Genomic DNA, 56,341 nt, shown 5'->3' with positions numbered 1-56,341 from the left:
GTTCGGGGCCGAGGAGAGCGCGGAGGTCCAGGCCCACCTTGCCGAGTGCGCGGAGTGCACGCATGCGGTCCGCCTGCACCAGAGCTACAAGGCGGCGATGCTGCGCGCCAACGTCGCCGCGCCGCACCTGGTCTACGAGGACGTCCGCGACCACCTGATGGACCAGCCGGTGCACGGCCGCTGGGCCCGCGCGTTCCAGCGGCCGAGCGCGATCGCGATCGCCGCCGCCTGCGCCGGCGCCGCCATCTGGTTCCTCGCCGGCGGCCTCTCGCATCCGCTGCTTTCGCGCCACTCGCTCATCGAGGACGGCGTCGCAATTCACGCCCGCGCGCTGCCGCTCGACTACTCCGCGAGCGATCCGCGCTCCGCGCAGAAGTGGCTGGAAGGGAAGCTGGACTTCGGCGTTCGCTTGCCGCGCTTCGCCCAGGGTCCCCGCCTGCAGGGCGTGCGCCTTTCCAGCGTGCATCAGCGTCAGGCGGCGGTGGTCACGTACTCGTTGCCGCAGGCCGACGGGCGCCGCGTTTCGCTGCTGATCGTCGACGACCCCGAGCCGCAGCTCCCCGGCGCGGCGCGGCGCATCGCCGACCGCGAGGTGTGGCTTTCGCGGGCCAAGGGCTTCAACATCGCCTCCTGGCGCAATGACGAGATCGTCTATTCGCTGATCTCCGACCTCGACGAGAAGGACGTGCTGGCGCTGGTGCAGTCGGCGGAAATGCGCTGAGCGCGCGTACCTCGTCCTACCCTTCGGGAATCCGGGCGTTTCGTTGACACCTCTCTCGGGGGACCCTTAAACTTTTGCTGTCCAATTCCAGGTCCCCGTGTCCAAGAGAATCCTGCTCATCGATTCCGACGAAGGTTTCGCGCAGGGTCTCACGAAGGCCATCAAGGCGCGGGGATTTGCCGCGGCGCTGGCCACCGACAGCGAGCAGGGGATGTCGCTCGCGAAGAAGCACAATCCCGATCTGATCGTCGTCTGTGTCGAGGCGCAGCCCACCAACGGCTACATGCTCTGCACGCGGCTGAAGAAGGACGATCAGCTCAAGGACATCCCCGTCATCCTCACCTCCGCCAACGCGACTCCGGACAGCTTCGAGAAGCACAAGAAGCTGAAGACGCGGGCCGAGGAGTACCTGATCAAGCCCTTCGCGCCCCAGGCGATGCTGGAGAAGGCCTCGCAGCTGCTCGGCGTCAAGCTGCCGGCGGAGGACGGCCAGGATGAGCGCGGTGACGACGACTCTCTCGCTCTCGGCGACTTGTTGGAGAGCGACGAGGAACCGATCTCGCTCTCGGCCGCGGACGTCGCGGAAGCGCGCAGCGCGCTGACGGAAGAGCCGCTGGTCGTCGACGAGGTGGAAGAGGTCGTCGAAGTCTCCGAAGGGGATCGCGGCGGTGACGACGAGCTCGAGATGTTCGACAAGGCCTTCGATTCGCTCGGCTCCGCCGGTGGGCAGGTGGTCACCGGGCCCACCAGGCGCTTCGCGGAGGGGCTCGCGACGTCACCGGAGAAGGCGCCGAAGGAGCCCACCGAGTTGACCGCGCCGGACGACGACGCCGTGCTCCGCTCGCTGACGCAGGGAGATGGCGAACCCGTTCCTGCGCGGGCGCGCGGGAAGGACGTCAAGCCGGACAAGGACCTCGCGAGGCTGAAGCAGGAGCTGAAGGCGAAGGACGAGCAGCTGCTGGAGCTCAACGACCACGCGCGGGAGCTCAAGGACGAGGCCATCAAGCGGGAAGCCGCGGCGAAAGCGTTGCAGCAGCGCGCTGACGCGCTCGCCGTCGCGGCGAAGAAGCTGGAGCGCGAAAAGGGCGGATCGGACGACTTCAAGACGCGCGTCAAGCAGCTGGAGAAGCAGCTGGAGCAGGCGCGCGGCGAGAAGGACCTGCTCGCCGAAGAGCGCGACGAGCTGAAGAAGCAGCTCGAGGAAGCGCAGGCCAGCGCCGGGCAGAACGAGGACCGCGCGGTGAAAGCCTACGCGAAGATCAAGAACGACGAGAAGCTCCGGGAGAAGGCGCGCAAGGCGCTGGAGATCGCGCTGCAGCTTCTCGAGACGGCGGCCGAGCACGAAGACGACGAGTCGGAGAAATCCGCCTGACGTGCCGCCAGTCTCAAACGTAGCCGCACAGCCGCGCTTCGGCGCGGCAGCGGCTAAGCGTCGCTTCCGCCTTTTTTCTCGACCATCTTCTTTGCCTGCGTGGCGAGCCCCTGGGGCACGTTCTTGTTCTTCGCCACCGCCTTCACTTCCGCCATCCGCAGCGTGGAGAGGAAGCGCATGGAGACGCCCACCGGCGTCTTCGGGTTGTTGATGAGGTTCAATTTGATCTGGTAGTTCTTCATCAGCTGCCGATTATTGTAAATATATTGCAGCACTTCCTGAGGGGCGGTGCGCGAGAGAGCCACCTTCGCGATCTCGCCCTCGGTGATGCGCGAGGACTGGATCACCGCCAGTTGGACGAGCTTGTTCGGATCGCGCAGCAGGATGGTGCGCACCTCGCGATTTCCCTTCTTGTTCGCCCACTCGATCTTCTTGGCCACGCTCAGCTTCATCATCTGCTGGGTGATGGAGAGCTTCTTCTCCTCCTGGGCGCGCTCCTCCGCGCTTCCCGGAGCGACGGCCATTTCCTCGCCGTCGGGTCCGGTGGCCCCGATCTGCTCCAGCGCCGCTTCGGCCTGGGCTTCCGCGACGTGCTGCTGCGCGGCGACCTTGCGGGCCAGCTCCTCGTCCTGCTCGGTGCCACCGTGGATCCGGCGCCGCGCTGCGCGGAACGCGGGCAGGTCTTCGATGGACAAGCCCGACCGGACGCAGAAGTCGCAGACGTTATCGACCGTGCTCGGCCGCGTAGCCGGGTTGCTGGCCAACGCCCGCACGATGTCGGCGTGGCGCAGGATGCGCAGCTGGTTCTGGGCGACGATCTCGAGGATCCGCTCGCTGGCCCGGGCGGTGATCCGCTGCACGGTCTCATCGGGAGTGCTGGCATTCAGCACCAGCATCTCCACGTACTCGTCCTTGGCGCCGAAGACGTCCGCGTAATGGTCCAGCACGGGCGGATCGATCGTCTCGTCGCGCAGCGCGACCGAGAGGATCCGGTCGGGCAGACCGGCGGCACTCTTCGCCGCCGTCTCGCGCACGGCGGTATCCGGATCGAACGTGAGCATGTAGAGCGCCGTCGCCATCTCCTTCGGTCCCATGGGGACCAACGCCTTGGCTCCCATCATCCGCAGCGGCGCCGGCGCCTTCGGATCGACGTGCTTTTGGAAGTTCGCCGGGAGCGCGGAGAGTGGAACGGGGCAAGACGGTGCGTCGGGGGCTTGGGCTTCGCTCATCAGCGCTGCTCCGTCAGCCCTCGACCTGGGCGAGAGGATCCAGTTGGGCGCGCCTGGAGAACTTCCAGGTGAGCTTGCCGATCCACTTGTTGAGGAAGAAGCTTCGCGGCAGCCAGGGGATGGGCGGCGGCCTGCGCAGGCCCAGGGCGGCGAACTCGGCCGTCACCCGTGGGTCGTCGGGCGACAGCTCCATCGCCTTGCGCAGCGCGCGCACTGCCTGCTCCTTGTTCCGCGTCACCACCAGCGCGCGCGCCAGGTTGACCAGCGTCTCCGTGGTCTGCAGACCTCGGCGCAGCGCTTCCTCGCAGAACCGGATTCCGCGCTGGCGATCGCCCTCGACCAGCACCAGCGTGAGCCCGTAGTTGGAGAGCACGCGCGGGTCGTTGAGGTTTCGCCGCCAGGCCCGCTCGAAGATCTCGTGGGCCGCGCGCGGATCCAGATCGAGCAGCGAGCGGCCCTCGTCGAGGATCTTGTCCACGTCGCCACGGTGGACCAGCGCCGTCGACGGAGGGGGAGGCGCCACCACCGGCCGACTGGCGTTCGTGACCGGCTGTGCGCGCGGCGTCACCCGAACGGTGGCCCGAAGCGCGTCCAGCTCGGAAGGAGTGGCGCCGGCGCGCGGCAGCTCCGGCCTGTCGTCGTCGTTCTCCGGCATCACCGGTCGCCCGCGTTGCGCTGATAGATGATCCTCAGGCCATCGAGCGTCAGCTGGTCGTCCACCACCTCGATCTGCCGGGACACCGATCCGATCAGCGGAGCCAGCCCGCCGGTGGCGACGACCTTCACCGGGAAGCCCAGCTCGTCCTTCATCCGGGCGCAGATGCCGTCGACCAATCCCACGTATCCGTAGACCAGGCCGCTCTGCATCGACGCGACGGTATTGCGCCCGACGACGTGCTCCGGCCTCTCGAAGCCCACGCGCGGCAGCTTGGAAGCCCGGTGGAACAGGGCCTCCATCGAGATGGCGATTCCAGGGGCGATGGCGCCGCCGAGATACTCGCCCTTGGGCGTGACCGCGTCGAAGGTGGTGGCGGTGCCGAAGTCGACGATCACCAGGCCCTGCGGCCATTTGTCGTAGGCCGCAACCGCGTTGACGATGCGGTCGGCGCCCACCTCGCGGGGATTGTCGTAGAGGACCGGCATTCCCGTCTTCACGCCGGGCCCGACGAAGAGCGGCTTGCGCCCGAAGAAGCGCTTCGACATCTGCTCGAGGGAAAACACCATGGGCGGCACGACGCTGGAGACGATCACGTCGTGCACGTCGGAGATGCGCAGCCCCGCGAAATCGAAGAGAGACTTGATCTGCAGCCCGTACTCGTCGCCGGTGCGATCCTTTTCCGTCTGCACGCGGAAGGAATCGCGCAGCCTGTTCGCGTCGAAGACTCCCAGCACGGTGTTGGTGTTTCCGACGTCGATCGCGAGCAGCATCCGGTGCAGTATCGGGAGCGTTTCAAGCTGGCGTCAATCTTCCTTGCACCGACGGCGACCTACAGAGTCTCGCAGTGCTCCACGTCGCCCGCCACGACGCGCACAAGGGCCCCGCGGGCCGCGCGTACGAGCAGCGCTCCGTCGTCCGCCAGGTCCACCGCGTCCCCTTCGATCGGCCGCTCGTCGCCGGTGATGCGCACCTTGCGGCCGAGCGTGCTGGAGAGCTCGCGCCAGCGATCGGCCACCGGGCCGAAGCCCTCGGTTTCGTGCAGGCTGAGCCACTCCTCGAGGTGCTCGAGGAGGCGCGCGCACACGAGCGGGCGCGGCTGCCGCTCCCCGCTCTCGAGCAGCAGGCTGGTGGCGACCGGCCGCAGCTCCTCGGGAAAGTCGTGCATCTGCAGCGTGACGTTGAAGCCCACCCCGAGCACGGCGTGGCGGATGCGGTCGGTCTCCGCGCGCAGCTCGGTGAGCAGGCCCGCGATCTTGCGGCCCTTGCATTCGATGTCGTTCGGCCACTTGATGCGCGCGCTCTGGGCCCCCAGCTCTCGCGCCGCCTCGGCAACGGCGACGGCCGCGGCGAGCGTGATCTCCGGGGCGCGCGTGGGTCCGATCGCTGGGCGGAGGATCACCGAGAACGTCGCCGCCTTCCCGCGCGGCGCTACCCAGGCCCTGCCGCGCCGGCCACGGCCGTGCTTCTGGAAGTCACCGATCACGACCTCGCCGTGCAGGGCGCCAGCATCGGCGAGGCGGAGCGCCTCGTCGTTCGTCGAGTCCACTTCCTCGAAGTGGTGGATCCGCCGGCCGAGCTCGCCGCTCGCGAGCAGAGGTCCGATCTGTGCCTCGCCGGGGTGATCCGGCACTTCGACCAGCCGGTACCCGACGCCGCCGCGGGTATGGATGACGTATCCGCGGGCGCGCAGCGAATCGATGCGCTTGAGCAGCTCGGCGCGGGGAACGTCGAGCTTGTCGCAGAGGACTCCGCCCGAGACGAAGTCGTCGGCGCACTCGAGGAGCAGCCCGAGGACGATGGCATCCTGCCGCACATCGGTCCAATGCCCCTCGCTAGCCGGTGCGAGGGAAGCGGGCATCAAGCGCCCTCCACCATCAGGCTGAGGTCGACCGCAGGAGCGGAGTGCGTCAGGGCGCCCACGGATACGTAGTCTACCCCGGCGGCGGCCACGCGCGGGAGCCGATCGAGCGTCATCCCCCCGCTTGCCTCCAGCGGCACACGTCCGCGGACATGCTGGACGGCTCGGCGCAGGTCGTCGTCGCCGAGGTTGTCGAGCAGAAGCATGTCGGCGCCGGCTTGCAGCGCCTCGTCGATCTGCGCCAGCGTGCTGACCTCCGCTTCGACCTTGAGCAGCGGGTGCGCATGGGCGCGGGCCCGCCGGACCGCCTCCCCGATTCCGCCGGCGGCGGCGGCGTGGTTGTCCTTCACCAGGATGCCGTCGAACAGGGCGCCGCGGTGGTTCAGGCCCCCGCCCGCGCGGACGGCAGCCTTCTCCAACATGCGCATTCCCGGAGTCGTCTTGCGCGTATCGAGCAGCCGCGTCTTCGTTCCCGCCAGCGCCTGCGCGTAGCGCCGGGTGAGCGTCGCGATGCCGCAGAGCCTCATCAGCAGATTCAGCGCGGTGCGCTCGCCGGTGAGGACGGCACGAAGCGAACCGCGGACGCGCAGGACGCCATCGCCGGCAGCGGCCGCGTCGCCTTCCCCTCTCAGCGCCTCCAGCTCGCACGTCGGATCGAGCGCGCGGAAGACTCGCGCGGCGGCGGAGACGCCGGACACTACCAGCGTCTCCTTGGCGAAGATCAGCGCGCTTCCGCGGGCGGCTGCGGGGACGCAGGCCTCGGCGGTGCGGTCGCCGGGGCCCACGTCCTCCTCGAGCGCAAGCGCGATCAGCCGCCCGACGGCGTCGTCGGGACGTCCCGGATCGAGCTCCGGCCTGCCCTGCGGGCCGGAACGCGGCATCCCTACTTCGTGCCCTTGCGCGGCGACGGGCGGCGCTTTCCGCCGCTCTTGCCGCGCGCGCCCTTCTGCGCGCCGCGCCCCTGGCCCTTGCCGCGCACGTCGGCGCGCGACTGCGTCCGCATCGGGCGCTTGCTCTGCTTCTTCATCTTGCCGCCGGCGCCGCGCGTTCCCTTCTTCGCTCCGCGCGCCGCTGCGGCGCGGCCCGCCTTTCGCCCGAGGCCCACCTTCCCGGCCTTGTCGGCCTTGTTGCGGCCGCCGCGAACGCTCTTCGCACCCGCCTTCGCCTTGTGCGTCTTCGGACGGCTGCGCGCCACGGCGCGCTCCGACGACTTCGCCTGGGCGATCTCCGCCCGCTCCTCGTTCTCCTCTTCCTCCGGGACGGGGCCCCGGTGCTCGTCGGAGCCCGGCACCTTTTCCATGATCCCGCGCGCGATGGACTTCACCCTCGAGATCGCGCGGGCGGCGAGCCCTTCCGCTTCGTCCTCGTCGCTCGCCTGCATCCCCTCGCCCCCGGAGCGCGCGGTGCCCATCACTTCCTCGCCCGCTCCCGCTTCTTCTCCGGCTCCAGACTGCTGCGGCGGCGGTCTGGATTGTGACGGCCTGGGCTCGGGCGGCCTCGACGGCGGTGGCCTGGACTCGGGCGGCTTCGACGGCGGTGGCCTGGACGGCGGTCTGGACTGCGGCGGCCTCGACGGCTGACCCGGCGTTCCCGAGCCCGGACCGCCGTGCGTTCCGAGCTGATCGAGGTTGCGGCTGCCCTGCTCCGCCGATGTGCCGTCGCCCTGCGGCTGCTGTGGCTTCTTGTCTTCCATCGTTCCCTCCACACCGGTGACGCGCGCCAGGTGACGCGCGAGCTTCTCCCGCTTTCCGGCGAGCTCTTCGGCCCGGGCGCGGTCCTTCTCCACCACTTCCTTCGGAGCGCGCTCGACGAACCCCGCATTGTCGAGTCGCTTGCGCAATCCCTGCAACTCCGACTCGGCGCGTGCGATCTCCTTCTCGACACGAGCCCTCTCCGCCGCGAAGTCGATCAGGCCCGCGAGGGGGAGATGGACCTCGACCTCCGGCTCCACGTGGACCGCGGCCTGCCGTGGGCGCGGCGCGTCAAAAGTGTTCAGCGTCACCTCGCCGGCGTTGGCGAGGTGCTGGAACGCGCGCTGGTGCCTCGCGAAGACCGCGGGATCCTTGGCGAAAAGGACCAGCGGCACGCGCTGGTTCGGGGGAAGGTTCACCTCGCCGCGCACGGAGCGCGCGCCGTCGATGGCGCGCGAGATCACGTCCATCTCCCGCTCGGCGTCCTCGTCGCGGGCGCCGGGAGCCGGAAAAGGCGCGAGCATGATGGTGGTGCCGCTGCGGTTGGGAAGGCGCTGCCAGATCTCCTCGGTCACGAAAGGCATGACCGGATGCAGCAGCCGCAGCGCGCCCTCCATCGCCGTCAGGAGCGCGTTCTGCGCTCCGGCGCGCTCTCGAGGCGTCTTCTCTCCGTAGAGCGCCGGCTTGCTCAGCTCGATCGCCCAGTCGCACAGCTCGTTCCAGATGAAGCGGTAGATGCCGTTCGCCGCGTCGCTGAGCTGGAATTCGTCGAGCGCGCCGCGCGTCTCGGCCGTACAGCGGTGGAGGCGGCTGAGGATCCAGCGATCGTAGACGCTCGCGGGCTTCGCGCGCGGGTCGTAGCCGTCGGCGTTCATCAGCACGAATCGGGCTGCATTCCAGATCTTGTTCGCGAAGGCGCGGTACCCCTCGATGCGTTTCTCGTCGAGCTTGATGTCGCGGCCCTGCCCCGCCATCGATGCGAGTGTGAAGCGCAGCGCATCCGCGCCGTGCCTGGTGGTGATGTCGAGCGGGTCGATCACGTTCCCGCGCGTCTTCGACATCTTCTCGCCGTCCTTGTCGCGCACCATCGCGTGCAGGAACACCACGCGGAACGGCACCTGGCCCATGAAGTGGACGCCCAGCATTGCCATGCGCGCGACCCAGAAGAAGAGGATGTCGAACCCGGTCTCCATCACGGAGTTCGGATAGAACGTCTTCAGCGCGGGCGTCTGGTCCGGCCAGCCGAACGTCGAGAACGGCCACAGCCCGGACGAGAACCAGGTGTCGAGGACGTCCGGATCCTGCCTCAGGCGACTGGAACGACACTCGCCGCATTGCGCCGGCTGCTCGCGCGCCACGGTGACGTGACCGGAATCGCAGTACCAGGCCGGGATCTGGTGGCCCCACCAGAGCTGGCGCGAGATGCACCAGTCATGGATGTTGTTCAGCCAGCGCAGGAACTCCGCGCGCCAGACCGCCGGCACGAACCGCAAGTCGTCGACCCTGGCGACCACCGCCGCCGCCAGCGGTTTGGTCCTGACGAACCACTGCTTGGACATGAGCGGCTCGACGATGCTGTTGCATCGCTGGCAACGGCCGAGCGCCATGGTGTGCGGCTCGGTCCCACGCTCGAGACCGAGCTCCGCGAGCCGTGCCTTCAAGGGTCCTCGCGCCTTGATCCGGTCCTGTCCCCGGAACGGTCCGGCGTTTTCGTTCAGCGTCCCGTCGGGATTGAGGATGTTGATGAACTGCAGCCGGTGCCGCCTGCCGGATTCGAAGTCCTCGAAACTGTGCGCCGGCGTGACCTTGACGGCGCCGGTGCCGAACTTCGGATCGACGAGCTCCGCATCGGCAATGATGGGGAACTCGCGGCCGGTGATGGGGTGGCGCACGTTCCGGCCGATCATTGCCTTGTAGCGCTCGTCCTCGGGATGCACCGCGATGGCGGTGTCGCCGAGCATCGTCTCCGGACGGGTGGTGGCGACGACGATCTCGCCGGACCCGTCGGCGAGCGGATAAGCGAACTTGTACAGCTCGCTCTTCACGGCCTCCTCGTGATCGACTTCCAGATCGCTGAGCGCGGTGCCGTCCCTGACGCACCAGTTGATCAGCCGCTCCGCGCGGTAGAGCAGGCGCTCCTCGTAGAGGCGGACGAAGGCCTCCCGCACCGCCCGCGAGGAGTGCTCGTCCATGGTGAACCGCTCGCGGTCCCAGTCGAGCGAAGCCCCCAGCGCGCGGTGCTGCAGCGCGATGCGGTTCCCCGACTCCTCCTTCCACTCCCACACGCGCCGCAGGAATTCCTCGCGACCGAGATCGTGGCGCGACTTCCCCTCCTTCTTCTGCAGCTCGCGCTCGACCACCATCTGCGTGGCGATGCCCGCGTGATCGATTCCGGGCATCCAGCAGACGTTGAACCCGTTCATGCGCTTGTAGCGCGCGAGCGCGTCCTCGATGGTGGCGGTCAGCGCGTGCCCGAGGTGCAGCGAGCCGGTGACGTTGGGCGGCGGAAGCACCATCGAGAACTGCGGCTTGTCGCTGACGTCCTCGGAGCGAAAAAAGCCTTGCTCCTCCCACCAGCGGGCCCAATGCAGCTCGACTCTCGCGGGCTCGTATGCCTTGTCGAGATCGCTTTCCACCCGCCGCTCGCTCATGGCGCGCGGGTAGATACCACATCAGACCGAGCCAGGCAGCGGAGCCGCAAGCCGCGCAAGGAGAGACTCTACGCGCCCCGCTCCTTGATCAGCCGCTCGAGCTCTTCGCGGATGATGGTCTCCGCCAGCTCCGGCACGACTTCCCAGGCGATCTTTTCGATGACTTCCCGACTCGCCCGGGACAGCGCTTCGCGGAGCAGCGCCTCGCCTCCGTCACCCGGAGGAGGAACCACGCTGAGAGCAGGCTTGTGCGCCGCCGAGGGTACGGGCCGCAGCGGCGTCGGTGTCGGCGTTGCAGTCTCTTCGACCACTTCCTCGTCGAGCGGTATGTCCTCGTCGTCGAAGGCTTGCGCCGCCGGAGGGGGCGGACGCGAGGCGGCCGGAGGCTGCGACGGCCGCGGCGGCGGAGGCGGCGGCTTCGACGCCGGGGGCGCGGTGGGCCTGGCAACGGGCGCGCCCGGCACGGGCGGTTTCGCGGGGGGCGGCGGCGGTCTCGGTGCCGGCGGCGGAGCGGATGGGGCGGGCCTCGGGACGGCCGGCGGACGAGGCGGGTTCGACGTCGGCGTCGAGAAAGGAGCTTTCGGGGTGGCGCCCGCAGGCATGGGCGGCCGCGCCATCACCATCGTGCTCCCGGCGCCCGGCGATACGGCAGGCGCGGAGATGGCAGGCCTCGGCACCGGCTGCGGCGGATTCGAATTGCGCGCTGGAGGCGCCGGCGGCTTCGACGGCGCCGAAAAAGCGGGCGCCATGACCGGTTTTGCCTTTGGATTCGCCAGGATGGTCTTGACGTGCTCGATGAGCTTCGCGCTGTCGAACGGCTTCGGCATATGCCCGTTCGCGCCCACCGCCATCGCCTTGGCTGGGTCGATGGGCGCCGGCCCGCCGAGCAGCAGCACCGGGACGTCCTTCAACGAAGCCTCGCCGCGCACGCGCTGACAGAGCTCGTACCCGCTGAGCTTCGGCATCGTGACGTCGGCGAGAATGAGGTCAGGTTTCGACTGCTTCGCCGCCTGGAGCGCCGCTTCTCCGTCGCTTGCCGTGATCAGCTTCACGTCCTCGCCCGCAAACGTCATGTTGACCGCCTGCTGGATGGTCCTGGAATCGTCGGCGAGGAGCAGGGTCTTGGGCATGCGCGCGGCCTCCACCGCGGATGCCAAAGGAGTACAAGGTTACAGGGGTCGAGGCAAGCTTTCGAAACCCCGCGAAATCGCCTCGTTCTCTCGCATTTTCGCGCCCGAAACGCGAGAGGCGCGCCCCCGCGGACGCGCCCCTCGAAAGCAGCCGGCAACGACCAAAATCAGTAATCCAGGTCGTCGCCGCCGCCGTAATCCATACCCCCCATTCCGCCCATCCCACCCATGCCACCCATGCCTCCCATCCCCCCGCCACCGGCCGGCGCCGCCTTGGTCTTCTTCTTCGGTTTTTCGGCGACCATCGCTTCGGTGGTGAGCAGGAGGCTGGCGACGGATGCCGCGTTCTGCAGCGCCGTCCGGGCCACCTTGGTGGGATCGATCACGCCCGCGGCGACCAGGTCTTCGTACTTGTCGGTGCGCGCGTTGTACCCGAATCCAGCCTGGCCTTCCTCGACCTTCTGAAGGACGATGCTTCCTTCCAGTCCGGCGTTGCCGACGATGCGTCGCAGGGGCTCCTCCACGGCGCGGCGGACGATCTGGACACCGACCGCTTCGTCGCCGGAGACCTTCATCTTCCCGAGCGCCTTGCGGGCGCGAAGGAAGGCGACGCCGCCGCCCGGCACGATTCCTTCTTCGACGGCAGCCCGGGTGGCGTGAAGCGCGTCCTCGACGCGCGCCTTCTTGTCCTTCATCTCCGTCTCGGTCGCGGCTCCGACCTGCACCACGGCCACGCCGCCGGCCAGCTTCGCCAGCCGTTCCTGCAGCTTCTCCTTGTCGTAGTCCGAGGTGGTCTCCTCGATCTGCGCCCGGATCTGCTTGATGCGCCCTTCGATGTCGCGCTTCTGGCCGGCGCCGTCGACCAGCGTGGTGTTGTCCTTGTCGATGGTGATCCGCTTGCAGCGGCCGAGGTCGTTGATTCCGACCTGTTCCAGCTTCTTGCCGAGCTCCTCGGCGACGACCTGCCCGCCAGTGAGGACGGCGATGTCCTTCAGCATCTCCTTGCGGCGATCGCCGAAACCCGGCGCCTTCACCGCGGCGACCTTGAGCGTGCCGCGCAGCTTGTTCACCACCAGCGTCGCGAGCGCCTCGCCTTCGACTTCCTCCGCCACGATGAGAATGGGTCGGCCGGTCCGCACCACCTGCTCGAGGAGCGGGATGAGATCGGCCATCGCGCTGATCTTCTTCTCGGTGATGAGGATGAAGGGATCCTCCAGCTCCACGACCATCCGCGCCGGATCGGTCACGAAGTACGGCGAGATGTACCCGCGGTCGAACTGCATGCCTTCGACCACCTTCAGCGTGGTCTCGAGGCCTTTGGCCTCCTCGACGGTGATCACGCCTTCCTTGCCGACCTTCTCCATGGCGTCGGCGATGATGTTGCCGATGGTCTCGTCGCCGTTGGAGGAGATGGCGCCGACCTGGGCGATCTCGGTCTTGCCCTGGGTCTTCGTGCTGAGCTTCTTCAGCTCGTCGACGACGGCGGTGACCGCCTGCTCGATGCCGCGCTTGAGCGCCATCGGATTGTGGCCCGCCGCAACCAGGCGCATTCCCTCGCCGTAGATCGCCGCCGCGAGCACGGTGGCGGTGGTCGTGCCGTCTCCGGCGACGTCGCTGGTCTTGGTGGCCACCTCGCGCACCATCTGCGCGCCCATGTTCTGGAAGCGGTCGCCGAGGTCGATTTCCTTCGCGACCGTGACGCCGTCCTTGGTGATGGTGGGAGCGCCGAACGACTTCTCCAGCACGACGTTGCGCCCCTTGGGGCCGAGTGTCACAGCCACCGCATCGGAGAGGATCTTCACTCCCCGCAGGATCTGCTCGCGCGCCGCCTGGTGAAAGCTGATCTCCTTCGCCGCCATGAAAGTGCCTCCGGTGGGTAAACGGGGGCGCGAATGTAGACAGGCGCGAGAACCTGTCAAGAGCGGCTTGTCAGCAGGCGGAGGTTCGACTACTCAACCGCGCCGATGATCCTCCTCTCGCTCGTGCTCGCCGCCCAGACCGGCACGCTCGCCGGCAAGGTGACCCTGAGCGGGCTTGCCCCCAAGCTCGCCAACCTGCCCGTGACCCGCGACATGAAGACGTGCGGCAACAACAAGCCGGACGAGTCGCTCGCCATCTCCGAGGGAGGGACCGTCAAGAACGCCGTCATCTGGTTCACCGACGTGCCGCTTCCCAGGGACTTCAAGCCCGGAAAGGAGAAGCTCGATCAACAACAGTGCGTCTTCGTCCCTCACGTTCTCGCCGCGCCGATCGGGACGACCGTCGACGTGGTGAACAGCGACAAGGCGCTGCACAACGTGCGGGCGCAGGCCGGCGAAGTGAAGCTGATGAACTACGCAATGCCCATCCCGGGCCACGTCGTCCCGACGAAGCTCAAGAAAGAAGGCATCTTCAAGGTGAGCTGCGACGTGCATCCCTGGATGCGGGGGTGGCTCCTGGTGCTGCCGACGGCCGCGTTCGCCATCACCGGCGAGGACGGCACTTACAAGATCGGCGGCGTGCCGTCAGGACGGCACATGGTCCGCATCTGGCACGAGCGCCTCGGCGAACGCGACGCGCAGATCGAAATCCAGGCCGACCAGACCGCCACCCACGACGTCCAGTACAATCCGCGCTGATGGCCGCCCAACTCGATCCGGCGTTCCTGGTGCAGTGGGTCCGCGCCGAAGTCGAGGACGAGCCCGGCCTCTTCGAGGCGCTCTGCTCCCGCGCGCAGGCCGACGGTCTCACCGAAGAGGAGGCGGAGGTCGACGTTGCCGGCCAGCTCGCGGAGCGGCGCGGGCTGCTCGATGCGCTGGAGCGCGCCGCAGGCGATCTCTGGCTGAGCGAGGTTCGCGAAGCCCGTGGAGCCACCGAAAAGCTGGAGCGCTCCGGCAGTGCCGCGTGCGTCGCGTGGCTTCGGGCAACGCCGGGTGCGGCCGCACGGCTGGAGCGCCTGGCGCGCGCGCTCGCCGGCGAACCCGGCAGGGCGGTCGCCGAGCTGGCAGGGCTCGGCGGGTCCCCCGGTTGCTCCACGCGCTGAGATGCGGTGCTCGGAGTAGAGTGGCGCCATGGCGGACTCGGCGCCCGGCACGCAGGTCGTTTCCGCGCCCCGCGCCATGACGCCACGGCGGAGCGGGCGCTACGGCCCCTTCGCCCGCTGGCTGCTGCGGAAGCTGTTCGGTCCGGTTCCCTTTCCCGCGGACGCCGTCGCGCCGCTGCAGAAGCTCGCCCAGGAGGCGACGCTCGTCTACGTCCTGCGCTCGAGCTCGCTGCTCCATCTGCTCTTCTTCAACTGGAGATTTTCCAGCCTGGGGCTTCCCCTCGCGCGGGCCGCGACCGGGCTCGGCTACCGGATCTTCGCCCCGTTCGCCCGCTGGTACCTCGGCGGAACCCAGGTGCGGGCCAACGAGGGAGGCGAGATCGCGAACGTCTCCGAGGCGGTGCGCCGCGGCGAAGCCGCCATGGTCTTCCTGCGCGCGCCGCGGACGCTTCCCTCGGCGGTGACCACGCTGCCGGATCCGTTCCCGACGCTGATCGAGCTGCAGCGCAACCAGTCGCGTCCCATCGCGCTGGTGCCGCTCACCTTCCTCTGGCGAAAACGGCCGAAGAAGCTGGGTGGGTCGTGGCGCGATGCGCTCTTCGGCGAACCGGAGGCGCCGGGCGCCATCCGCACGTTCCTCGGTTACCTCCTCAATCGGCGGAACGGCTACGTGACGGTCGGCGAGACGGTGTCGCTCGCCGACGTGAATGCGATGAACGCCGGGGCAGAACCGGCCCGGGTGGCGCGGCGGGTGCGCGGTTGGCTCCACCAGCACCTGGCGCGCGAGACGCGGGTGGTGACCGGACCACCGCTCAAGACCGCGGATCGGGTGATCGACGAGACGCTGCGCGACCTTTTGCTGCGGCGCGCGCTCGCCGAGATCGCGCGCGAGCGCGGCCGCTCGGACGAGAGCGTGGAGCGCGAGGCGCGCAAGGACCTGCGCGAGATCGCCGCGCGGTACAAGCCGCTCGTCGTCGACATTCTCAAGCGCCTGCTCGACTTCGTCTTCCACCGCATCTACGACGGCGTCGACGTCGACGAAGAGGGCATGAAGCGGCTGGTCGAGGCGAGCAAGAAGGGGCCGCTGATCCTCTGTCCGTGCCACAAATCGCACATCGACTACATGATCCTGTCGATGATCTGCGACGACTACGGCCTGCAGCCGCCTCACGTCGCCGCGGGCGACAACCTGAACTTCTGGCCGGTGGGGAGGCTCCTGCGCGCGGGCGGCGCATTCTTCATCCGCCGCAGCTTCCGGGGAGACCGCATCTACTCCGCCACCATGGGCGCCTACGTGAAGCGGCTGCTGCAGGACGGCTTCACGCAGGAGTTCTTCATCGAGGGAGGACGGTCCCGCACGGGCAAGCTGCTGCCGCCGAAGTTCGGAATGCTCACGCTGGAGGTGGATGCCTGGCTCACCGGCGTGAAGTCGGATGCCTGGTTCGCCCCGATCAGCCTGTCGTACGAGCGGATCGTCGAAGCGCGCAGCTACCAGCACGAGCTGCTGGGCGGCGAGAAGCAGAAGGAGGACGCGAAGGCCCTTCTCTCGGCGACGAAGGTGCTGCGCCGCCGATACGGACGGATCACCATCCGTCCGGGAGAGCCGATTTCGCTCGCCCAGCTCTTCCGCGAGCGCGGCGTCGATCCGAAGACCGTCACTGCCGACGAGAAGAAGAAGCTGGTGCAGCAACTCGGCCTGCGCATCGCCGCGGGGATCAACGCCGCCGCTCCACTCGCCCCGACCGGCCTGGCCGCCGCGGTCCTGCTCAGTCACGACCGCCGCGCGCTCAGCGAGACCGAGATCCTCGACCGCGCCGAGTTCCTCCACACGGCGGCCCTGGATGCGGGCGCGCATGGCTCGAGCGATTCGATTCGCGATGTGGTGCGAAACGCTGTCGAATCTCTCTGCGCGGACGGGACGCTCGTCCCGCACGAAGCCGGTGGAGAGCGCTTCTACGCGGTCCCGGAAGAGCGGCGGATCGCGCTCGACTACCACAAGAACGGGATCCTCCATTTTCTCGTGGCTCCCGCGATCCTCTCGGCAGCGCTCCGCTCCTTCCGCGGGCAGGCGGCGCCCCACGCCGACCTGCTGCGACGCGCCCGGGAAGCGTCGCGGCTCGTCAAGTACGAATTCATCTTTCCGCCCGGCAAGAGCCTGGAGTCGACGGTGGACGAGACGTTCGCGCTGCTCCTGCGCTGGGGGCTCGTGGAGCGCGCCGGCGACGCCGTCCAGCCGGCCGCACGCGGGCTGCGGATGCTGTCGCTGCTGGCGGAGCTGCTGCGGCCATTCGGCGAGGCGGCCTGGGTAGCGGCGGACGGCCTGAAGCTTCTCCTCGGCGGCCCCTTGCCGGGACGGGAGTGGATGCGGCAGACGCTCGACCGCGGGCGGGCGGCGTATCTCGCGGGGCGGATCCTCCGACTGGAGGCGCTCACCAAGCCGACGCTGGAGAATGCGCTCCAGATGCTTCGCGATCGCGGAGCGGTGGTGGGGGCGAAGATCCAGCTCACGCCGGACTGGGCGTCGAAGGAGAAGATCGCCGCGCTGGCGGACGAGGTCGATCTGTTCCTGCGGTAGCCGTCGCCTTCCGTGTGAGGAACTTCAACCGCCGGCGACCGCATTCTTGAAAGGCGGCAGGGGGCGTTCTAGGTTGCGCCCATGGAAACGACTTCGCGCGTTCGCGAGATCCTGAGCTGGTACCCGTCCGACAGCCCGGGCACGCTCGCCAACCTCTATCGGCTCCTCATGCACGGCCGCCTCGCCGGCACCGGCAAGCTGGTGATCCTGCCCGTCGACCAGGGCTTCGAGCACGGCCCGGCGCGCTCTTTTGCGCCCAATCCGCCCGGATACGACCCCGAATACCACGTGCAGCTCGCCATCGACGCGGGTTGCAACGCCTATGCGGCGCCGCTCGGATTCATCGAGGCGGTGGCGGGAAAGTACGCAGGCCAGATTCCTCTCATTCTCAAGCTCAACAACAGCGACACTCTGAGCAAGGGCCATTCGCCCGAGAGCGCCGTCACGGGCTCCGTGAAAGACGCGATCCGGCTTGGCTGCGTCGCCATCGGCTACACCATCTATCCCGGGTCGGCGTCCCGCAATCATCAATACGAGAATCTGCGCGCGCTGGGAGAGGAGGCGAAGGGGCACGGCCTTGCGGTCGTGACCTGGTCGTATCCCCGCGGGGAAGGCATCACCGACAAGAAGGGCGAGACGGCGGTGGACGTCGCGGGTTACGCCGCCCAGATCGCGTGCCAGCTCGGGTCGCACGTGGTGAAGGTGAAGCCGCCGGGCGACTTCATCTATCAGCCCGAGGCCCAGAAGGTGTTCGAGAAGTACAACATTCCCTGGAAGACGCTGGCGGACCGGACGCGCCACGTAGTGCAGAGCTGCTTCAACGGCAAGCGCATCGTCATCTTCTCGGGCGGCGAGGCGAAGGGCACCGAGGACATCCTCACCGAGATCCGCGGTCTCCGCGAAGGCGGCGCATTCGGGTCGATCGTGGGCCGCAATGCGTTCCAGCGACCGCGAGAGGAAGCCATCCAGCTGCTGCGGCAGATCATGGACATCTATCAGGGGAAGTAAGCGCGCCCCTGCAATTACGGCCTGGCTTCGGCTGCCGTTTCCGGTTCCGGGGCGGGGCGCACCGCGGCCCATTGCTCGGAGGTGGGCTTCAGCACGACGGTCCGGCTCTCGCCGACGCCGCCGATCAACTCCTCGCTGCACGGCGCGGAAGAGCACTCCAGCCGCGCCTGCGAGACGGGACCGTCGCCGGCAAGCTCCGGACGAACGAGGCCCACCCTGCACGGCTTGCCGTGCGGCACGAAGAGCGTGGCGAGGCCGTCGACGAGGCCCGCCCGTGACTCCCAGGTGTCGCTTCCACAGACAGCGCGTACGGCGACTTTCGCCCGCGGTTGGCCTTGCGGGCGCAGGATCTCGACGAGGATGCGGGCTGGCCGCTCGACCACCGTCGTCCACATCGCCGGCTTTCGCGGAACGACGACGACCACGCCGGTCTGCACCGGCGCGTGGAAGCGGTCTGGCGGCGTCACCTCGCAGGTCCACGGTCCGCGCGCGAGGCCGGGCCATTTCGCCTCGCCGAACACGTCCGTGCTGCCGGCATGCGAGGTCTGGCCATCCGGCGACGTGCAACGGACGCGGGCGCCCATGATCGGGTCCTTCTTCTCGTCCTGGAGGTGGACGACGAGCGGCCCCGGCATGCGGAAGAGGAGCGCGAGGATGGCGATGACGCCGGCGATCACGCAGACCACCACCACGGCCTCGATCTTCGCGGCCAGCCGGTAGCTCCAGAACCAGGGAGTGAAATCGGCGTGCTGTCTGCCGACGCCATTCTTCACGGGGCGTACTCCGCGCGGTTGTTGTCCGTCTCCCACACTTCGACCCTGCAGATCCGGACGCGCGCGTCGTCGAACCGGCGGCCGAGCTGCTCGCAGAGATAACGCGCCAGCTCCTCTGCGGTGGGGTTGCGCTCGCCCTCGCGGAACGGCTCGACGTCGTTCAGGTTCAGGTGATCGAATCGACCGGAGATCTCCACGGCGGCCTTCTTCAGCTCCGCGAAGTCCAGGACGTAGCTCGTCCGGTCCAGCTCCTTCGCCTCGGCGTGGACGAGGATGCGGTAGTTGTGCCCGTGCAGCGCCTCGCATTGCGTTTCCGAGAGGCGCACCTGGTGCGCGGCGCAGAACCAGAGCTGCTTGGAGACACGGTACATGCAGGCGTGCGTTTCTACGCCGCGTCCTCCACCTTCTGCAAGAACCCCCAGCGGACCAGGATCTGCTTTCCCTGCATTTCCAGAAGTCCGCGCCGGGTGAAGTCATTGAGGGCCCGGGAAACCGTCTCGCGCGAGGTCCCGATCAGGCCCGCGATCTCCTGCTGCGTCGGCCGCTCCTTGATCAGCAAGCCGCCGTCCGCCGGCTCGCCTTCCTTCTGCGCGAGGTCCCGGATGACCCGAGCCACGCGACCGTAGACGTCGAGCAGCGCCAGGTTGCCGATCACCTCGTCGGCGTGGCGCAGGCGGCGCGACATCTCGGCCAGGATGGCCATGGCCGTGATCGGGTGCGCCGTGAGGTGCGTCTGGAAGGCTTCCCGGTCCAGGCCGAGCAGCTCCGAATTCTCGAGCGCCACCACGTTGGCGGAGCGGGGTTGCCGGTCGAGGAGCGCCATCTCGCCGAAGAAATCGCCGGCGTGCAGAATGCTGAGGATGATCTCGCGGCCCGTCTCGCCGTAGAGCACGACCTTCACCTTGCCGCTGGCGATGACGAACAGCGCGTCTCCGGCCTCCTCCTGGCTGACGATGACGGATCCCGCCTCGGCCTGCTTGTGCCAGACCCGGCCCGCCAGATCGGCGAGCGTCTGCTGCGGCAGCTCGCGGAAGATGGATACCTGCCGCAGCAGGTCGGTGTTGTCCAAGGACGCTCCGGGTGGATTTCCGAGTCTCGCCCATCGGGTCCACCGAGACAAGCGCTGCTTGACCCCACCGGGCCTCGGGCCTAAGACCCGAGACATGCAAGCGACGGTCAACGGCGAGATGATGGAGCTGCCCGACGGCCTCACCGTGTCGGCGCTGCTGCAGCACCTCGGCGTCCGCGGCGATCGGGTCGCGGTGGAGCGCAACGGAGAGGTGGTGAAGAAGGCGCGCCACGGCGAGCAGAGGCTCGCCTCCGGCGACGTGCTGGAGATCGTCACCTTCGTGGGTGGAGGCTGAACATGGACGAGCTGGTTCTGGGCGGCCACCGCTTCACTTCGAGGCTGGTGGTCGGCACCGGCAAGTACAAGGACTTTGCCACGATGAAGGCGGCGCTCGAGGCGAGCGGCGCGCAGATGGTCACCGTCGCCGTGCGCAGGCTCGATCTGCAGGCGAAGGGCGAGGCCTCGCTGCTGCACTGGCTTCCCAAGGACATGGTGCTGCTCCCCAACACCGCGGGCTGCTTCACCGCCGAGGACGCGGTGCGCACCTGCCGACTCGCGCGCGAGCTGCAGCTCGGCGGCGAGAATCCGCTGGTGAAACTCGAGGTCCTCTCCGACCCGAAGACGCTGCTGCCCGACGCCGAGGAAACGATCCGGGCGGCGAAGCAGCTCGTCGCCGAAGGATTCCGTGTGCTGCCGTACATCAACGACGATCCCATTGCCGCCAAGAAGCTCGAGGACGCCGGCTGCGTCGCGGTGATGCCGCTCGGCGCGCCCATCGGCAGCGGCCTGGGCCTGCGCAACCCCTACTCGCTGCAGATGATCCTCGACCAGGCGAAGGTCCCGGTGATCGTCGACGCCGGCGTCGGCACCGCCTCGGACTGCGCCTTGTGCATGGAGCTGGGTGTTTCCGGCCTGCTGATCAACACGGCCATCGCCGGAGCCAAGGATCCCGTCACGATGGCCCGCGCGATGAAGCTCGCGACGGAGGCCGGCCGGCTGGCCTACCTCGCGGGACGCATCCCGAAGAAGCTCTACGGGAGCGCCTCGAGTCCGCTCGCCGGAGTGATCGGCACCGCGTGATCCGGCTGTACCTGATCACTCCGCCTTCCGCCGATCCGGCCCAGCCGGTCGCCGCCGCATTGTCCGTGCTCCCGCGTGGCGGCGCGGCCGTGCAGCTCCGGCAACCTGCAATCGCTCCCCGCGAGCTCCTGGAGAGGGCGCGCGCTCTTCGCCGGATCTGCGACCGGTTCGCGGCGCCGCTCCTCGTCAACGACCGCGCCGACGTCGCGCTCGCCGCCGGCGCGGACGGCGTGCATCTGCCCGCGCGCGGCCTGCCCCCCGGCGACGCGCGCTCCCTCGGGCTCCGCCTCGTCGGTGTGAGCGTCCACTCTCCCGACGACGTGGCGCGCGCGTCGCGCGACGGCGCCGACTTCGCTGTCTTCGCGCCAGTCTACGAGACGCCGGGAAAGCCGGCGCGCGGCGAAGCCGCGCTGGCGGAGGCCTGCCGAGCCGCCCCGATCCCGGTGCTCGCGCTCGGCGGTGTCGACGAGAACAACGCCTTCCGCTGCCTCGCGGCCGGCGCGCGCGGCGTCGCATGCATCCGCAGCGTGCTCGGCGCGGCCGACCCTGCTGCCGCCGCCATCGGCTTGTGGAAGTCGATGGCCTCCTACTGAGGCGCACCGACCTGGGCGAGGAAGTCGACGCTGCGCAGCGTCCGACCGACATGGTGCTGCAGGAACAGGCGCAGCGGCCGCTGCGCCTGCGCGCAGGCGTCGTCGAAGCCGCGCGCATCCGCCGGACGGCCCGATCCGTCCGCCGACTGCGGCGCGTCCGCCGCCGCGAGGCCGCCGGTCCGCAGCTGCAGCAGCGCCGCCCGGGCGCCATGGGTCAGGGTCAGGGGCGTGCCCGTCCGCGCTGCACCGGTGCACCTCGAGCAGACGACGCCGCCGGCGTCGGGATCGAATCCCGCGCGCCCGGGAGGAACTTCGGAGCCGCACCGCGCGCACGCCCCGAGCTCCGGCGCGAACCCCGCCGATTCGAGCGCGAGCAGCTCGAGCGCCCGCAGCCGCGCGCTGCTCGCCACGCCCGCTTCCAGGCGCGTGAGGAAATCCTCCATCAGCGCGAAGAGCGCGTCGGCGGGCTGGCCCGCGCGCGTCAGCTCGTGGATCAGCTCCGCCGCATAACCCGCGTGCGCGATGCGGTGGAGATCGTCCCTCAGGCGGGGATGCGCTTCCACCACCCGCGCCTCGCGAAGCGCCCACAGCTCCTGCCCCTCGCGCTCCGCGACCAGCGCTTCGACGCGCTGGAACGGCTCGAGCGCGCCGCCGAATCGCTTGCGCGAGCTGCGCGCGCCCCGCGCGAACGCGGAGATCCGTCCCCTCCCCCGCACCAGCAGGTGGACCACCGCGTCGGCTTCGCCATACGCGATGGCGCGAAGCACGAGAGCGTCGACGCGATGGGCGCGCAGGTCCACCGATCAGGCGGCCTTCGAGCTCTTCGGCCCGCCCTGCGCCAGGGCTCGCAGCTCGGCGATCATCGGGTGCGCCGGCACCAGATCCGCGAGCAGGTCGGAGATCTCGTTCAGGTGCGCACGGTCGTGATCGACGATCCGCCCCGGCATCTCGGCGAGCGAGACGGCGCCGACCCCTTCCTGCCGCCCGCAACGGGCCCATGCCTCGGACGCAACAGCACCCAGGAATCGCAACGTCTCCTCCCGCGCGGCCGCAAACGCCGTGAGGCCCGCCGCGAGGTCGAGCGTGAGGTACTGCCGCTCCTTCGCAACGCGCTCTCCGTCGAAATCGGGCAAGAACGGATCCGCCTCGCCGAGCAGGCGCCGGATCCGCTCGGCGAACTCGCGTTCCAGATCTGCCATGTGCCAGACGTGCTCGACGAGCGCGAACGGTCCACTGCGGACGCGCACCAGCTCCGCCGGCACCTGCGCCGCGATGCGCGCCAGGATCGCCGGCGTGCCCGACAACATCCCGAAAAGGTCCATGGACGGAATCTACCACCGCGAAGCGAGCGGTGTCAGGGCGTGCCGAGCTCCTTGAGGAACCGCGCACACTCCGAAGCCACCGGCTTGTCCCGCTCGTCCTTCGCGATTGCGCAGCGTTCGAACTCGAGCCGCGCCTCCTTCGCCCGCTGCTGCCGTGCGAGCACCTTCCCCAGGAGCAGATGCGCGTCGCCCACGTCGGGGCACTCCTCGACATAGCGCCCGAACGACTTGCTCGCCTCGTCCAGCCTGCCCTGCTCGGAGAAGATCGTCCCCAGCTGCCGCCATCCCAGGCAGTACTTGGGCGCGACCGCCAACGCGCCTCGGATCTCGCCGATGCCCTTCTCGGGCTGACCCGCCTTGTACAGGGCCCAGCCAAGATTGCTTTGCGCCAGCACCCTCGACTTGTAGAGCGGATCGCGCGCCGCCTTGTCCAGCGGAGGCACCGCCTCGGCGAAGCGACCCTTCTGGATGTACAGCGCGCCCAGGTTGGTCATCGCCTCGCTGTAGTCGGGCCTCATCTCCAGCGCGCGCTTGAACTCCCTCTCGCCGTCCTGCGGCCGCCCGAGCGACCAGGTGTAGATCACGCCGAGACCGAGGCGCGCCTCTGGCGTCTCCTCGAAGTCCACCGACATCAGATATTCCTTCAGCGCACCCTGCGCGTCGCCCTGGTGCAGCAGGTTGTCGCCGAGCTGCTGGTGGATTTCGGCCGCCTGGATGCGCTGCTCGGCGGACATGCCGGAGCAGGAGACGAGGAGCAGCGCGCAGAACGCCGCGAACAGTCGCGCCACCGCCTGCAGGGGATCGTCCGACTTCGGCCGCTCCCGCGGCCCTTCCTCCACGTCGGCCGGAGGCCAGAACGCCGGCGTTCGCTCGAGCAGCTCGGCGCGGTGCTCGTCGTCCAGGTTCGCCCAGCCCGTCCCGTCGAGAATGAATCCCATGCTCTCCGCGAAGTTGAGCGCTTCTTCCAGCGCCTGCTGCACGTCTTGCTGCGCCACCGGCTCGCCGGTGTAGATGACGTTCTCGCCGCTCTCGGCCAGGGTCAGCGCCACGATCACGTGGAAGGTCGCCCCTTCCCGGACGGCCACGACCGCCGCCTGTGCCGCCTGCGCCGGCCGCCCGATGGGCTGGACCACGGGCTGGTTCGTCGCCACATAGAGGGCGGCGATGAGCTGCGGCTCGGCCGGGACGTGCGTCTGGCTCGCGTCCTCCTGGAGCATCAGCGGCCCTGAAGCGTGAACTCTTCGTTCACGTTCTCGGTCTCCGCCGCCGTCCGTTTCGACTCGATCAGCGGGTTGTCGATGGTGACCGTATTTCCCCCGGCGTCGCCTTCGCCAACCACCAGCTTGGTGAAGCTGATGGGCGACGCGCTCTTGCGCGCTGCGTCCGCGCGCTTGGTGGCGGCGAAGAGCACCTTGTTCGCGCCGGGATGGAGGTAGCGGGTGATCTCCAGCACCACCTGCGGTTCGCCCGCGCGGATCTTCCGGATGAACCTCGCGTTCACGAACACGTCCACGTCGAACTGCGCGCCGTCCTTCTCCTCGCTGACCAGCCAGTACCGCTTGGTCAGCGCGGCGGCCACCGCCGAGGGCAACAGCGGAGCGAGGGCAGGATTCGCCGTCGACGCGGACACCGCGCCCGCCGGCCGCTCGACCTGATATCCCGGACAATCGAGGTACACGTCGCCGCGGTCGTCGATGCGGACGGTCTTGCACTTGTCGAACTTCTGCGAGCGGAGCGCGTCGATGTTCACCCCGTTCAGGAAGACCGAGGCGAGAAGCAGCATCAGCATGCCCGAAGCGTCCCCCGTAACCCCGCATCGGGTCAAGGATGTTTCAGCGCGGCGTAGGCGCTGTGGGCGTGGATCGACTCGAAGCTCTCCGCCTCCACTTCCCAACGGGTGAAGTTCGGGTCGCGGCGCAGCCTCGTTCCCACTTCGCGGACCAGATCCTCGACGAAGCGCGGACGCTCCCAGGCGCGCTCGGTCACGTACTTCTCGTCGGGCCGCTTGAGCAGCGCGTACAGATCGCAGCTCGCCGACTCCTCCACCAGCGCGATCAGGTCCTCGATCCAGAAGAACTTCTCGAACCAGACCCGGACGGCCACCAGGCTGCGCTGGTTGTGAGCACCGTGCGCGCTGATCGCCTTGCTGCACGGGCAGAGAGTGGTGACGGGAACCTCGAGCGCCACCCAGAGGTCGTAGTCGTCGCGCGTGACGCTCGCACCGAAGGTGCAGGAGTAGTCGAGAAGGCCTACCGCGCCCGTCACCGGGGCTTTCTTCTCGATGAAGTACGGAAACCGGACCTGCACGTGCGCGGCGTCCGCGTCGTGGTCGCGGCGCAGCTCCGCGCAGAGGCCGCGAAACTTGCGGATGTCGATCTCGCGCCGGTGCCGGTTGAGCAGCTCGACGAAGCGGCTCATGTGCGCGCCCTTGCGCTTGTGCGGGACCGATACGCTCATGTCGATCTCGGCGACGGTGTGCTGGACGCCGCAGGCCCGATCGAGCACGCAGATCGGATAGCGCAGGCCCTTCACCCCCGCCCGATCGAGCGCAAGCCTGCGCGAGTCCCTTTCGCTGTGGACGTCGCGGAGCGCGGGCACGGTGCGGCGGAGCGGCGCCTCCGTCCTGGGAGCCCGGCGCGACTTCACAGCTCGAGCTCCCCGCGGAGGATCGTCACCGCGTTGCCGCCGATCCAGCCCCGCACACTGGCTGCGTCCGCACGCACCTCGACGTCGATGCGCCCGGGGCGCCCCATCTCGTCGCCTTGCGTGAACACGAAACGCCGCGGCAGCTCCGCTGGCTGCAGCAGCTGGATCAGCGCGCCGAGCTGCCCGGCCGCGCTGCCCGTCACCGGATCCTCGAGGATTCCGTAGCCCGGGAAGAAGCACCGCATGGCGGCATCGACGCCAGCCACGGGACGCAGCGCATAGACGACGAGGCCCGCGACCCCGAGCTGTTTTCCGAGCACCTCCAGAGCCGCGGCATCGGGACGGCAGCGAGCGAGCGTCTCCCGATCCCGGACCTTGACGTAGAGGTTCCCCTCCAGGATGGCGCTCTTCTGCGGCGGCAGCTCCGGATCGAGCGCTTCGGGCACGCCGGCTCGAATCGGCTGGCGGGCGTCTCGATCAGGATGCGGAGCTTCCCTTCGCGGCGCGAAAGCTCGACGTTGAGCTTGCCGCTCTTGCAGGTGAATGCGGTCCGCGTCACGCCGCCGTCGGGCACGCGGATCCGCCTCGCTTCTTCCACCAGCACGTGGAAGGCGGCCAGCGTCGCGTGGCCGCAGAACGCCACCTCCGATTCCGGCGTGAACCAGCGCAGATGCAGGGCCGCCGTCGGCTCTCGCGCCGGAAGCGGAAACGCAGTCTCGCTGTGCTTCAGCTCGCCGGCGATGCGCTGCATCGACCTGGAGTCGAGGTCCGCACCGTCGAGCAGGACGCCGGCCGGGTTTCCCGCCAGCGCCTGTGCTGCGAACGAATCGACGACGTAGCATGGCCTGCGCATCTAGACGCCCCTCTTCTCGCCCCAGATCACCTTGTGCAGCTGCAGCTGCAGCCGGCCGGGCTTCCCGCTCCCGAGCACCCAGGCGGCGAGGTCGGCCGGCGCAACCCGGCCGTACGAGGGCGAGAACAGCACCGGGACCTTGCCCCACACCTCCAGCTCGTCGAGCTTGCGGACCGCCCACTCGAAGTCGTCCCGCGAGCAGACCACGACCTTCACCTCGTCGCCGGGCGACAGCTCGCGAAAGACGCCGAACTCCGTGTGCGGCTCCGCGGAGCCGGGCGTCTTCAGGTCGACGATCTTGCGCACTCCCCGCGGCACCGCGCCCAGCGGCCGCTGGCCGTGCGTCTCCAACGACACCTGGTATCCGCGGTCGAGCAAATCCTGCGCGAGCTCGGGCAGCTCCTTCTGCAGCGTCGGTTCGCCGCCCGTCAGGCAGACGAAGCGCGCCGGGTACCGCGTGACCTCCGCCAAAATCTCGGCGCGCGACATCGGACGCCCGCCGTAGAAGGCGTACTCGGTATCGCAGTACTGGCATCTCAGGTCGCAGCCGGTAAAGCGCACGAAGACCGTGGGCTCTCCCGCGAGCGTCGATTCCCCCTGGATGCTGTAGAAGATCTCCGTGACCCGCACGCGCGGGTGTTTACCTGCGGGCGGCGCGGCGCGCAATCACTCGTCGGGCCAGCGAGCGCCCAGCCAGCGCTCCCTCGCGGCGAGCTGCTCGGAAGTCGCCTTCGGATCCGGCTTGAACGTGACCGTGTCGCGCGGCGGTGCGGCGACCTGCAAGCCCACTTCGAGAAGCTCGTCCATCCGGAAGAGCGACAAGCGCAGCGTCTGCCCCGGCTGCGTCCGGCCGAGCCGCTGCTTCAAGTCGGTGCGGAACCCGTCGGCAGCGGCAATTTCGTCGCCCGCGGCCAAGCCCGCGGCTTGCGCGGGCGAGCCTTCCGCAACCGAGGTGATCTCCAACGCGCTGCCCTTCTCCCGAAACGTCGCACCCAGCCAACTGCGCGGGCGCGCGTCGGCGACGGACCCTTTTTCCGGCCCCCCCTCTGCGCCGCCCTTGTCGTCGGCGCCCGAGGCCGGCGCCATCATCGCCTGGATCCCTACTCCGGAAAGCGCCTCCTCGAGCTGCAGTTCCTGCGTCGAGTACACCGCACGCTCGAACCACTCGTGGAGCGTCCTATCCCCGATCAGCTCGATGGCCGCCTTCTCCACTCCGTCTTCGGGAAGGCCGGGAGGGCGGCCGTGCTTCTCGAACAGGGCGCGCACGAGGTCGTCGAGCGATCGGGTACCCCCGCTGCGCCGGCGCAGCTCGAGATCGAGCAGGAATCCGACGATGCTCCCTTTCAGGTAGTACGAGACGGTGGTGTTCGCGGTGCTCTCGTCCGGCCGATAGTGCTTGATCCAGGCGTCGAACGACGCCTGCGCGAGTGAGGTGCGCAGGCGGCCCGGCGTGCGCAGGAGCTGGGTGTTGCGCTCGGCCCAGATCTCGAGGAAGCGCTGCGGCGTGATCAGCTTCGCGCGGAGAAGGGCGAAGACTTCGTACGTCGAGGTCAATCCCTCCATCGCCCAGAGCAGGCGGGTGTGGTTCTCGCGCGTCCAGTCGTACGGCGTGAACGCCGAAGGCCGCACGCGCTTCACATTCCAGAGGTGGAAGAACTCGTGGGCCACCAGCAGCAGGAAGTCCTCGTACGCATTCTTCTGCACGAAGGAGAAGCGAGGGACGATCAGCGCGCAGCTGCGGCGATGCTCGAGACCGCCGCGCGCCTTGTCGTTGAGATGGAGGATGAAGAGGTAGCGGTCGGAATAAGGGAGCCCTCCGAAGATCGCCGCTTCGGCGTCGACGATCTTCACCAGATCGGGCACCACGCGGCGGGCATCGAAGTCGCCGCGTCCCCACACCACGAGCTCGTGCTGGACGCCCTGGGCGACGAAGGGATGGGCGGAATGCGACCCCTCCGCCCCGCACTCGAACGGGCTGTCGGCGAGCTCGTCGTAGTCCTGCGCCTTGAACGCGCCGTCCTCGAAGGGGAGCGCGTTCCAGGCGCGCCACCCCGCCGGCAGCTGCAGCCGCACCGCGCACGGCTCGCTTTCGCGTCCGACGACGAACGCAGCCGCGGCGCTCGGATTCAGGAACGCGTGCGTGGCGTCCACGTGGTTCGTCCGCACCGTCAGCTCGAAGCAGTGCAGGCGGTACGAGATGCGTACCGTCGGCGCGGCACCCGTCCCGACGCGCCAGGTGTGCTTGTCGATCTTCTCCACCGAAAGCTCGCGCCCGTCCCCCGATGCCCGCAGGCCGTCGACGTGCCGCTGGTGTTCGCGGACGAGATAGCTCCCTGGCGTCCAGACCGGCAGGCGCACGTCGAGCGCGTCGGCTCCGCGCGATTCGACCTGCAGCTCCACCTCCACGCGGCGGACCTCGGGCTGCTGGATTCGGAAGGTGTACGCGTTCATGGAAACGCGGAGTGTATTACCGCGCGAGAAGGCGCGCGATCTGCTCTCTGTCGGGAGCGTCCGGGGCGAGCTGGAGATACCGCGAGTACTCCGATTTCGCTTCGCTGTTGCGGCCGAGGAGGACGTAGACCATGCCCATGCCGCGGTGCGCGGAAGGGAGCGTCGGGTCGAGCTGCAGCGCAGCGGCGAAGGCGGTCTCGGCGCCTTTCGTATCGAACGCGCGCAGCGACTTGTCGCCGCGTGCAGACTCGGCTTCGGCTGCCGCCCTGCTTCCGGAGGCTGCGGCGACCTTCTTCTTCCGGGGTTCCGTGCGGGGTGCTGGTTCCGGTTCGCGTTCGACGTCGGGTTCGGGTGTGCGGTCAGCGGTCCGCGATTGGGTCTTCGGCGCGGGCGCAGGTGCAGTTGTGGGCCTCGGTGGAGGCGCAGTCGCCGCGACCGGCGAGGGTTCGGGGAGCCGGAGCGCCACCGCCGCCGCTGCCGGGGGCCGCGATGCCGGAGCTGCCGTCGGGCGTGGGGCCTGCGGCGCCGGCGCAACGGACGCCGCCGAAATCGCCGGAGCGTCGCTCGGCGCTTTGGCGCGCTGGGATGGGCGGAAGGCGAGGACCACCGCCGCCGCTGCGAGGACGCTGACCGCGGCCGAGACCGCGAATGCGGGCGCTCGTGGACGAGGAGCGGAGAGGACAGCCAAGGCTTCGGGGCACGTGGGATCGAGCTTCAACGCGGCATCGAACTGCGTACGCGCTTCTGCCCGCTTCCCCTGCCGCCAGAGCAAGGCGCCGAGCCGCGCTCTCGGCTGCGCCCACGTCGCATCGAGTTCGGCCGCCCGGCGGAAGGCGGTCTCCGCGCGCGAGAGTCGCGAACCGTCGGGATCGGGCAACGCGGAAAGCGTCTGAGCAAGGGCGAACTGAAGCACGGCGTCGCCGTGGACGCGCGAATCCAGCAGCACCCGCTCCGCCTCGGCGAAACGCCGCTGCTCCAGAAGCTGCATGACGTCGCGGGCAAGCGACGCAGCAGGGGAAAGCGGCGGCGGCAGCGAGGAGCGGACCTGCTCCTCGAGAAGGGCGAGGCGCATCCCGAGCTGGGCCAGGTCCTGGTTCCGCGACTCGATCACCGTGGTCAGGTCCCGCCGCGCCCTCTTTTCCGCGTCCAGCTCGGCGCGCAGGGAATCGGGCGCCGGCGCCGGATCAGGCCGCTGCTCCACCGGCGGTGGCGCCGCGAGCGCGGGTTGCGCCTGCGGCTCGAGCGGGTCCCAGACCTGCGTGAAGACCGGCTGCGGCTCCGTCGCCGCCACGGGCGCCTGCTGGACATCGTCGGGCGAGGCGGTCCTTCCGAGCTCGATCTTCGCCAGCTTCTGCGCCGGCGGTAGCGGCGTGCTGGCCGCGATGGCAGCGAGGATGAGCCGCTCCTCCTCGCGCGAGGGGCGGCGCTGGATCCGCTCGATGGCCCGCGCCATGTCGCCGAGCGACTTGTAGCGCTGCTGCCGCTCGGACATCGCCTTGCGGATCACCGGAGCCAGCGGCCCGGTCAGCTCGGCGCTTTTCCCCTGGCCGACCCGCGGCGGCGTCAGTGTGCTCAGCTCGTAGCCGAGAGCGCCCACGGCGTACACCAGCACCCGCGGATCCTCGGGCAGCACGGCGCCGTTGCGCAGCTCCGGCGCTGCATATCCGTCACCCGTAGGAGGATCGCCGGTGAGCAGATCGAGCGCGCCGTCGTCGTCGACGAGAAGCTGGTACGGCCTCACTGCCTGCATCTTGCTTTCCGAGAGCCGGACGGCCGCGAGCAGCAACGCGCCGGAGAGGGCCGCCGAGGGCTCCGCGCCCTTCTTCTGCGCCTGCGCGAGAAACGACGCGACCGATGCGGTCAACGGGGCTCCTGGAGTCTCGTCAAGATTAGCCCCAGATGCCCGGGTCTTGCGAATTCCGCGACGGCGAAGATCAGCCGTTCGCGGGGGACCAGCGCCGGCCCCGTGAGATAGCGCTGCAGCAGCGCCGCGGCCCTCGCTCCGGACGGGACTTCACGGGGTGGGACGACCATGGTCAGCCGGAAGTCGGGCGCGAGAGCGACCAGCGCTGCGAGCCGCTCGAGCCGCGCCGCGTCCTGCTCCCCGAGCCGTTTCGAGGACAGCCAGTCCGCGATGGTCCGCTCCGCGCCACCCTGGGGCACGCGTTCGAGTTGCAAGGTGGCAAAATCCGGTGCGAAGAGCGTCACGTCGCGAGAGAGGTCGCAGGGCGCCGCCGGCAGCTCGACGCGGCCAGCAAGCGGTGGCGCGTCGACCTTCACCTCGATCACGCCCGGTGGAAGATGATCGAGCACGAACCATCCCTGGCCGTCGGTGGAACCGGCGATGGTCCCGGCCGTGACCTGCGCATCGGCGAGCGGCGCGCCGGCGAGCATCAGCCTCCCCCGCAGCACTCGCCGCGCCATCACCGTGAAATCGTTGCGGATCGTATCGCCGTGCAACGCCGGGGCGATCGTCTTCGAAAGGGGCTCCGAGGAGATCCATCCCTGTGGCAGCTTGACCGTCAGCGTGCCGCCGCCATCGAAGGCGCGGAATCGGAACTTTCCGTCGGGCCCCGTCCTGACCACCTGGCTGCGATCGCCCTGGGCGAGCGTCACCTGCGCGAATGCCGCACCTGCCGCACCGCGCTCGCCGACGCGGCCCTCGACGATCGCCGGCTGCGTGGCCGACAGCAGCAGCCAGAGGAGAAGACCCACCGGTTCAGTTTGCCCGAGCGAGCATCACATCGCGAGGATCCTGACGTCCTGCAAGCCTCGCGAATCGCTCGTACTCCCGCATCACCTTGCGCGGATAGGCTCGAACCGCGGGAGGGATTCCCACGCGCTTGTAGTGCCGCATACGTCCGGGTCCGGCGTTGTAGGCCATGAGCGCCTCCTCGCGCCGGTGGAAGCTCCGCTCGAGCCAACCGAAGTATCGGATGGCCAGGCGCACGTCGATCACGGGGTCTTCGCTCACCGCGGCGCCGTCGCCGATGTCGGGGTTGCGGCCCGCAATCCAAGCGAAAGTCGAGGGCTTGAGCTGCATGAGGCCGTAGGCTCCTCGCTCGCTGGAAACGTGCGGGCGGAAGCCGCTTTCCACCGAAACGAGCCCGAGGATGAACAGCGGGTCATAGCCGGCGCGCTCCGACTCGGTGAGCACCGCCTGCGCAAGCTTCGTTCGCAGCTCGGGGTCGAGGCGCTTGGCAACGCGTTCCAGCAGCGCCTCCATCCCGGCCTGCCCCATCCTGCCCGAGGAAAAATTGCCCAGCGTTCTCTGGAAGATGGGGACAGCCCGGGGAACGAGATACAGAACCGCCCCCACGCCAGCCAAGGCGACGGCAGCGCACACACCCGCGATTGCAGCCACCTTGGCGCCTCTTGCGGTCATGCCCCTCCGGCCGGGAACGCCCGGCAAAACCGGCAAGACGTCGAAGGCTAGCAACCGGCCGCTTTGGCGGACAAGGCGCGCGCGGCGTGAAATGTGCGGAAAAGTACTGTGTAGCGGTACTCAATCCCGACGGCCTCCCGGGGCGCGACCCTCGCGCAGCACCCAAGCCAAATCGGGAGGCCGAAGGCCCCCGTCAGTTCGGAGAGGGCGTGTCGTCCGGCTTGGCTGCGCCGTTCGCCTCGGCCTTCACGGCGCTGCGCGCGGCGATGTCCTGCAGCTTCTTGCCGAGCTTCTCCAGCTCAGTACCCAGGGCGGCGATCTGCTCGCGCGATCCCTTCGCGGCGTTCTGCAGCAGCGTCCGCAGCTCCGCCTGGGCGCGATCGCCCAGCGTCTCGAGGACCTTGCGCGCCTCCTGCTCGAACTCACGGGCGCGGCTGGCGGCCCTCGTCTGTGCCTGCTGGAAGGCCTCATGGATCCTGGTCTGGAACTCGGTCATGTCATTCCCTCTTTCGTTATTCCGTGACGCGGAGCTTGTAACGCGTCGCGTCGGATTGTCAAGGTCCCTGTGCGCGTGTACAGTCTCAGGAGAGTGATTTACGCGCTGCTCCTGATTGCCGGAGTGTCGCTGTCCACGCCGTGGAAGCGCGTGGCGCCGGGCGTCGAAACCGCGCCGGCAGCCGAGCTGGGAGGCGATCCCGCCTGGTCCGCCCGCGTGGTGCTCGCCGATCTCGCCAAGACGCGCCTTCTCGTCCGTTACGACGCGACGCGCCCGACGCTTACGGAATGGCGGAAGCGGTTCCCGAACGCCATCGCGATCGTGAACGGGTCGTTCTATTCGAAGGACGGCGCTGAAGTGCGGCCGACATGCGAGCTCGTCTCCGACGGCTTGCGCGTCCGCGGTGCGGGATGCCAACGGCAGGATGCCCTGTACTTCGGGTCCGTCCCGCGGCCCCCCGATTCCGCCTCGACGCCGATGGTGAGCCGCGAGCCCGCCTCCGCCCTGTCCCCGCGGTTTCTCGCTCCCTCCGAGTTCCGCGCGGAGCAATGGACGGAAGCGATGAAGAGCTTTCCCGCCCTGGTGCGCAATGGAGCCGCCGCGTGCGCAGGACCGAATTACTGCGCCGAGTCGTCGCGTACCGCCGCGATCGCGCAGCTCAAGGACGGGCGCATTCTCCTCTTCGCCTCCCAGTGGCCGGCGATTCGGCGCAGCGTTGGAAAATGGTTGGCGGAACAGGTGGGCGTCGTCGACGCTATGAACCTCGACGGCGGCCCCGAGGCCACGCTCTCCGTGAAAGACGAGCCCACCGAGGACGCCATCGGTGGCCTGGGCGTCGGCCTGCCGATCGTGTTGATTGTCATGGGCAGGTAACGAAAAGTCGCATTCGTTGCAAAATTGCCTGAGACAAGGTACTTGGGCATGGAATCGAGCGGGTAGGCGTGTGTCCGCCCGAGGCGCAGCCGAGTCGGGTTGTGAACGCGAGGTGAAGCCTGTCTCTGCTGGTGACGATTGGGATCGTTGTCGTGCTGCTCGGCGCGTATTCGCTCCGCGTGCTGGTCAAGGGCCGGTACGTGCCCGAGCGGGTGAAGAAGGAGCCGGGAAGCGTATTCCTGAGCCGCTTCTTCATCGAGTTCGGCTACTGGTGCTTCGAGCCCCTCGAGAAGCTCTGCCTGCGCCTGCGGATCACGCCGAATCAGCTCACGCTCGGGTCGCTCGGCTGCAGCGTGGCCGGCGCCGCGGCGTTCGCCACCGGCCGTTTCACGCTCGGCGGTTGGCTGGTGATCGCTTGCGCGATCCTCGACGCGCTCGACGGGATGGTGGCGCGCACGCGCGGCACGGCGTCCGACGCCGGCGAGCTCCTCGACGCCGCCGTCGATCGCTACGCGGAGATCGCCACCTTCGCCGGCATTGCGGCGTACTACCGGAGCTATCCCCTGGGATTCTGGCTCGCGCTCACCTCGCTCGCCGGCGCACTGCTCGTCTCCTACGCCCGTGCCAAAGGCGAGATCTCCGGGATCGACGCGCGGATGGGATCGATGAACCGCGGCGAGCGCGCGCTGTACATCGGCTCGGCCGGCGTGCTCTCGCCATATCTGGCGCAGTTCGCCGAGCCTCGCGGCTCGCACCCCGCGTTCTACCTGATGCTCGCCACGCTGCTGCTGGTCGCGGTGATGGCGAACGTCACCGCGATCCGGCGCTTCATCTACATCCACGGTCAGCTGCGCAAACGCGAGGGTGCCGCCCCGGCCGCGTCCACCCGCGAGGAGGAGCTGTCGGGATGGTTTCAACGCGCGTGGATTGCCTCGGCGATCGCGACGGCGGTCGACTACGGCACGTTCACGATCCTGGTGGAGGTAGTCGGGATCTACACCGGGAGCTCGCGCGCCCTCGGGGCGCTGCTCGGAGCGATCACCAACTTCACCGTGAACAAGATCTACACCTTCAAGACGCAGGACAATTCGGTCCTGGTGGAAGTGCCGCGGTACGCGGCCATCTCCCTCACCTCGCTGCTCCTCAACACGGTCGGCGTCATCCTCCTCACCGAGGGACTGCGCTGGAACCCGCTCGTGGCAGCCGCCGTGGTCGGGCTCGGCGTGTCGCTCTGCTGGAACCTGCCGCTGCACCGGATCTTCGTCTTCCGCGAGCAGACCGGTCGCCCGCATCCGGTGCTGGCGCTGATCGGCGCGGTCGCCTCGGGATTCGCCGCCATGGCGGTGCTCTTCGTCTCGTACGGAAATCCGTTCGCCGAGGAGCAGGTGCACGGCTTTTCCAGCGCGCTTCCCGACACGGCAAATCTGACGCAGAAGAGCTTTCTCCCCAAGCTCCGTTCCGAAGCGTTCTACTCGGAGAGCTACTCCTTCCTCTTCAGCGCCGACGACGGGTCGTTCGCCCGCGTGCAGTTCCTCGTCAGCAATGCCGGCCTCGAAGGGCACGGCAAGGGCGCGGTGCGCGCGGTAGTGGTGGCGCCCGACGGCAGGACCATCGAGGACGGGCAAGCGTTCGAGAGCGGCGAGTGGGCCGTGCAGCCGGAAGGCGCCATCGAGATGGGCACCTCCCGCCTGACGATGGGCCCGGACGCGAGCCATCACGTCCACTTCGCGGGCCGCAAGCTGGTGGTGGACGCCACCGTCCTTCCCGAGACGCAGCCGGTCCGGCCCGGCGGGGGCCGCGTCGTCTTCGACGCCAGCGGCCATGCAGTCTTCGACCACACCATCTTCGCCCTGCGCAGCAGGTTCGAGGGAACGCTGTGGAGCGCAGGCACCGGCAGCCGCCGGATGCGTGGCTACTCGTACGCCGACACGTCCTACTCCACGGTCCCGGCCTACAAGAGCGCCTCGCTCTGGTACCGGATGCAGGCGTTCGACGGCGAGCAGGGAACGAGCGCGGCGCTGGCGATCCTCTTTCCCCCGGGGGGCTCGCGGCTGCCGCCGCAGGGGTGGATGTACACCTCGCGCGACGGAAAGACGGAAGTCCGATCCACCGACGTCAAAATCGCATTCGAGGATCTGCGCCACGAGCCGGGAGGGCATTTCGAGTACGACGTTCCGCAACGCGTTGCGGCCGTGGCCCGGGGCGTGGACGGCGAGACGGTGACCGTGCACGTCCAGGCGCGGAAGCTGCTCTACCGCCAGGATCTCCTCGACGAGATGGGGCCCTTGTCGCGGCTGCTGGTGAGCACCTGGGCTGCTCCAATGGCCTACACCTACGAGAACCATTACGAGCTGCGAATCGAGAGGCCGGGCGAGGAGCCGACAGTGCGCAGCGGCCAGGCGCTCTCCGAATTTTCCTACGCGAACAAGCCCGCGAATCTGCCCGCCTTCTGAGACGGCATCCGACCTTTTCCCGCCTGCAGATGCCTGGCACATGTGCTAGACGTGCCCGCCCATCGGCGCAGCGGGTCTGGAATCGAACGCTCCGCTGCGGCTTCTGAAGGCGAGGGAAATGGCGCTCAAAGCCCCGCACATCCAGACGGAAATCCCTGGCCCGCGATCCCGCAGCCTGGTGGAGCACGAGCAGCGGCATCTTGCCCCCGGCCTGCAGGGCTTCGCGCTCAGCTCCGGCATCGCCGTCGAACGCGCGCAGGGCTCGGTGATCGAGGACGTCGACGGCAACCGATACGTCGACTTGATCGGCGGGATCGGCGTGAACAGCCTCGGCCATCGCCACCCCGCGTGGACGAAGGCTCTCCACGAGCAGCTCGACAAGGTGACCGTCGGATCGTTCACCAGCGCGCCGCGCGCGGACCTGATCAACGAGGTCGCGAAGGTCACGCCCAAGGGCGTCGACAAGGTCCAGCTCTACTCCAGCGGCGCCGAGGCGGTGGAGAGCGCGTTCCGCCTGGCGATGAACCACACCGGCCACCAGGAAGTCGTCGGCTTCTGGGGTGGCTTTCACGGCAAGACGGCGCGGGCGCTTTCCGCGAACGGCGCCGGCAACGCGAAGAGCTACGGGCCGATTCCACCTGGTCACGTGCTGCCCTTTGCGAACTGCTATCGATGCCCGCTCAAGCTCGAGCCGCGGAGCTGCGGCATCGCCTGCGCGGATCTGGCGCGCGACCAGCTGCGCCACCAGACGGCGGGCAGCGTGGCGGCGGTGATCATGGAACCCCTCCAGGGGACCGCGGGGAACGTGATTCCGCCGCCGGAGTTCATGGTGAGAGCACAGGAGATCGCCAGGGAGCACGGCGCGGTGTTCATCTCCGACGAAATGATCACGGGTTTCGGTCGTACCGGCCGTTGGTTCGCGTGCGAGCGGAGCGGCGTGACGCCGGACATCATCACCATCGGGAAGGCGTTCGGCGGCGGCTTCCCGATCAGCGGCGTGGTCGCGAAAGGGGAGATCGCGCAGGCAAAGCCCTGGGCGAATCCGAGCGGGTCTTCCTCCTCCTACGGCGGCAACCCGCTGGCCGCGGCGGCGGCGCTGGCCAGCATCCAGATCCTCCATCGCGACAACGTCCTGCAGAACGTACGCGAGGTCGGCGCGGCGATGCTGGACGAGCTGCGCACCTGGCCGGACCGCCTGAGATGGGTGGGCGACGTCCGCGGAGAGGGACTATTCCTCGGCGTGGAGCTGGTCTCCGACCGGGAGACGAAAGAGCCTCTGGCGAGGAAGATCTGCGGCGAGATCTTCCAGGACGGGCTGCGCCGCGGACTTCTGGCGATGAGCTACACCCACGCGATCCGGCTGCAGCCGGCGCTGACCATCGACCGCGACACCGCGCTGAGCGGGCTGTCGCTACTGCGCGAGGCGATCGAGGCCGTAGCGCGCAGGCACGGCGCGGCGTAGGACTGACGCGATGGAGCAGCTCTCCCGGACCGCGCGGTTCTGGCAGTGGTGGGCGGCGCTCTCGCTCCGCCGGCCCAGGCTGATCGTGCTCCTCGGGATCCTCGCGTTCGTCGCCTCCATCCCTGGCGCAGCGCGGCTCTACGGCGATCTGCGCACCGATCTTCGTGAGCTCCTGCCGCAGGGCGCTCCGGCGGCGGTGGCCCTCGCCGAGCTGGAGAGGCGCATCGGCGGCCTCTCGCACCTCGCGATCGTCGTGCGCACCGACGATCTGAAGGCCGGCGAACGGTTCGTCGACGCGCTGGCTGCAAGCCTGAAGCAACTGCCGCCGTCGCTGGTGGCGCAGGTGCACTGGCGCGTCGACGCGGAGAAGGAGTTCCTCGACCGCCACGGAGCGCTCTATGCCGATCTCAAGGATCTGATCGCCGCGCGCGACGCGCTCCGCTCGCAGATTGCCCGGGCGAATCCACTGCTCGTCGACCTCGCCGACGACGGGGAGACCGCGCCTTCGGTCAGTCTCGACGAGGCGGTGGCCCGGATCAAGGCAGCCTACGCGCGCCTCGACCGCTACCCCGACGGGTACCTCGCGGGCGAAGGTGGCCACACGCTGGTGATGCTGCTCTCGCCTCCAGGCGCGGCGGTGAGCCTCGAGGACGATCAGCGGATCTTCGGCGCCGTCGACTTCAAGGTGAAAGAGCTCAATCCCAAGAGCTTCCATCCAAGCATCGAGATCGGTTACGGCGGCGAGATCAAGGGGCTGATCGAGGCGCAGGAAGCGCTGGTCCGCGATCTCGCGCTCTCCAGCGCGCTCACGCTCGCCGCCGTCGGTCTGGCGCTGATTCTCTACTACCGCACCATCCGGGCGGTACCGCTTCTGGTCTTTCCGCTCTTCACCGGCGTCGCCCTCACCTTCGCTCTCTCGCGCGAGGTGATCCACTACCTCAATCCGAACACGGCGTTCCTCGGCAGCATCATCATCGGCAATGGGATCAACGCGGGAATCATCCTCCTCGCGCGGTACATCGAGGAGCGCAGGCACGGCTCGGACATCGCCAGGGCGCTTCCCCTCTCGCTGCGCGCCACCTGGATCGCCACGTTCGCGGCGAGCGCCGCCGCGGCGGCGAGCTACGGTTCGCTGGGAGCAGTGAGCTTCCGTGGGTTCAACCAGTTCGCCTTCATGGGCTTCTTCGGGATGGCCCTCTGCTGGCTCACCACCTATGCGCTCATGCCGGCCTTGATCGCACTCCAGGAGAAATTCTGGCCCTACGGCGAGCTCGCGCCGCCGAAGCGTGGCCGGGTGGTCGGGTGGCTCGCCGGCCCCTTCGCCCAGCTGGTGGTGAGAAGGCCGCTGATCCCGGTGGTGATCACGGTCGCTCTCGGCGGCGCCTCGCTGTATGCCGGCTACCTGTTCGCGCAGGAGCCGATCCAGTACGACTTCACCAAGCTGGGGAGCCGGTCGAGCGAGAATCACGGACAGGGCTACTGGGACCGCCACGTCGACGCGGTCCTGCAGTCGTACCAGACTCCCACGGTGGTGCTCACCGGTTCGCCGGAAGAAGCGCAGGCGGTGGCCGCGGCGATCGAGAAGGAGAAGGAGCAGGAAGGACCGAACAGCACCATCGAGTCGGTGGTCACGCTGCAGCAGTTCATTCCAAAGGACCAAACGCAGAAGCTGGAGATCCTGCGGCAGATCTTCAGCCTCCTCGACAAGCGGCCGGCAGCGGAGCTGCCCCCGGAGATCCGGCGCTTGCGCGAGCGGACCAAGCTCGAGCCCGTCTCGCTCTCGGACGTGCCAGAGCGGCTGACGCGCGCGTTCGTGGAGAAGGACGGGCACCGCGGCCGGATCGTCCTGGTGTTCCCGACCCTCGCCACCGACAGCTCGAACGGCCGCGCGCAGATCCAGCACGCCCGGACCGTGCGCGAGGCGGCGCTGAAGGTAGATCGGAGCGCGCTGGTGGCCGGCCAGATCGTGCTGACGACGGACATCGTCCAGGCGATCACCGACGACGGCCGGTTCACCGCGCTGCTCAGCTTCTTCGCCGTCGCCCTGCTCACGGTGGTGGTGATGCGCAGCATTCGCGACGGCGCGTGGGTGATCGCCTCGCTCTCGCTCGGGGTTCTCTGGGGAGCGGGAGCGATGACCGCTCTCTCGCTGAAGCTGAACTTCGTCAACTTCGCCGTCCTGCCCATCACCTTCGGAATCGGCGTGGACTATGCCGTCAACCTCTACCAGCGGTACCGGCAGACCTGCAGCGTGGAGGAGGCGCTCTCCTCCTCGGGCGGCGCGGTGGCGCTCTGCTCGGTCACCACCATGATCGGCTATGCGACGCTGGTGACCGCGGACAACCAGGCCATCCAGAGCTTCGGGCTGACGGCGGTGATCGGCGAGGTGACCTGCCTGACGGCGGCGCTGTTCGCGCTGCCGGCGGTGCTTTCGCTCCGCGACCGGAGAAGGACCGCGGCCGTTCCTGCCGACGCCGCCCAGCAGGGGGCCGCATAGGATGCCCACCTTCCTGCGGCCCCGCCCCGATCAGCTGCGGGACGCGCATCCCTTCTTCACCATCTGGATCCCCGCGCTCACCATCGCGTATCTGGCGGCGCTGCATCTGCTCGGCGGTCCGGGCCCGGAGCATTTCCTGGCCGCCGTCATCGCCCTCGTGCTCTCGCTCTGGAACGACCAGAGCCGCAAGCTGGCGCTGATCGGACTTCCCTACCTGCTCTACGCGCTGGTGTACGATTCGATGCGCTGGTACGCGGACTACATCCGCTCGCCCGTCATCCACGTGCACGAGCCGTACGACTTCGATCTGCGCTGGTTCGGGATCCATGGGCTGACCCCCAATGAGTGGCTGCAGCGGCACACGAGCCCGGTCCTCGACTTCCTCTGCGGCCTGGCCTACACGCCGATGTTCTTCATCGGGGAGTCGATCCTGCTCAGCATCTGGTTCATCGCCAACGGCCAGGTGCGGCGCGCGGAGCGGTTCACCTGGATCTTCGTGATCTCCAACTTCATCGGCTTCGCCTGCTACTACGTCTACCCGGCCGCGCCGCCGTGGTACGTCTCCGATCACGGATTCGTCGTGAACCTCGCCGTCCATGCTTCGCCGGCGGGAGCCATCCGGTTCGATCACCTGATCGGCATTCCCGTCATGCAGGGGTTCTACGGCAAGAGCGCGGACGTGTTCGGCGCCATCCCCAGCCTCCACGTCGTCTATCCGTTCCTGGCGATGATCTATGGCTGGCACCTGCGCCGGTTCCGGCGAATCGCTGCGCCGTACTTCCTGCTGGTCTGCTTCGCTGCCGTCTACCTCAACCACCACTACCTGCTCGACATTTTCCTCGGGCTCGCGATCGCGCTCGCGGTGATGGCCGTCGTGCGCGCCGCGTTCGGGGCCGTGGAGCCGCGACGCGCGGCGACCGGAGAAGACCAACCCGATCTCGCCGCCCTTCGGACCTGAGCGGCAAGCGTGTTAGGAAGAATCGTTCGCCGCCGCAAGGGGAGTGGCGCGCATGATCCGCATCACACACCTGTCGGGAAGTCTGCAGGGCAAGACTTCGACGTCGGCGAAACCGACCCTGCGCGTGGGCCGCGCGTCGGACTGCGACGTCCGCTTCGACAAGCAGCGCGACCCGAAAGTCTCCAACCACCACGCCGAATTCCTCCTCGAGGACGGCTGCTGGTTCGTGGTGGACACCGCCAGCACCAACGGCACGCTGGTCGAGGGCCGGCGCGTCGCCAAGCATCGGCTGCGGCAGGGCGAGGAAGTGCAGCTCGGTGCCGGCGGACCGCTGGTGAAGGTCGAGTTCGACGCCAAGGAAGGCATGGGCGGCGCGATGAAGACGGAGGCGGCGTCGATCAGCGCGATCCAGCGCGCCGAGGCCGCGCGGCGCGGCTCCTCGCCGCCGCGCATCGACGCAACCTCGGAGATGAACCGGATCTCCAGCGACCTCAAGAGCAGCGCCGACACCGCGACGGCGCGGCTGGCGGAGCTCGCGGCGAAAAAAGTGGCCGAGGAGCGCGCGAAGGCGGGTGGAATGCCTTCGGGAAAGACCATGATGATCATGGCCGCCACCTTGAAGGAGGTGCAGCGCTTCACGCGGACCAAGACCGCCAGGCGCTGGGTCAAGGTCGTCGCCGTCGTGGCCGCCGTGGCCGCGATGGTCGTGGCGGCGATGGCAGTCGTGATCGCCCGGCAGAAGCGGCAGATCGAGGAGCTGGTGACGCAGAAGGAGCGCCTCGACCGGGACATCGAGGCGGTCCAGCAACAGATGAACGAGGAGTCCGATCCGGAGCGGCTCGCGGCGCTCGAAGAACGGCTGAACACGCTCACCGGCAACGCCAGGAATACGCTGGCCGCGCTCGGCAAGTCCGACAAGGGCAAAGCGGCGGCGCTGGCGGAGTCCGGCGACGAGATCGACCGGCAGATCCGCGACATCCTCCGCAAGTTCGATGCCGACACCTACGCGGTGCCGCCCATCTTCAAGGAGCGGCTGAAGTTCCACATCGACGAGCTGACGAAGGCGCCGAATCTGAAGTTCGTCTACCGGCGCAAGCAGCGGTACTGGGGGATGATCAGCCGCGAGTTCAACGCGCTCGGCCTTCCCGAGGAGATGGCGTACGTGGCATGGGCGGAGACGCAGTTCGATCCCAAAGCGAAGAGCAGTGCGGGGGCGGCCGGCATGTGGCAGATGATGCCGACCACTGCCCACAACTACGGCCTGCGCGTCGACGCGAAAGTGGACGAGCGGTACGACGCCGACCGCGAGACGAGGGCGGCGGCGCGGCATCTCGCCAATCTGCTCGCCGAATACGGCAGCGATTCCTTCATGCTGGCGATGGCTTCCTACAACCGCGGCGAGACCGGAGTCCGCCGCGTCCTGCACCAGATCGCGCAGGAGCCGGGTGGCTTTCGCAAGGAGAAGCGCGACTTCTGGCACCTGTACCGGATGAAGAAGCTGCCGGAGGAGACCCGCGAGTACGTGCCCAAGGTGCTGGCGGCGGCCATCGTCTCGCGGCAGGCAAAGAAGCTCGGGCTCGAGGAAGCTGATTAGCCGCGCCGCACCGCGAGGTGCGGCTTTGCGGGTACGATTGAGACTACACTACGTGTCCTTGCCGATCGCCTGGGGCAGCGTGAGCCCGTCGCGGCGCAGCAGCGCCGCGAGACCGCGCGAGATCCGCTTCGGTAGACCCGGTCCTTCGTAGACGAGCGCCGTGTAGACCTGGATCAGAGAAGCGCCCGCGCGGATGCGCGCGTAGGCATCCTCGGCGGTGAAGATGCCGCCGACTCCTACGATGGGGACGGACACGCTGCGATACAGTAGCCGGCAGACGTGCAATGCGCGCTCGCGCAGCGGCGCGCCGGAGAGGCCGCCCGCTTCCGCTGCTCGGGGATGGGCCCGCACCGCAGCGCGATCGATCGTCGTGTTGGTCGCGATGATGCCGTCCGCGCCCGCGGCCTGTGCCGCCTGAGCCATCTCCACCAGGCGGCCGTCGGGCTCGTCGGGAGAGAGCTTCACCAGCACCGGGATCCGGCGGGCCATCGCGTTGCGCGCTTTGACCACTTCGGCGACGAGCGTTCCCAGCTCCGCCTGGAGCGCGCGGAGCCCAGGCGTATTCGGGCTGGAGACATTGATCGAGGCGAGCGCGGCATGCGGCGCCAGGACGCGGAACGCCGAGACGTAATCCTCGGCTGCACGCTCGTTCGGAGTGTCCTTGTTGCGGCCGACATTGATGCAGACGGGCCCTGGAAGGGGCGGCAACCGGCGGAGCTTCTCCGCCACCGCCGTCGCGCCGGCATTGTTGAAGCCCATCCGGTTGATGATCGCGCGCTGATCGACGAGCCGGAACAGGCGGGGCCGTTCGTTTCCCGCCTGGGGTCGGGGGGTAATCGTTCCGATCTCCACCCAGCCGAACCCCAGGCGGAACCAGCCCGGCGCAAGGACGTCGCCCTTGTCCATACCGGCTGCCAGACCGAGCGGGGTCGGAAAATCGATCCCCGACAACGTCTGCCGGAGCACTGGATCGGCGCCGGGGATCGCGCGCGGGGCCGAGCGGACGCGCAACAGGACGCCCGCCAGGCCGTGCGCCGTTTCCGGCTGGAGCATGAAGAGCAGCGGGCGCACGAGGAAGTACACGGACGGCGCAGCCTATAACACGCGCCCTTGCGCCGTCGGCGTCCGCCGTCGACAATCGCCCCTTCGTGCAACCGGCGACGCCACTTCCCGGAACGCAGGACCTCCTCTTCGAGGCGGCGCGGCGCCTGCGTCGCTGCGAGGCGACGCTCTGCGCGCGCTTCGAGGCCAAGGGCTACGCGGAGGTCATCCCGCCTGCGATCGAGGCGGCGGACGTGTTCGGACCGGAAGCGTTCAGGGCGCTCGATCGCAGCGGGCGGCTGATCGCGCTGCGCGCGGACTTCACCGCCCAGGTCGCCCGCATCGCGGCGACGCGACTCTCGGGCATGTCTCCGTTGCGACTGTATTACCGCGGCAGCATCGTGCGCCGGGTGGCACCCGACAGCGGGCCCGTACACGAGAGACTGCAGGCGGGTTGCGAATTGGTGGGCGCCGCCGGCGCCGAAGCGGATGCCGAGATCCTCGCGCTTGCCGCCGCCTCGCTGCACGCCCTCGGCATTCGCGGTCGCATCTCCCTGGGCAGCACCGGATATTTCTCCGCCCTTGCCGCCGCGGCGGGGGCCGGAGGCAGGCTCGCCGCCGCGCTCAACGACGCCATCGATCGCAAGGACCTGCCGACGTTGCGGAGCCTGTGCGAGCGCGAGGTCACTCCGGGAAAAGCGCGCGATGCGCTCCTGCTGCTGGCGCAGCCGCCGCGCCCGCAGACGGAAGCGGGCGAGCTGCTCTCGAGGGCCGAGGCGCTGGCGCCCACCGAGGATGCCCTGAAGGCCCTGCAGCGCATCTCCGCCGCGCTCGGCGCGGCTCGCAGCCTCGGAGCCGAGCTGGAGGTCGATCTCGGAGAGGTCCGCGGGCTGGGCTACTACACCGGCATCGTCTTCAATCTGTACGCGACCGGCGCGCCCCGTCCGGTCGGCGGCGGTGGCCGGTACGACACCCTGCTCGGCCGCTTCGGCGATCCCCGGCCCGCGGTCGGGTTCTCGCTCGATCTCGACGCGCTGGTGCCGCTCGCATGCTGACCATCGCCCTGCCGAAGGGCCGGCTGCAAAGGCCCGCGCTCGAGCGGTTCGCGCACGCGGGAGTCGTGCCGGAAGACGAGCCGGGCACGTCCCGAAAGCTGATCATCGCGGCGGGATCCTCGGCACGTTTCGTGGTCCTCAAGGACGGCGACGTGCCCTTGTACGTGGAGCGCGGCGCGGCGGATCTCGGCGTCTGCGGGCTCGATCAGGTGCTCGAGTCGGCCGCCGATCTGCTGACGCCGATCGACTTCGGGTTCGGCCGTTGCCGGCTCTGCCTGGCGGCGCCGCGGGGATCGAGCGTGACGGCGGAGCTGGGCCGGTCGCTCCGCGTGGCCACGAAGTATCCCCGGCTCACCCTGCAGTGGTTCGGCCGTCGCGGAGTGCCCGTGGACCTCGTCCACCTCGCCGGATCCGTCGAGCTCGCGGCGGTCAGCGGACTCACCGACGCGATCGTCGATCTGGTGGAGACCGGTCGCACGCTGGAAGAGAACGGTCTGGTGGTAGTCGACGAGATCCTGCAGGTCACCGCCCGGCTGGTGGTGAACCGCGCCGCGTATCGATTGAAGGTGGAGGAGATGCTGCCGCTCCTGGAGAAGCTCGGATGATCCGCATTCTGCGTCTGGAGGATCCCGCGGATCGTCTGCAGGCGATCTCGCTGCGCACGACCGCACAGATCGGGTCGCAGATCTCGGCTTCGGTCGCCGCCATCATCGCCGACGTCCGCGCCCGTGGGGACGCGGCCGTCCGCGAGCTGACCGAGCGCTTCGATGGACCGCGCCTCGAGTCATTCTTCATCGACGATGCGCGCTGGAGCGCGCTGGCGGACGAGTGCCCTGCCCAGGTCCGGCAGGCACTCGTCACCGCGCACGAGCGGGTGCGCGACTTCCATGCCCGCCAGATTCCTTCCTCGTACGCCGTGCATCTCCAGGCCGGCGGAGTCGTGCGCTGCCTGACCATTCCCTTGCAACGGGCGGCTTGCTACGTGCCCGGCGGCCGCGCGGCGTACCCCTCCACGGTCATCATGACGGCCGCCGTCGCCAGGCTCGCGGGAGTGCCCGAGGTGATCGTGGCGACTCCGCCGCGTCGCGACGGCGGCATCCTTCCGGAGGTCGCGGCGGCGGCGCGAATCGCGGGAGCCACGCGCATCCTGCTCGCGGGCGGAGCGCAGGCGGTGGCGGCGCTCGCCCTGGGAACGGCGACGGTCCCGAAAGTCGACGTGATCGTCGGGCCAGGAAACGCGTACGTCACCGAAGCGAAGAGGCAGCTCTCGGGCGACGTGCGCATCGATTCGCTGGCCGGACCGACGGAGGTCGTCATCGTCGCCGATGGCAGCGCGGATCCGCGTCAAGTCGCGGCCGACCTCGTGGCGCAGGGAGAGCACGATCCGCTGGCGTTGAGCGTGCTGGTCACACCCGAGGCATCGCTCGCGCAGCGGACCGTCGAGGCGGTAAAGGCGGAGCTCGCCGGGCATCCGAACCGCGTCGCGGCCGAGTCTCTGGCGGCCCGCGGCGCCGCGGTGGTCGCCCGCGACCTGGACGAGGCGCTGGCATTCGCGAACGATCTGGCCCCCGAGCATCTCGAGCTCCTCCTGCGGGACGCCGCAGCCGCGTTGCCAAAAGTCCCGCGCGCCGCGGCGGTGTTCGTCGGTCACTACGCGCCCGTACCGGTCGGCGACTATCTCGCGGGTCCCAACCACACGCTGCCCACCGGCGGCACGGCGCGGTTCGCTTCGCCGCTGAACGCGGCCGACTTCGTTCGCCGGCAGAACGTCATCGAGTACGGCCCCGGGCAGCTCGCGGCAGATTCCGCCGCCATCGAATCGCTGGCGCGCGCCGAGGGCCTGCACGGCCACGCCCGCGCCATCGAGGTGCGGCGCAAATGAGCCGGGCCCCGGAGGAGTTCGTGCGCAGCACCGTGCGGCCGCTTGCGCCCTATGGGCCGCCGCGAGATCCGGCTCCGGTGCCGCTGCATCTCAATGAGAGCCCCGACGACGTCCAGCCGGAGCTGAAGCGGGAGCTGTCCGCTCAGCTCGAGGCAATGGACTGGTCGAAGTACCCCATCACCGACGGCGCGCGGCTCGGGGCAGATCTCGCACAGGCTTTCGGCGTCGATCGCGCCGGCGTCCTGGTGGGGAACGGTTCGAACGAGCTGCTCCAGCTGCTCCTCTTCGCCTGCATCGAGCCCGGCGATACGGTGGTCGTGGTCGCGCCGTCCTTCGCACTGTATGCGCTGCAGGCGAAAGCGCTGGGCGCAAGCGTCATCGCCGTTCCGCTTCGCGGCGGTTCCGGCGAATTCCGCTTCCCCCTCGAAGAGCTGGTGCGCGCGGCAGAGGGAGCGAAGCTGCTGCTGCTGGGATCGCCGAACAACCCGACGGGCACCACGCTCTCCGTGGAGGACGCGTCGCTGCTCGCGCGCGCGGTGCCCTGTCTGCTGGGGATCGACGAGGCTTATCGCGAGTTCTGCGGGCAGGATTTCACCCCGCTGCTGCCGCAGCATCCGCGGCTGGCGCTCTTCCGCACGTTTTCGAAAGCGTTCGCCGCGGCCAGCCTGCGCGCCGGATGCATGCTGGCGGCGCCGAGCCTCTGCGCGGAGCTGCGCAAGGTCCAGCTTCCCTACAACCTGAGCGCCTCCACTTCGCTGATCGCGCGCGCGCTCATTGCTCGCCCCGAGTTGGTGGCCGACCGCGTTCGCCGCGTGGTCGGCGAGCGCGAACGGGTCGGCCGCGCTCTTCGCGAGCTTGGAACCACGGTCCATCCCTCGGGAGCGAATTTCATCCTCTTCGAGCAAACGCGGATGCCGGCGGGCGAGCTGCACGCCGCCCTGTTCCGCCGGGGCGTGCTGATCCGGAACGTCTCGTCGGGGCCGGGCCTGGAGCGCGCGCTGCGGGTGAGCATCGGTGCGCCTGCTGCCAACGATGCCTTTCTCGCTGCGATCCGGACGGAGCTCGCGCCGTGAGCTTTTCGCTGCGCGCTGTCCGGGGCGTGATCCTCGACGTGGACGGAGTCCTGCTCGATGCGCGCCCCAGCTACCACGCGGTGGCGGAGGAAGCTGCCCGCCGCGCCATCGTGCCGCTCGTCGGCGAGGGTCCCGCGCGTGGGGCGCCGTTCGATCGCGACGTCGAGATCGCGGCGTTCAAGAACGCCGGCGGCTTCAACGACGACTGGGAGATGTCCCGCGCGATCGCCCTTCTGCTCTACCTGCGCGCGCGACAAGAGGCGCCAGACCTTGGACGCTTTCTCGCCGAGGCCGGGGGCCACGGGGTTCGCCCGCTCTACGAGAAGCGTCCCGTCCCCATCCGGCAGGAGACCGTCGCGCGGATCTGCGGAGCTCTCTACGGCGGGCCGATGTGCCGCGACCTGTTCGGATTCGAGGCCAAGGACGTGCTCCCCGACGCGCCCGAGCGGGGGATGTGGGAAAACGAGGAGGTGCTCCCTGACTCCCGTCTGCTCGCTGCCGTCGCCACCCGGTTTCCGCTCGCCCTCTACACGGGGCGGAACCCGGGCGAGACGCGCCTTGCGCAACGGCTTTGCCGCTTGAAGATCCCGGACGAGCTCTGCTGGGTCGCCGACGGACACCGGCCGCGCAAGCCGGATCCCGCAGGGCTGCTCTGGCTCACGCACGCGCTGCTGCGCGGAGCGCCAAGGGCGTCCGAGGTCCTGTTCATCGGCGACACGGCGGACGACAGGGCGGCGTCGCGCGCCGCCCAGGACGCGGGCGCGCCGATCGTCTACGCTCACGTCGAGGCACCCGGCGATACCAGCCGGGTGCTCTCGCGGCTGCTCGCCGAGACGGGAGATGCCCACGCATGAGCCGGACGGGAAAGATCTCGCGCAAGACCCGGGAGACGGAGCTGGAGGTCGCCATCGACCTGGACGGCCGCGGCGACGCGCAGGTCTCGACCGGGATCCCGTTCTTCGACCACATGCTGGACACGCTCGCCAAGCACGCCGCGTTCGACGCGCAGATCAACTGCAAGGGCGACCTGCACATCGACCAGCACCACACGGTCGAAGACACCGGGATCGCGCTCGGCGGCGCCGTCGACCAGGCGCTCGGGGACCGGAAGGGGATCGCCCGCGCCGGCTGCTTCTACTTCCCGCTCGACGAGGCACTGGCGCGCACGGTCATCGATCTCTCCGGACGCGCCTACTTGCACTGGAACGTGTCCGTCGATCAGGGTCCGCGCAGCGCCATGGATCTCTCGGTCGTCGAGGGATTCTTCAAGGCGTTCGCCGACCATGCCCGCGCCAACGTCCACATCGATCTGTTGACGGGCCGCGACTTCCATCACGGCGCCGAAGCCGTGTTCAAGTCGTTCGCGCGCGCGCTGCGGCAGGCCGTTGCAGTCGACCCGCGTCTGACCGGGGCCGTGCCCAGCACCAAAGGAGTCTTGTGAACGTCGCCGTCGTCGATCTCGGTCTGGGCAACCTGGGATCGGTGCTGCACGCCCTGCGGCGCGCAGGCGGGGACCCGCAGCTCCTGACCGACCCGTCCTCCGTCGCTCGCGCGCCTCGCGTGATTCTGCCCGGAGTTGCGGCCTTCGGGCTCGGCATGGAGCGCGCCGCGCCCTTCCAGCAGGCGCTGCGCACGGCGCTGGGCCGGCGAGCGCCGGTGCTCGGCATCTGCCTGGGCATGCAGCTCCTCTTCGAGGAGGGCGACGAAGATGGCCGCCGCGCCGGACTCGGACTGTTGCCAGGCCGCGTGACGCGGCTGCCGCAGGACGTGCAGGTCCCCCACATCGGCTGGCAGAAGCTGCGGCCGACCGGGGCGAGCGCTCTCGAGCCGTCCGGCTGGGCTTACTTCGCTCACTCCTATCGCTGCGAGGCGCCCGATAGCGTCACTCATGCGGTCGCGGAGCACGGGCGGGTGCGGATTCCCGCCGTCGTCGGCCAAGGCACGCTCTTCGGCGTCCAGTACCACCCGGAGAAGAGCGCCGGCGACGGAGAGGCGCTGCTGAAAAGATTCCTTGCCCTGCCCCAGGCACCGCCGTGACGGCCCAGTTGTACCCGGCGATCGACCTGCTCGAAGGCCGCGCGGTGCGGTTGCACCAGGGGGATCGGAAGACGGCGCGCATCTGGTCGCAGGACCCGGCGGCACAGGCGCGGGAGTTCGTGCAGCAGGGTGCCGTGGTCCTGCACGTCGTCGACCTGGATGCCGCGTTCGGCGGCCCTAGGCAGCTCGAGTTGATCGGCCGGATTGCGCAAGCTGCGGCGCCGGCGGTGGTGCAGGTGGGCGGCGGCATCCGCGACGTGCGCGCCGGCGAGGAGACGCTCGCCGCGGGCGCGGGCCGGATCATTCTCGGCACTGCCGCAATCGAGCAGCCCGCGCTGGCGGCGGCGGCCGTCGAGCGCTTCGGCCAGGATCGGGTGGCGTGCGGAATCGACGTCAAGGACGGGCGCGCGGCGACGCGGGGTTGGACGGAAACGCGCGGCCCTTCCCCGGCCGGCCTGGCGAAGGATCTCGCCGGCGGCGGGGTGCGTTGGTTCGTCGTGACCGCGGTGGCCCGCGACGGCACGATGCAAGGATTCGATCTTGCATTGCTCCGCGAGGTGGAAGCCGCCGTGCCGCGGGCGCGTCTGATCGCATCCGGCGGAGCGGGCTATCTTTCGCATCTGCGCGCGCTCGCTGCCGCCGGGCTGCGCACGCTTGCAGGCGCGATCGCCGGCACCGCGCTCTACGAAGGCCGGTTCACCATCGCGGAAGGCCAAACGGCGCTGGAGGGCGGATGCTGACCCGGCGGATCATCCCCTGCCTGGACGTCAAGGACGGCCGGGTGGTGAAAGGCGTCCGCTTCCAGGATCTGCGCGACGCCGGCGATCCCGTCGAACAGGCGCGCGCCTATGGTGCTGCCGGCGCCGACGAGCTTTGCTTCCTCGACATCAGCGCGTCGCTGGAAGCTCGCGGTACCCTCGTGCGACTGGTGGAGCACGTCGCGAGCGAGCTGAGCATTCCGTTCGCCGTGGGCGGCGGAGTCCGCAACGTCGGCGACGCAGAAACGCTCCTCCGGGCGGGAGCCGACAAGGTATCGATGAACAGCGCCGCGCTCGCCGACCCCGCGCTGATCACCGCGGTGGCGCGCCTTCTGGGCTCGCAGAGCGCGATGGTGGCCATCGACGCAAAGGCGCGCCGTCCCGGTTGGGAGGTCCGCTCCCACGGCGGCACGCGCCCGACGGGTCGCGAACTGATCGAGTGGGCACGCGAGGCCGTCGATCGCGGTGCCGGCGAGATCCTGCTCACCTCGATGGATCATGACGGCACCGGCAACGGCTTCGCGGTGGAGATGCTGCGGGCGGTGACGGTGGCCGTTCCCGTGCCGGTGATCGCCAGCGGAGGCGCGGGAACGCCGGCGCACTTCGCCGCAGCCTTCGAAGCGGGCGCGTCGGCTGCGCTGGCAGCATCCGTGTTCCACTTCGGGACTCTCGGCATCGCGGCGGTGAAGGAGGCTTGCGCCGCGCGCGGCTTCCCCATGCGGATATGACGCCGGACGACGTGAAATGGGACGAGCAGGGGCTCGCGCCCGCCATCGTGCAGGACGCCGTCTCCGGCGAGGTGCTGATGCTCGCCTGGATGACCCGCGAGAGCCTGCAGCGCACGCTGGAGACAAGGCTGGCGACGTTCTGGAGCCGCAGCCGCCGCGAGCTGTGGACGAAGGGCGCGACCAGCGGCAACACGCAGGCGGTGCGCGCCGTGGCGCTCGACTGCGATCAGGATGCCATCCTCCTGCGGGTCGTCCCGGCGGGACCCGCATGCCACACGGGCGCGCGCTCCTGTTTCGTGGCCGGCGACGCGCTGCTCGATGGGCCGCCTTCGCCAGGAGAGACGCTGGCCGCGCTGGAACGCGTGTTGCGCTCGCGGCGGCGGGAGGCGCCGGAAGGTTCCTATTCGGCGAAGCTCTTTGCGGACGAGGCGCTCCGCCACAAGAAAGTCGGCGAGGAGGCTGCCGAGCTGGTGGTGGCGTCGCTGCGCGGCAAACCCGACGAGATCGCCCACGAAGCCGCCGACCTTTTCTACCATGCGCTGGTCCTTCTCCAGGCCCACGGCATCACGCTGCCGGACGTGACTGCTGTCCTCCGCTCCCGGGAAGGAAAACGGCGAGGCTAACGTCTTCCTTTCGTCGACCTGAAGACTTGGCGCGAGCTTAGCGGGAGGACTTGAGTTCCTTGACCATCACGATGGCGTCTTCGCCCTCGTCGACGTAGTAGTTTGGCCGGACGCCGACGGCCCGGTAGTCGAACTCCCGGTAGAGATCGAGGGCCGCCTGGTTCGAGCGGCGCACTTCCAGCGTCAAGAGCGCCGCGCCCGCCTGCTGCGCCCGCTTCTCCGTCTCGGCCATGAGCATCCGCGCCACTCCCTTGCGGCGCTGCTCCGGCGCGACTGCGACGTTCAGGATGTGGACCTCGTCGTGCACGAGCCAGTAGATGAGGAAGCCGACGATCCGTTCGCTGCCCCTGCCGCTGGCGCTCGTCAGCGGCTCCAGCGCGACGAGGATGGTGCTCCAGTCGTGCTCCAGCTCGCGGCGGAAAAGCTCCGGCGACCAGGGATGCCGGAAGGCGGCCCGCTCGATCACCATCACTTCGTCGAGGTCCGCCGCCGTCATCCGCCGAATCTCGAGCCGGGGCCGGAGGCGGACCGCCATCTACTGTCCCGCCGCGACCGTTCCGGCCGCCTCCAGGGAATCGAGCACGCGCACGCTCGCGCGCCTGCGCAGGTCGATGAGCAGCTCGTGCAACAGGCGCTGGTACTTCTCCTGCGCGAGCTGCTCGCGAAGCTGCTCGCGCTCGGCCGCGGAGAGCTTCTTTCTCCGCGCCGCTTCCTCCAACTCGCTCTCGCGCAGCTGCGCCGCGAGCTTGAGGCGGTTGTCCAGGTACCGCGCGACGCGCAGCTCCCGGGCCAGGATCGCGCCGATCTCGTCGTCGGTCAGCTCGATGGTCCGAGCGAACGCGTCGTAGTCGGCGCGGGAAGCAAAGCGCGAGCGCATCCGCGCGAGCAGCGCGTCGATCTCGCCGGGTTCCAGATCGAAGAGCTTCAGCCGCTGCATCTCGGAGAGCACCACGCGCTCCTCGATCGTCCTGCGCAGCGATGCAGCGAGGATTCGTCGATCGAGGGGAGCCGCGGCCGCTGCCGCCCCCTGGGTCTCGATCAACCGGACCCGGGTTTCCGCCGCCACCTCGGAGAGGGTGATCGAGTGCGCCTCCACGACGGCGACGACCTCGTCGAGCAGCTGACGGTCGGCGGCGCCGACGGCGAAGGCACCGAGAGCAAGCAGGATGAGCGGGACCGCTCTCACACCGGGATGGTAACAGATGGAGCGGCGCCCCGGGGAATTCGGAAACGCCATTTGACCACCCTCGGCCGCGTGGTTACGGTCGCGCAGTGATGAAGGATCCGTACTCCGCGCTGGGCGTGTCGAAAACGGCGTCGGCGGAGGAGATCAAGAAGGCGTACCGGAAGCTGGCGAAGAAGCTCCACCCGGACATGAACCCGGGGGACAAGAAGGCGGAAGAGCGCTTCAAGGAGGTGTCCGGCGCATTCGAGATCGTCGGCGACCCGAAGAAGCGCGCGCTGTACGACGAATTCGGCGAGATTTCCACCCGGCCCGGCTTCGACGAGCAGAAGGCGCGCGAGTTTCAGCGCCAGGCCCGCGCCGGCGGCTTCGGCGAGGGATTCCAGGGTTTCGAAGGCTTCTCCGGCGGCGCAGGATTCGATCCCTCCGATCTCGGATCGATGTTCGAGGACCTCTTCGGCCGGCGCCAGGGCGGCGCGGCGCGAGCACGGCGCGGCCCTGCGGAGCCCACGGTGGGCGACGACGCCGAAACCTCGATCGAGGTGGATCTGCGCGATGCGGTGCTCGGCGCCGAGCGCGAAATCGTCGTGAACCGTCCTGCCCGGTGCCCGGAGTGCAAAGGGAGCGGCGCCAGACCCGGCTCCCGCCCGCAGACCTGTCCTCAATGCGGAGGCTCGGGCGAGGTGCGCATGGGCGGCCTGTTCAGCGCGCCTTGTCCCCGCTGTCAGGGAGAGGGGGTCGTCCGGGACCCCTGCCCGCGCTGTGGCGGCGAGGGGACCGTTCCGGAGACCGCGCGGCTGAAGGTGAAGATCCCGCCCGGCGTCGAGACGGGGTCGCGCGTGCGGCTGCCCGGTCAGGGCGGTCCTGGTCAGCGCGGAGCCGAGCCGGGCGATCTGTACTTGCGCATCATCGTACGTGAGCACCCCACGGTGCAGGTGCAGGGACGGGATCTGCTGCTCGACCTTCCCATCACGCCGGCGGAAGCGCTCGCCGGAGCCGAGGTCACCGCGCCGACGTTCGAGGGCGCCGTGAAGCTGAAGATCCCGCCGGGTTCGCAGAGCGGACGCAAGCTGCGGCTGCGCGGCCGGGGTCTGCCCGCCCTGAAGGGCGGCGCCACCGGGGCCCCGCGTGGCGACCTCTACGTGGTCCTGCAGATCGTCCTCCCTCCCGATTCCCCCCAGGCGCGCGAGGCGACGGCCGTGTTGCAGCGGCTGTACAAAAACGACGTGCGGAAAGACGTCGTGCTGTAGAAGGGCGCCATGGGACTGCTCGACATGCTCGGACTCGGCGGGCCGGAGGGAAAGATCCGGCGGCTGCAGAAGAAGGCGACCACCAAGTTCGGACCCGCCGAAAACCGCCAGGGCGCCATCGAGGAGCTGGGCGCGCTGAAGACGGACGCCGCGATCGACGCGCTTCTCACCCGCTACACGTTCCGCGTCGACCCGGGAATCACCGACGACGACGAGAAGGCCCGGGTACTGGCATTGATCACGCAGGCGGGCGAGGTCGCGCTCGGCTCGGTCAAGCGCTTCATCTCCAACCGCGAGGAGATCTCCTGGCCGCTGCGCGCGCTGGAAGGCCTCCTGCCCGAAGCGGAAGTGGTGAAATTCCTCGTCGACGTCGCGAGGAAGGCCGGCGGCGAATACAGCCGCGTGCCGGAGAAGAAAGTGCTGCTGCTGCACGCGCTGTCCACGCACAAGTCGGCGGAGATTGCCCCGGCCGTCCTGTCCTTCCTCGACGACATGGATGACGAGGTGCAGATCGCGGCGGCGGAAGTGATCGCGCGCCAGCAGGACCCGGTCGGCCGCGAGCCGCTCATCCAGCACTTCCTCAAGGCGCACGAGGGCAGCAACGCCCGCGTCCGCGAAGCGTTGGCGGGGCTGCTCGCCGACTCCGGATGGGACGTCAAAGGGTATACGCCGAAGGTCGAGGCCGCCCTGCCGGCCGGATACAAGCTCGACTCACGCGGCAAAATCGTCAGAAAGTAGAGGAGCTTGCGCGGCACCCCGCGCGCCGTCCTGCCGCCCATTCCTCGGCGGCCGGCGAGTGAGCACCTTCCCGCCCGCATGCTTCTTCTGCTGCTGGCGTCGGTCCTGGGAAGCCGGCTGGCCGAGCACGCCCAGTCGGCGGCGGGCCTGCGATCGGTGCGCCAGCTTTCGCGGAGCGCCACCGACGACTGCTCCGGATTCGTCCGCACCATCTATGCGCGCGAAGGGGTCGACCTCGCCGTGGTTCCTCCTCGTCCCCGGGAGAACGGCGTCTCCTGGTTGCATCGGGTCGCGAGGGCGCGGCGGGCTCTGCGGCACCAGCCGCGACCCGGCGATATGGTCTTCTTCCGGGACACGTACCGCCGTGGTCTCTCCCACGTCGGGATCGTCGATTCGGTGCGCGGACCCGAGGTGACGTTCGTTCATCGCACTCGCGGCGGCATCGTCCGCTCGAGACTGGATCTGCGCCACCCGCACTCCCCGGGCCGGAATGACGTCCTCCGGCGCCCCCCGCGCCGGGCGCTGACCGGAGAGTTGCTGGCAGGCTTCGCAGCGCCGGATCCGCTCACAAATTGAAGGCATGGAACCGATGCTTGCGCAGCTCGCCCGCGAGCTGCCGCTCGGCGACTACCTGTACGAGCCCAAGTGGGATGGATTCCGCTGCATCGCCACTTGCGCCGGCGGCGGAGTCGATCTGCGGAGCCGCAACGCACGTCCTCTCGCCCGCTATTTTCCCGAGATCGTCGAGCCGCTCCGCGAGCACCGCCAGGTGTTCGACGGGGAGTTGATGGTGCCGGCGGTGGATGGTTCCGACTTCGGCGCCTTGCTCAACCGGCTGCACCCTTCGCGGACGCGGGTCGAGGAGCTGCGGCGGTCCACTCCCGCAAGCTACGTGATCTTCGATCTGCTCACCGATCCCGCGCGGCCGTTCGTCGAGCGACGGGCGGCGCTGGAGAGACTGACGCTCCAGCCGCCGCTGTCGCTGACGCCGATCACCGCGGACCCTGCGGTTGCGCTGCGATGGCTCGAAGCCGGCAAGGGGATCGACGGCATCATCGCCAAGCGCCGGGATCAACGCTACGAGCCAGGCCGGCGTGGATGGATCAAGATCAAGCCGCAGCACAGCGTCGATTGCGTGGTGGGGGGGTTCCGGCCGCTGCTGGACAGCGCGGGGGTCGCCTCGCTCCTGCTCGGGCTGCACCAGGACGGCCTCCTCGTCCATGTCGGAGTCGCTTCGCAATTCACGGCTGCGCAACGCCGGCAGCTGTTCCAGGACTTGATTCCGGTGGCGTGCAGTCTGTCCGGACACCCCTGGGAGCATGGGTTCAACCTCGGCCGCAGCCCGATCGGCCGCCTTCCGGGATCCGCCGGTCGCTGGGTGGCAAGCGAGATGACGCAGGACTGGGTGCCGGTCCATCCCGTGCGCGTCTGCGAGGTCGCCTACGACAAGCTCGACGGAATCCGCTTCCGCCATCCGGCGCGCTTCCTCCGCTGGCGTCCCGACCGCGACCCGGAGCACTGCCGCACGGATCAGCTCGCGTGCTGAAGAACCT

At 69.1% G+C, this 56,341-nt stretch carries 55 protein-coding genes and 1 pseudogene (2 of these 56 cut by a window edge); 30 read left to right on the top strand and 26 right to left on the bottom strand.

Features of this window, described 5'->3' with window-relative positions; translation table 11 throughout:
- Both E6J58_12995 and E6J58_12990 read left to right on the top strand, forming a co-directional pair.
- On the top strand, positions 1-721 hold the 3' portion of the coding sequence (locus E6J58_12995) for a hypothetical protein (protein ID TMB37069.1). The gene continues 164 nt to the left of window position 1, outside the view; the window shows 721 of its 885 coding nt (coding positions 165-885); the start codon falls outside the window, past its left edge; it ends in the stop codon at positions 719-721.
- 97 nt (positions 722-818) lie between these two features.
- Positions 819-2,093: a response regulator gene (locus tag E6J58_12990; GenBank protein ID TMB37031.1), complete on the top strand. Its 1,275-nt coding sequence runs from the start codon at positions 819-821 to the stop codon at positions 2,091-2,093.
- Between the two features lie 53 nt (positions 2,094-2,146).
- Here E6J58_12990 and E6J58_12985 read toward each other — a convergent pair whose 3' ends face one another.
- The 8 genes and pseudogenes from E6J58_12985 to groL form a co-directional block, all read right to left on the bottom strand.
- Positions 2,147-3,322: a hypothetical protein gene (locus tag E6J58_12985; GenBank protein ID TMB37030.1), complete on the bottom strand. Its 1,176-nt coding sequence runs from the start codon at positions 3,320-3,322 to the stop codon at positions 2,147-2,149.
- Positions 3,323-3,335: 13 nt separating this feature from the next.
- Entirely contained in the window at positions 3,336-3,977 is a 642-nt protein-coding gene (locus tag E6J58_12980) for a hypothetical protein (protein TMB37029.1), read from the bottom strand.
- Complete coding sequence (locus tag E6J58_12975) at positions 3,977-4,750, bottom strand: type III pantothenate kinase (GenBank protein ID TMB37028.1); 774 nt, start codon at positions 4,748-4,750, stop codon at positions 3,977-3,979. Before E6J58_12975 ends, E6J58_12980 begins: the two co-directional genes overlap by 1 nt.
- 59 nt (positions 4,751-4,809) lie before the next feature.
- The gene (locus E6J58_12970; GenBank protein ID TMB37027.1) at positions 4,810-5,838 is read right to left on the bottom strand and encodes a biotin--[acetyl-CoA-carboxylase] ligase; all 1,029 of its coding nucleotides are present in this window, start codon (positions 5,836-5,838) and stop codon (positions 4,810-4,812) included.
- Positions 5,838-6,719: a carboxylating nicotinate-nucleotide diphosphorylase gene (nadC, locus tag E6J58_12965; GenBank protein TMB37026.1), complete on the bottom strand. Its 882-nt coding sequence runs from the start codon at positions 6,717-6,719 to the stop codon at positions 5,838-5,840. Before nadC ends, E6J58_12970 begins: the two co-directional genes overlap by 1 nt.
- A gap of 761 nt (positions 6,720-7,480) precedes the next feature.
- Positions 7,481-10,180, bottom strand: a pseudogene (locus tag E6J58_12960) (valine--tRNA ligase).
- Between the two features lie 68 nt (positions 10,181-10,248).
- Entirely contained in the window at positions 10,249-11,310 is a 1,062-nt protein-coding gene (locus tag E6J58_12955; GenBank protein ID TMB37025.1) for a response regulator, read from the bottom strand.
- Positions 11,311-11,477: 167 nt separating this feature from the next.
- Positions 11,478-13,169: a chaperonin GroEL gene (gene groL / locus E6J58_12950; GenBank protein TMB37024.1), complete on the bottom strand. Its 1,692-nt coding sequence runs from the start codon at positions 13,167-13,169 to the stop codon at positions 11,478-11,480.
- A 105-nt stretch (positions 13,170-13,274) separates the two neighbouring features.
- Here groL and E6J58_12945 point away from each other — a divergent pair, with 105 nt between their 5' ends.
- From E6J58_12945 to E6J58_12930, 4 genes are all read left to right on the top strand, one after another.
- A complete protein-coding gene (locus E6J58_12945; protein ID TMB37023.1) occupies positions 13,275-13,928 on the top strand; it encodes a hypothetical protein in 654 nt (217 codons plus the stop codon).
- Positions 13,928-14,332: a hypothetical protein gene (locus tag E6J58_12940; GenBank protein TMB37022.1), complete on the top strand. Its 405-nt coding sequence runs from the start codon at positions 13,928-13,930 to the stop codon at positions 14,330-14,332. Before E6J58_12945 ends, E6J58_12940 begins: the two co-directional genes overlap by 1 nt.
- A gap of 28 nt (positions 14,333-14,360) precedes the next feature.
- Positions 14,361-16,907, top strand: a complete 2,547-nt coding sequence (locus E6J58_12935) for a glycerol-3-phosphate acyltransferase (protein ID TMB37021.1) — start codon at positions 14,361-14,363, stop codon at positions 16,905-16,907.
- 81 nt (positions 16,908-16,988) lie between these two features.
- On the top strand, positions 16,989-17,915 hold the full coding sequence (locus tag E6J58_12930; protein ID TMB37020.1) for a class I fructose-bisphosphate aldolase: 927 nt from the start codon (positions 16,989-16,991) through the stop codon (positions 17,913-17,915).
- 14 nt (positions 17,916-17,929) lie between these two features.
- Here E6J58_12930 and E6J58_12925 read toward each other — a convergent pair whose 3' ends face one another.
- The 3 genes from E6J58_12925 to E6J58_12915 are packed head-to-tail and all read right to left on the bottom strand — an operon-like array spanning position 17,930 to position 19,853.
- Complete coding sequence (locus E6J58_12925) at positions 17,930-18,688, bottom strand: hypothetical protein (protein ID TMB37019.1); 759 nt, start codon at positions 18,686-18,688, stop codon at positions 17,930-17,932.
- Positions 18,685-19,059, bottom strand: a complete 375-nt coding sequence (locus tag E6J58_12920) for a 6-carboxytetrahydropterin synthase (protein ID TMB37018.1) — start codon at positions 19,057-19,059, stop codon at positions 18,685-18,687. Before E6J58_12920 ends, E6J58_12925 begins: the two co-directional genes overlap by 4 nt.
- Positions 19,060-19,073: 14 nt before the next feature.
- The gene (locus tag E6J58_12915) at positions 19,074-19,853 is read right to left on the bottom strand and encodes a Crp/Fnr family transcriptional regulator (protein TMB37017.1); all 780 of its coding nucleotides are present in this window, start codon (positions 19,851-19,853) and stop codon (positions 19,074-19,076) included.
- Between E6J58_12915 and thiS the strand changes: the two genes are divergently transcribed.
- Genes thiS through E6J58_12900 form a run of 3 tightly spaced genes read left to right on the top strand, consistent with a single transcriptional unit; the run spans position 19,852 to position 21,430 of the window.
- Positions 19,852-20,052 (top strand): sulfur carrier protein ThiS, encoded by a 201-nt coding sequence (gene thiS / locus E6J58_12910; GenBank protein TMB37016.1) that lies wholly within the window; start codon positions 19,852-19,854, stop codon positions 20,050-20,052. The genes E6J58_12915 and thiS overlap by 2 nt on opposite strands.
- Before the next feature lie 2 nt (positions 20,053-20,054).
- Complete coding sequence (locus tag E6J58_12905; protein ID TMB37015.1) at positions 20,055-20,837, top strand: thiazole synthase; 783 nt, start codon at positions 20,055-20,057, stop codon at positions 20,835-20,837.
- Positions 20,834-21,430 (top strand): thiamine phosphate synthase, encoded by a 597-nt coding sequence (locus E6J58_12900; GenBank protein TMB37014.1) that lies wholly within the window; start codon positions 20,834-20,836, stop codon positions 21,428-21,430. The genes E6J58_12905 and E6J58_12900 overlap by 4 nt, the downstream gene beginning before the upstream one ends.
- Here E6J58_12900 and recO read toward each other — a convergent pair.
- The 12 genes from recO to E6J58_12840 all read right to left on the bottom strand — a co-directional run bounded on the left by recO (position 21,424) and on the right by E6J58_12840 (position 32,583).
- A complete protein-coding gene (recO, locus tag E6J58_12895) occupies positions 21,424-22,224 on the bottom strand; it encodes a DNA repair protein RecO (protein ID TMB37068.1) in 801 nt (266 codons plus the stop codon). The genes E6J58_12900 and recO overlap by 7 nt on opposite strands.
- A gap of 9 nt (positions 22,225-22,233) precedes the next feature.
- On the bottom strand, positions 22,234-22,752 hold the full coding sequence (locus E6J58_12890; GenBank protein ID TMB37013.1) for a DinB family protein: 519 nt from the start codon (positions 22,750-22,752) through the stop codon (positions 22,234-22,236).
- 32 nt (positions 22,753-22,784) lie between these two features.
- The gene (locus E6J58_12885; GenBank protein TMB37012.1) at positions 22,785-24,569 is read right to left on the bottom strand and encodes a tetratricopeptide repeat protein; all 1,785 of its coding nucleotides are present in this window, start codon (positions 24,567-24,569) and stop codon (positions 22,785-22,787) included.
- Positions 24,570-24,573: 4 nt separating this feature from the next.
- On the bottom strand, positions 24,574-25,350 hold the full coding sequence (locus E6J58_12880) for a GTP cyclohydrolase I FolE2 (GenBank protein ID TMB37067.1): 777 nt from the start codon (positions 25,348-25,350) through the stop codon (positions 24,574-24,576).
- 44 nt (positions 25,351-25,394) lie between these two features.
- Positions 25,395-25,601 carry a PhzF family phenazine biosynthesis protein gene (locus E6J58_12875; protein TMB37011.1) on the bottom strand — a complete coding sequence of 69 codons (207 nt, stop codon included), beginning with the start codon at positions 25,599-25,601 and terminating at the stop codon, positions 25,395-25,397.
- Positions 25,598-26,251 (bottom strand): PhzF family phenazine biosynthesis protein, encoded by a 654-nt coding sequence (locus tag E6J58_12870; protein ID TMB37010.1) that lies wholly within the window; start codon positions 26,249-26,251, stop codon positions 25,598-25,600. The genes E6J58_12875 and E6J58_12870 overlap by 4 nt, the downstream gene beginning before the upstream one ends.
- Positions 26,252-26,881: a radical SAM protein gene (locus E6J58_12865; GenBank protein TMB37009.1), complete on the bottom strand. Its 630-nt coding sequence runs from the start codon at positions 26,879-26,881 to the stop codon at positions 26,252-26,254. It lies immediately after the preceding gene.
- Between the two features lie 36 nt (positions 26,882-26,917).
- Entirely contained in the window at positions 26,918-28,702 is a 1,785-nt protein-coding gene (locus E6J58_12860; protein ID TMB37008.1) for a M61 family metallopeptidase, read from the bottom strand.
- Positions 28,703-28,718: 16 nt separating this feature from the next.
- The gene (locus E6J58_12855; GenBank protein ID TMB37007.1) at positions 28,719-30,566 is read right to left on the bottom strand and encodes a tetratricopeptide repeat protein; all 1,848 of its coding nucleotides are present in this window, start codon (positions 30,564-30,566) and stop codon (positions 28,719-28,721) included.
- On the bottom strand, positions 30,563-31,417 hold the full coding sequence (locus E6J58_12850; GenBank protein ID TMB37006.1) for a carboxypeptidase regulatory-like domain-containing protein: 855 nt from the start codon (positions 31,415-31,417) through the stop codon (positions 30,563-30,565). Before E6J58_12850 ends, E6J58_12855 begins: the two co-directional genes overlap by 4 nt.
- A gap of 4 nt (positions 31,418-31,421) precedes the next feature.
- Positions 31,422-32,087 carry a lytic transglycosylase domain-containing protein gene (locus E6J58_12845; GenBank protein TMB37005.1) on the bottom strand — a complete coding sequence of 222 codons (666 nt, stop codon included), beginning with the start codon at positions 32,085-32,087 and terminating at the stop codon, positions 31,422-31,424.
- Positions 32,088-32,280: 193 nt separating this feature from the next.
- Positions 32,281-32,583, bottom strand: a complete 303-nt coding sequence (locus E6J58_12840) for a hypothetical protein (GenBank protein ID TMB37004.1) — start codon at positions 32,581-32,583, stop codon at positions 32,281-32,283.
- A gap of 54 nt (positions 32,584-32,637) precedes the next feature.
- Here E6J58_12840 and E6J58_12835 point away from each other — a divergent pair, with 54 nt between their 5' ends.
- The 6 genes from E6J58_12835 (at position 32,638) to E6J58_12810 (ending at position 42,420) form a co-directional block, all read left to right on the top strand.
- Positions 32,638-33,456, top strand: coding sequence for a phosphodiester glycosidase family protein (locus tag E6J58_12835; protein TMB37003.1), 819 nt, complete (start codon positions 32,638-32,640; stop codon positions 33,454-33,456).
- 131 nt (positions 33,457-33,587) lie between these two features.
- A complete protein-coding gene (locus E6J58_12830; protein TMB37002.1) occupies positions 33,588-35,909 on the top strand; it encodes a hypothetical protein in 2,322 nt (773 codons plus the stop codon).
- 118 nt (positions 35,910-36,027) lie between these two features.
- Entirely contained in the window at positions 36,028-37,371 is a 1,344-nt protein-coding gene (locus E6J58_12825; GenBank protein ID TMB37001.1) for an aspartate aminotransferase family protein, read from the top strand.
- Positions 37,372-37,381: 10 nt separating this feature from the next.
- On the top strand, positions 37,382-39,868 hold the full coding sequence (locus tag E6J58_12820; GenBank protein TMB37000.1) for a hypothetical protein: 2,487 nt from the start codon (positions 37,382-37,384) through the stop codon (positions 39,866-39,868).
- 1 nt (position 39,869) lies between these two features.
- Entirely contained in the window at positions 39,870-40,826 is a 957-nt protein-coding gene (locus E6J58_12815; protein TMB36999.1) for a phosphatase PAP2 family protein, read from the top strand.
- A 52-nt stretch (positions 40,827-40,878) separates the two neighbouring features.
- Complete coding sequence (locus E6J58_12810; GenBank protein ID TMB36998.1) at positions 40,879-42,420, top strand: FHA domain-containing protein; 1,542 nt, start codon at positions 40,879-40,881, stop codon at positions 42,418-42,420.
- A gap of 48 nt (positions 42,421-42,468) precedes the next feature.
- Here E6J58_12810 and E6J58_12805 read toward each other — a convergent pair whose 3' ends face one another.
- On the bottom strand, positions 42,469-43,503 hold the full coding sequence (locus E6J58_12805; protein TMB36997.1) for a quinone-dependent dihydroorotate dehydrogenase: 1,035 nt from the start codon (positions 43,501-43,503) through the stop codon (positions 42,469-42,471).
- A gap of 14 nt (positions 43,504-43,517) precedes the next feature.
- On the opposite strand from E6J58_12805, the gene E6J58_12800 reads away from it, so the two are divergent.
- The 10 genes from E6J58_12800 to E6J58_12755 are packed head-to-tail and all read left to right on the top strand — an operon-like array spanning position 43,518 to position 51,617.
- The gene (locus tag E6J58_12800; protein TMB36996.1) at positions 43,518-44,516 is read left to right on the top strand and encodes an ATP phosphoribosyltransferase regulatory subunit; all 999 of its coding nucleotides are present in this window, start codon (positions 43,518-43,520) and stop codon (positions 44,514-44,516) included.
- Positions 44,510-45,121 carry an ATP phosphoribosyltransferase gene (locus tag E6J58_12795; GenBank protein ID TMB36995.1) on the top strand — a complete coding sequence of 204 codons (612 nt, stop codon included), beginning with the start codon at positions 44,510-44,512 and terminating at the stop codon, positions 45,119-45,121. Before E6J58_12800 ends, E6J58_12795 begins: the two co-directional genes overlap by 7 nt.
- Complete coding sequence (hisD, locus tag E6J58_12790) at positions 45,118-46,398, top strand: histidinol dehydrogenase (protein TMB36994.1); 1,281 nt, start codon at positions 45,118-45,120, stop codon at positions 46,396-46,398. Before E6J58_12795 ends, hisD begins: the two co-directional genes overlap by 4 nt.
- Positions 46,395-47,471: a histidinol-phosphate aminotransferase family protein gene (locus E6J58_12785; protein ID TMB36993.1), complete on the top strand. Its 1,077-nt coding sequence runs from the start codon at positions 46,395-46,397 to the stop codon at positions 47,469-47,471. Before hisD ends, E6J58_12785 begins: the two co-directional genes overlap by 4 nt.
- Positions 47,468-48,325: an HAD family hydrolase gene (locus tag E6J58_12780; protein ID TMB36992.1), complete on the top strand. Its 858-nt coding sequence runs from the start codon at positions 47,468-47,470 to the stop codon at positions 48,323-48,325. Before E6J58_12785 ends, E6J58_12780 begins: the two co-directional genes overlap by 4 nt.
- Complete coding sequence (hisB, locus tag E6J58_12775) at positions 48,322-48,912, top strand: imidazoleglycerol-phosphate dehydratase HisB (protein TMB36991.1); 591 nt, start codon at positions 48,322-48,324, stop codon at positions 48,910-48,912. Before E6J58_12780 ends, hisB begins: the two co-directional genes overlap by 4 nt.
- Entirely contained in the window at positions 48,909-49,508 is a 600-nt protein-coding gene (hisH, locus tag E6J58_12770; protein ID TMB36990.1) for an imidazole glycerol phosphate synthase subunit HisH, read from the top strand. Before hisB ends, hisH begins: the two co-directional genes overlap by 4 nt.
- Entirely contained in the window at positions 49,478-50,248 is a 771-nt protein-coding gene (locus E6J58_12765; GenBank protein ID TMB36989.1) for a 1-(5-phosphoribosyl)-5-[(5-phosphoribosylamino)methylideneamino] imidazole-4-carboxamide isomerase, read from the top strand. The genes hisH and E6J58_12765 overlap by 31 nt, the downstream gene beginning before the upstream one ends.
- A complete protein-coding gene (hisF, locus tag E6J58_12760) occupies positions 50,242-50,994 on the top strand; it encodes an imidazole glycerol phosphate synthase subunit HisF (GenBank protein TMB36988.1) in 753 nt (250 codons plus the stop codon). The genes E6J58_12765 and hisF overlap by 7 nt, the downstream gene beginning before the upstream one ends.
- Positions 50,991-51,617 (top strand): bifunctional phosphoribosyl-AMP cyclohydrolase/phosphoribosyl-ATP diphosphatase HisIE, encoded by a 627-nt coding sequence (locus tag E6J58_12755; GenBank protein ID TMB37066.1) that lies wholly within the window; start codon positions 50,991-50,993, stop codon positions 51,615-51,617. Before hisF ends, E6J58_12755 begins: the two co-directional genes overlap by 4 nt.
- A 37-nt stretch (positions 51,618-51,654) precedes the next feature.
- Here E6J58_12755 and rimI read toward each other — a convergent pair whose 3' ends face one another.
- The gene (gene rimI / locus E6J58_12750; GenBank protein TMB36987.1) at positions 51,655-52,152 is read right to left on the bottom strand and encodes a ribosomal-protein-alanine N-acetyltransferase; all 498 of its coding nucleotides are present in this window, start codon (positions 52,150-52,152) and stop codon (positions 51,655-51,657) included.
- The gene (locus E6J58_12745) at positions 52,153-52,803 is read right to left on the bottom strand and encodes a hypothetical protein (protein TMB36986.1); all 651 of its coding nucleotides are present in this window, start codon (positions 52,801-52,803) and stop codon (positions 52,153-52,155) included.
- Between the two features lie 89 nt (positions 52,804-52,892).
- Between E6J58_12745 and E6J58_12740 the strand changes: the two genes are divergently transcribed.
- The 5 genes from E6J58_12740 to E6J58_12720 all read left to right on the top strand — a co-directional run.
- Positions 52,893-54,050, top strand: coding sequence for a molecular chaperone DnaJ (locus E6J58_12740; GenBank protein ID TMB36985.1), 1,158 nt, complete (start codon positions 52,893-52,895; stop codon positions 54,048-54,050).
- A gap of 9 nt (positions 54,051-54,059) precedes the next feature.
- Entirely contained in the window at positions 54,060-54,788 is a 729-nt protein-coding gene (locus E6J58_12735) for a HEAT repeat domain-containing protein (protein TMB36984.1), read from the top strand.
- Positions 54,789-54,866: 78 nt separating this feature from the next.
- Positions 54,867-55,364, top strand: a complete 498-nt coding sequence (locus E6J58_12730) for a CHAP domain-containing protein (GenBank protein TMB36983.1) — start codon at positions 54,867-54,869, stop codon at positions 55,362-55,364.
- Between the two features lie 4 nt (positions 55,365-55,368).
- Positions 55,369-56,334 carry an ATP-dependent DNA ligase gene (locus E6J58_12725; protein TMB36982.1) on the top strand — a complete coding sequence of 322 codons (966 nt, stop codon included), beginning with the start codon at positions 55,369-55,371 and terminating at the stop codon, positions 56,332-56,334.
- A protein-coding gene (locus tag E6J58_12720) for an ATP-dependent DNA ligase (protein TMB36981.1) crosses the window boundary here: on the top strand, positions 56,079-56,341 show its 5' portion. It continues 805 nt past the right edge of the window; 263 of the gene's 1,068 nt are visible here — the first part of the coding sequence; it begins with the start codon at positions 56,079-56,081; the stop codon falls past the right edge of the window. Before E6J58_12725 ends, E6J58_12720 begins: the two co-directional genes overlap by 256 nt.

This window comes from Deltaproteobacteria bacterium (assembly GCA_005879535.1).
Taxonomy (GTDB): Bacteria; Myxococcota; Myxococcia; order Myxococcales; family 40CM-4-68-19; genus 40CM-4-68-19.
This window is presented reverse-complemented; position numbering and strand designations above follow the sequence as displayed.

Excerpts from the sequence above, each read along its gene's own strand:
- E6J58_12985 (TMB37030.1), bottom strand. The coding sequence starts at position 3,322 with ATGAGCGAAGCCCAAGCCCCCGACGCACCGTCTTGCCCCGTTCCACTC.
- E6J58_12980 (TMB37029.1), bottom strand. The coding sequence starts at position 3,977 with ATGCCGGAGAACGACGACGACAGGCCGGAGCTGCCGCGCGCCGGCGCC.
- E6J58_12975 (TMB37028.1), bottom strand. The coding sequence starts at position 4,750 with ATGCTGCTCGCGATCGACGTCGGAAACACCAACACCGTGCTGGGAGTC.
- E6J58_12970 (TMB37027.1), bottom strand. The coding sequence starts at position 5,838 with ATGCCCGCTTCCCTCGCACCGGCTAGCGAGGGGCATTGGACCGATGTG.
- nadC (TMB37026.1), bottom strand. The coding sequence starts at position 6,719 with ATGCCGCGTTCCGGCCCGCAGGGCAGGCCGGAGCTCGATCCGGGACGT.
- E6J58_12955 (TMB37025.1), bottom strand. The coding sequence starts at position 11,310 with ATGCCCAAGACCCTGCTCCTCGCCGACGATTCCAGGACCATCCAGCAG.
- groL (TMB37024.1), bottom strand. The coding sequence starts at position 13,169 with ATGGCGGCGAAGGAGATCAGCTTTCACCAGGCGGCGCGCGAGCAGATC.
- E6J58_12945 (TMB37023.1), top strand. The coding sequence starts at position 13,275 with ATGATCCTCCTCTCGCTCGTGCTCGCCGCCCAGACCGGCACGCTCGCC.
- E6J58_12940 (TMB37022.1), top strand. The coding sequence starts at position 13,928 with ATGGCCGCCCAACTCGATCCGGCGTTCCTGGTGCAGTGGGTCCGCGCC.
- E6J58_12935 (TMB37021.1), top strand. The coding sequence starts at position 14,361 with ATGGCGGACTCGGCGCCCGGCACGCAGGTCGTTTCCGCGCCCCGCGCC.
- E6J58_12930 (TMB37020.1), top strand. The coding sequence starts at position 16,989 with ATGGAAACGACTTCGCGCGTTCGCGAGATCCTGAGCTGGTACCCGTCC.
- E6J58_12920 (TMB37018.1), bottom strand. The coding sequence starts at position 19,059 with ATGTACCGTGTCTCCAAGCAGCTCTGGTTCTGCGCCGCGCACCAGGTG.
- thiS (TMB37016.1), top strand. The coding sequence starts at position 19,852 with ATGCAAGCGACGGTCAACGGCGAGATGATGGAGCTGCCCGACGGCCTC.
- E6J58_12915 (TMB37017.1), bottom strand. The coding sequence starts at position 19,853 with ATGTCTCGGGTCTTAGGCCCGAGGCCCGGTGGGGTCAAGCAGCGCTTG.
- E6J58_12905 (TMB37015.1), top strand. The coding sequence starts at position 20,055 with ATGGACGAGCTGGTTCTGGGCGGCCACCGCTTCACTTCGAGGCTGGTG.
- E6J58_12890 (TMB37013.1), bottom strand. The coding sequence starts at position 22,752 with ATGGACCTTTTCGGGATGTTGTCGGGCACGCCGGCGATCCTGGCGCGC.
- E6J58_12885 (TMB37012.1), bottom strand. The coding sequence starts at position 24,569 with ATGCGGGGTTACGGGGGACGCTTCGGGCATGCTGATGCTGCTTCTCGC.
- E6J58_12870 (TMB37010.1), bottom strand. The coding sequence starts at position 26,251 with ATGCGCAGGCCATGCTACGTCGTCGATTCGTTCGCAGCACAGGCGCTG.
- E6J58_12860 (TMB37008.1), bottom strand. The coding sequence starts at position 28,702 with ATGAACGCGTACACCTTCCGAATCCAGCAGCCCGAGGTCCGCCGCGTG.
- E6J58_12845 (TMB37005.1), bottom strand. The coding sequence starts at position 32,087 with ATGACCGCAAGAGGCGCCAAGGTGGCTGCAATCGCGGGTGTGTGCGCT.
- E6J58_12840 (TMB37004.1), bottom strand. The coding sequence starts at position 32,583 with ATGACCGAGTTCCAGACCAGGATCCATGAGGCCTTCCAGCAGGCACAG.
- E6J58_12825 (TMB37001.1), top strand. The coding sequence starts at position 36,028 with ATGGCGCTCAAAGCCCCGCACATCCAGACGGAAATCCCTGGCCCGCGA.
- E6J58_12820 (TMB37000.1), top strand. The coding sequence starts at position 37,382 with ATGGAGCAGCTCTCCCGGACCGCGCGGTTCTGGCAGTGGTGGGCGGCG.
- E6J58_12815 (TMB36999.1), top strand. The coding sequence starts at position 39,870 with ATGCCCACCTTCCTGCGGCCCCGCCCCGATCAGCTGCGGGACGCGCAT.
- E6J58_12810 (TMB36998.1), top strand. The coding sequence starts at position 40,879 with ATGATCCGCATCACACACCTGTCGGGAAGTCTGCAGGGCAAGACTTCG.
- E6J58_12795 (TMB36995.1), top strand. The coding sequence starts at position 44,510 with ATGCTGACCATCGCCCTGCCGAAGGGCCGGCTGCAAAGGCCCGCGCTC.
- hisD (TMB36994.1), top strand. The coding sequence starts at position 45,118 with ATGATCCGCATTCTGCGTCTGGAGGATCCCGCGGATCGTCTGCAGGCG.
- E6J58_12785 (TMB36993.1), top strand. The coding sequence starts at position 46,395 with ATGAGCCGGGCCCCGGAGGAGTTCGTGCGCAGCACCGTGCGGCCGCTT.
- hisB (TMB36991.1), top strand. The coding sequence starts at position 48,322 with ATGAGCCGGACGGGAAAGATCTCGCGCAAGACCCGGGAGACGGAGCTG.
- hisF (TMB36988.1), top strand. The coding sequence starts at position 50,242 with ATGCTGACCCGGCGGATCATCCCCTGCCTGGACGTCAAGGACGGCCGG.
- E6J58_12755 (TMB37066.1), top strand. The coding sequence starts at position 50,991 with ATGACGCCGGACGACGTGAAATGGGACGAGCAGGGGCTCGCGCCCGCC.
- rimI (TMB36987.1), bottom strand. The coding sequence starts at position 52,152 with ATGGCGGTCCGCCTCCGGCCCCGGCTCGAGATTCGGCGGATGACGGCG.
- E6J58_12740 (TMB36985.1), top strand. The coding sequence starts at position 52,893 with ATGAAGGATCCGTACTCCGCGCTGGGCGTGTCGAAAACGGCGTCGGCG.
- E6J58_12735 (TMB36984.1), top strand. The coding sequence starts at position 54,060 with ATGGGACTGCTCGACATGCTCGGACTCGGCGGGCCGGAGGGAAAGATC.
- E6J58_12730 (TMB36983.1), top strand. The coding sequence starts at position 54,867 with ATGCTTCTTCTGCTGCTGGCGTCGGTCCTGGGAAGCCGGCTGGCCGAG.
- E6J58_12725 (TMB36982.1), top strand. The coding sequence starts at position 55,369 with ATGGAACCGATGCTTGCGCAGCTCGCCCGCGAGCTGCCGCTCGGCGAC.